The 57671-nt window shown below is 41.0% G+C and carries 33 protein-coding genes and 2 tRNA genes (2 of these 35 running past the window's edge); 24 read left to right on the top strand and 11 right to left on the bottom strand.

What is annotated here, in order from left to right; genetic code table 11:
* The 12 genes from aroF to gspS2 form a co-directional block, all read left to right on the top strand.
* Window positions 1–794, top strand: the 3' portion of a protein-coding gene (gene aroF, locus C9J38_RS02190) for a 3-deoxy-7-phosphoheptulonate synthase (protein WP_107205672.1). The gene continues 220 nt to the left of window position 1, outside the view; the window shows 794 of its 1014 coding nt (coding positions 221–1014); the start codon falls outside the window, past its left edge; the stop codon is at window positions 792–794.
* An 11-nt stretch (window positions 795–805) separates the two neighbouring features.
* Window positions 806–2386, top strand: a complete 1581-nt coding sequence (locus C9J38_RS02185) for an anthranilate synthase component 1 (protein ID WP_369917455.1) — start codon at window positions 806–808, stop codon at window positions 2384–2386.
* 11 nt (window positions 2387–2397) lie between these two features.
* On the top strand, window positions 2398–3018 hold the full coding sequence (locus C9J38_RS02180; protein ID WP_107205670.1) for an aminodeoxychorismate/anthranilate synthase component II: 621 nt from the start codon (window positions 2398–2400) through the stop codon (window positions 3016–3018).
* 11 nt (window positions 3019–3029) lie between these two features.
* Window positions 3030–4040: an anthranilate phosphoribosyltransferase gene (gene trpD / locus C9J38_RS02175; protein WP_107205669.1), complete on the top strand. Its 1011-nt coding sequence runs from the start codon at window positions 3030–3032 to the stop codon at window positions 4038–4040.
* A gap of 2 nt (window positions 4041–4042) precedes the next feature.
* Window positions 4043–5443 (top strand): bifunctional indole-3-glycerol-phosphate synthase TrpC/phosphoribosylanthranilate isomerase TrpF, encoded by a 1401-nt coding sequence (gene trpCF / locus C9J38_RS02170; protein WP_107205668.1) that lies wholly within the window; start codon window positions 4043–4045, stop codon window positions 5441–5443.
* Window positions 5444–5445: 2 nt separating this feature from the next.
* Window positions 5446–6636 (top strand): tryptophan synthase subunit beta, encoded by a 1191-nt coding sequence (trpB, locus tag C9J38_RS02165; protein ID WP_107205667.1) that lies wholly within the window; start codon window positions 5446–5448, stop codon window positions 6634–6636.
* A complete protein-coding gene (gene trpA / locus C9J38_RS02160; RefSeq protein ID WP_107205666.1) occupies window positions 6636–7439 on the top strand; it encodes a tryptophan synthase subunit alpha in 804 nt (267 codons plus the stop codon). Before trpB ends, trpA begins: the two co-directional genes overlap by 1 nt.
* A gap of 821 nt (window positions 7440–8260) precedes the next feature.
* Window positions 8261–9469, top strand: a complete 1209-nt coding sequence (locus tag C9J38_RS02155; protein WP_199190622.1) for a dicarboxylate/amino acid:cation symporter — start codon at window positions 8261–8263, stop codon at window positions 9467–9469.
* Window positions 9470–9598: 129 nt separating this feature from the next.
* Window positions 9599–10138 (top strand): septation protein A, encoded by a 540-nt coding sequence (locus C9J38_RS02150; RefSeq protein ID WP_107205664.1) that lies wholly within the window; start codon window positions 9599–9601, stop codon window positions 10136–10138.
* 11 nt (window positions 10139–10149) lie between these two features.
* Window positions 10150–10548 (top strand): acyl-CoA thioester hydrolase YciA, encoded by a 399-nt coding sequence (gene yciA, locus C9J38_RS02145; RefSeq protein WP_107205663.1) that lies wholly within the window; start codon window positions 10150–10152, stop codon window positions 10546–10548.
* Window positions 10549–10712: 164 nt separating this feature from the next.
* Window positions 10713–11012, top strand: coding sequence for a YciI family protein (locus C9J38_RS02140; protein WP_107205662.1), 300 nt, complete (start codon window positions 10713–10715; stop codon window positions 11010–11012).
* 19 nt (window positions 11013–11031) lie between these two features.
* Window positions 11032–11433, top strand: coding sequence for a type II secretion system pilot lipoprotein GspS-beta (gene gspS2 / locus C9J38_RS02135; protein ID WP_107205661.1), 402 nt, complete (start codon window positions 11032–11034; stop codon window positions 11431–11433).
* Window positions 11434–11508: 75 nt separating this feature from the next.
* Here gspS2 and sbmA read toward each other — a convergent pair whose 3' ends face one another.
* From sbmA to C9J38_RS02115, 4 genes are all read right to left on the bottom strand, one after another.
* Window positions 11509–12519, bottom strand: a complete 1011-nt coding sequence (gene sbmA / locus C9J38_RS02130) for a peptide antibiotic transporter SbmA (RefSeq protein WP_107205660.1) — start codon at window positions 12517–12519, stop codon at window positions 11509–11511.
* Window positions 12520–12797: 278 nt separating this feature from the next.
* Window positions 12798–13736 carry a class I SAM-dependent methyltransferase gene (locus C9J38_RS02125; protein WP_107205659.1) on the bottom strand — a complete coding sequence of 313 codons (939 nt, stop codon included), beginning with the start codon at window positions 13734–13736 and terminating at the stop codon, window positions 12798–12800.
* 80 nt (window positions 13737–13816) lie between these two features.
* Window positions 13817–14086, bottom strand: a complete 270-nt coding sequence (locus C9J38_RS02120) for a hypothetical protein (protein ID WP_107205658.1) — start codon at window positions 14084–14086, stop codon at window positions 13817–13819.
* 149 nt (window positions 14087–14235) lie between these two features.
* Complete coding sequence (locus tag C9J38_RS02115) at window positions 14236–14931, bottom strand: TIGR01621 family pseudouridine synthase (RefSeq protein ID WP_107205657.1); 696 nt, start codon at window positions 14929–14931, stop codon at window positions 14236–14238.
* A gap of 288 nt (window positions 14932–15219) precedes the next feature.
* On the opposite strand from C9J38_RS02115, the gene cls reads away from it, so the two are divergent.
* Window positions 15220–16671: a cardiolipin synthase gene (gene cls / locus C9J38_RS02110; RefSeq protein WP_107205656.1), complete on the top strand. Its 1452-nt coding sequence runs from the start codon at window positions 15220–15222 to the stop codon at window positions 16669–16671.
* Between the two features lie 81 nt (window positions 16672–16752).
* On the opposite strand, the gene yiaY is transcribed toward cls, so the two are convergent.
* The gene (gene yiaY, locus C9J38_RS02105) at window positions 16753–17901 is read right to left on the bottom strand and encodes an L-threonine dehydrogenase (protein WP_107205655.1); all 1149 of its coding nucleotides are present in this window, start codon (window positions 17899–17901) and stop codon (window positions 16753–16755) included.
* Window positions 17902–18416: 515 nt separating this feature from the next.
* On the opposite strand from yiaY, the gene C9J38_RS02100 reads away from it, so the two are divergent.
* Complete coding sequence (locus C9J38_RS02100) at window positions 18417–19211, top strand: M48 family metallopeptidase (RefSeq protein ID WP_107205654.1); 795 nt, start codon at window positions 18417–18419, stop codon at window positions 19209–19211.
* A 54-nt stretch (window positions 19212–19265) separates the two neighbouring features.
* Here C9J38_RS02100 and C9J38_RS02095 read toward each other — a convergent pair whose 3' ends face one another.
* On the bottom strand, window positions 19266–20132 hold the full coding sequence (locus C9J38_RS02095; RefSeq protein ID WP_107205926.1) for a LysR family transcriptional regulator: 867 nt from the start codon (window positions 20130–20132) through the stop codon (window positions 19266–19268).
* 98 nt (window positions 20133–20230) lie between these two features.
* Here C9J38_RS02095 and C9J38_RS02090 point away from each other — a divergent pair, with 98 nt between their 5' ends.
* From C9J38_RS02090 to C9J38_RS02080, 3 genes are all read left to right on the top strand, one after another.
* Window positions 20231–20842 carry a LysE family translocator gene (locus C9J38_RS02090; RefSeq protein WP_107205653.1) on the top strand — a complete coding sequence of 204 codons (612 nt, stop codon included), beginning with the start codon at window positions 20231–20233 and terminating at the stop codon, window positions 20840–20842.
* A gap of 330 nt (window positions 20843–21172) precedes the next feature.
* Window positions 21173–22399: an NRAMP family divalent metal transporter gene (locus tag C9J38_RS02085; protein ID WP_199195404.1), complete on the top strand. Its 1227-nt coding sequence runs from the start codon at window positions 21173–21175 to the stop codon at window positions 22397–22399.
* A 216-nt stretch (window positions 22400–22615) separates the two neighbouring features.
* Window positions 22616–23425: a S9 family peptidase gene (locus C9J38_RS02080; protein ID WP_158259491.1), complete on the top strand. Its 810-nt coding sequence runs from the start codon at window positions 22616–22618 to the stop codon at window positions 23423–23425.
* 361 nt (window positions 23426–23786) lie between these two features.
* On the opposite strand, the gene C9J38_RS02075 is transcribed toward C9J38_RS02080, so the two are convergent.
* From C9J38_RS02075 to C9J38_RS02065, 3 genes are read right to left on the bottom strand one after another with little or no spacing between them, the layout of a single operon-like run.
* Window positions 23787–24770, bottom strand: a complete 984-nt coding sequence (locus tag C9J38_RS02075; protein ID WP_233218459.1) for a PfkB family carbohydrate kinase — start codon at window positions 24768–24770, stop codon at window positions 23787–23789.
* Window positions 24745–26142: a cytosine permease gene (locus tag C9J38_RS02070; protein WP_107205650.1), complete on the bottom strand. Its 1398-nt coding sequence runs from the start codon at window positions 26140–26142 to the stop codon at window positions 24745–24747. The genes C9J38_RS02075 and C9J38_RS02070 overlap by 26 nt, the downstream gene beginning before the upstream one ends.
* Window positions 26132–27223 (bottom strand): ADP-ribosylglycohydrolase family protein, encoded by a 1092-nt coding sequence (locus C9J38_RS02065; RefSeq protein WP_107205649.1) that lies wholly within the window; start codon window positions 27221–27223, stop codon window positions 26132–26134. The genes C9J38_RS02070 and C9J38_RS02065 overlap by 11 nt, the downstream gene beginning before the upstream one ends.
* Before the next feature lie 143 nt (window positions 27224–27366).
* Here C9J38_RS02065 and C9J38_RS02060 point away from each other — a divergent pair, with 143 nt between their 5' ends.
* Entirely contained in the window at window positions 27367–28113 is a 747-nt protein-coding gene (locus C9J38_RS02060; protein ID WP_107205648.1) for a GntR family transcriptional regulator, read from the top strand.
* A 477-nt stretch (window positions 28114–28590) separates the two neighbouring features.
* On the opposite strand, the gene C9J38_RS02055 is transcribed toward C9J38_RS02060, so the two are convergent.
* Window positions 28591–28681, bottom strand: a tRNA-Ser gene (locus tag C9J38_RS02055).
* 29 nt (window positions 28682–28710) lie between these two features.
* Window positions 28711–28798, bottom strand: a tRNA-Ser gene (locus C9J38_RS02050).
* Between the two features lie 223 nt (window positions 28799–29021).
* Between C9J38_RS02050 and mscM the strand changes: the two genes are divergently transcribed.
* The 6 genes from mscM to C9J38_RS02020 all read left to right on the top strand — a co-directional run.
* Window positions 29022–32312 (top strand): miniconductance mechanosensitive channel MscM, encoded by a 3291-nt coding sequence (mscM, locus tag C9J38_RS02045; RefSeq protein ID WP_107205647.1) that lies wholly within the window; start codon window positions 29022–29024, stop codon window positions 32310–32312.
* A gap of 328 nt (window positions 32313–32640) precedes the next feature.
* Entirely contained in the window at window positions 32641–43998 is an 11358-nt protein-coding gene (locus C9J38_RS02040) for an Ig-like domain-containing protein (RefSeq protein WP_107205646.1), read from the top strand.
* 362 nt (window positions 43999–44360) lie between these two features.
* Entirely contained in the window at window positions 44361–53552 is a 9192-nt protein-coding gene (locus C9J38_RS02035) for a type I secretion C-terminal target domain-containing protein (RefSeq protein ID WP_233218457.1), read from the top strand.
* Between the two features lie 7 nt (window positions 53553–53559).
* Entirely contained in the window at window positions 53560–55740 is a 2181-nt protein-coding gene (locus tag C9J38_RS02030; RefSeq protein ID WP_107205644.1) for a type I secretion system permease/ATPase, read from the top strand.
* A complete protein-coding gene (locus C9J38_RS02025) occupies window positions 55730–57049 on the top strand; it encodes an HlyD family type I secretion periplasmic adaptor subunit (RefSeq protein ID WP_107205643.1) in 1320 nt (439 codons plus the stop codon). The genes C9J38_RS02030 and C9J38_RS02025 overlap by 11 nt, the downstream gene beginning before the upstream one ends.
* Before the next feature lie 67 nt (window positions 57050–57116).
* Window positions 57117–57671: the beginning of a TolC family outer membrane protein gene (locus tag C9J38_RS02020; protein ID WP_107205642.1), read on the top strand. 756 nt of this gene lie beyond the right edge of the window; the window shows 555 of its 1311 coding nt (coding positions 1–555); it begins with the start codon at window positions 57117–57119; its stop codon lies beyond the right edge, outside the window.

Below are 57671 nucleotides of genomic sequence, written 5' to 3'. Positions count from 1 at the left end.
GAGAAGTCCAAGCCCACAACACAGTGGTACGTTTTGGCTCTGCTGCGGTCGGTGGCGATCGTTTTGCTGTTATTGCAGGCCCTTGCTCTGTCGAATCAGAGCAACAATTATTGTCTGTGGCTGAAATGGTGAAGTCTCATGGTGCTATGGCACTACGAGGTGGAGCATATAAACCTCGCACCAGCCCTTATGATTTCCAAGGATTAGGTATTGAAGGGTTAAAATTGTTAAAAAAAGCCAATGACATGCTCGGTATACCTACCGTATCTGAAGTTATGGATGTGAGCCAAGTTGAAAAAATGACTCAATATATTGATTGTTTTCAAATTGGTGCGAGAAATATGCAAAACTATGGCTTGTTAAAAATTATCGGTGAAAGTAAAAAACCGATCTTGCTCAAACGCGGACTTTCAGCCACTATCGAGGAATTGCTGCTCGCTGCTGAATATATATATGATGCAGGTAACCCAAATATCATTTTGTGTGAACGTGGTATTAGAACGTTTGAGACAGCAACCAGAAATACATTGGATCTCAATGCTGTCGCTTATTTAAAGCAACATACCCATTTGCCCGTGCTGGTCGACCCAAGCCATGGAACAGGTATCCGTGAGTTAGTGATCCCACTCTCACGCGCAGCAGCTGCTGTTGGCGCCGATGGCATCATTGTCGAATCACATTTAAATCCATGTGAAGCCTTATCTGATGGTCATCAAGCATTAACCGCACCAATGTTTGAACAATTAATGCAGGAATTAAAACCGTTTGTGGAAGCGGCAGGGAGAACGCTGTGAATACTCACTCAATAGGAAATCATCCACTAGGGCAAAATACATTAGCGGCTAATGAGATCAATCTTCTCAGCCTTGATGTACCTTATGTTGCCGATCCCACTGAACTGTACTTTTCAGTTTGTGGCGATCGCCCGCACAACCTTTTATTAGAATCAGCAGAAGTTGATTCTAAGCAAGATTTAAAGAGCTTAATGCTTGTTGATGCAGCAGTACGTATTGTTTGCCGCGGTAAAGAAGTCACATTGGAAGCACTAACCAGTAATGGTGTGAATGTCATTACACATTTACAAAGCCAACTGCCTAACGATATTCATGCCGCACTAGATGGAAAAACATTAACCTTGGTATTTCCATCCCACGCTCATGATATTGATGAGGATAGCCGCTTACGCCAAACTTCATCATTCGATGCTCTACGTTTGATCCAACATGCCTTTGATACCAAGCACCACCCAAAAGAAGCCTTATTCTTAGGTGGTCTATTTGCGTATGACTTAGTCGCTGATTTTGAGCCGCTACCAGAAGTGAAGCAAGACAATAACTGTCCTGACTATATTTTCTATATTGCCGAAACCTTGTTGATTATCGATCACCAACGTCGTAAAGGCACGCTGCAAGCAACTTTATTTGGTGGCGAGCACTACACCAATAGCTATCATGATTTGAGTCGTCGCCTGCAAACGATTAAAGAGATCTGTTTAAACCCTCAGCCTGTGCCACCCGCACAAGTATTAGACAAATGTGAGCCAGAGGCGTCTATTAGCGATGAAGATTTCTGCCAAACCGTTAACGATCTTAAACAATACGTTATCAATGGCGATGTGTTCCAAGTAGTGCCGTCACGCCAATTTACTTTGCCATGCCCTTCAACGCTCGCAGCATATAAAGCATTGAAAATTGGTAATCCAAGCCCTTACATGTTCTTTTTACAAGACTCAGAATTTACCCTGTTTGGCGCCTCTCCTGAAAGTGCACTGAAATATTGTTCAGATTCAAACCAAGTAGAGATATACCCGATTGCTGGTACTCGACCACGAGGCAAAAACAGCGACGGATCAATTAACCTTGATTTAGATGGTCGTATTGAATTAGAGCTACGTTGCGATAAAAAAGAGAATGCTGAACACATGATGTTAGTGGATTTAGCACGTAATGATGTCGCAAGGATCAGTGAAGCAGGAAGCCGCTATGTAGCAGATTTACTCAAAGTTGATCGTTACAGCCATGTCATGCACTTAGTTTCTCGAGTGGTTGGTCAATTGCGTGGCGATCTTGATGCCCTTCATGCGTACCAAGCCTGTATGAACATGGGCACATTGACAGGGGCACCGAAAATCCGAGCTATGCAGCTTATCCGTGATGTTGAACAACGCCGTCGTGGTAGTTATGGCGGTGCTGTCGGTTATCTTACTGGTCACGGTGATATGGATACTTGTATCGTGATCCGCTCAGCCTATGTTGAGAATGGTATTGCGAGTGTTCAAGCGGGTGCTGGCGTGGTTTACGACTCCATTCCACAAGCAGAAGCCGATGAAACGCGTGGCAAAGCGCAAGCAGTCATTAACGCTATTCGCACAGCACATCAAGGTTAAGGAGAACCACAATGACAAACGCAACCCCAGCCCATATTGTGCTACTCGACAACTTTGATTCGTTTACTTACAACCTTGTTGATCAGTTTCGCTCTCTCGGTCATCCAGTCACCATTTACCGTAATAACTTAACGGCAGAGCAAGTAGAAAAGTCACTTAGTGCTAAAAGCAATCCTGTTTTAGTGTTATCCCCCGGTCCTGGTGTACCAGCTGATGCGGGATGTATGCCCGAACTGATCCAACGCGTGAAAGGTAAAGTACCAATGATTGGTATTTGCCTAGGACAACAAGCGATTGTTGAAGCTTACGGCGGTAAAGTTTCAGGCGCAGGTGAAATTGTCCATGGGAAAGCTGCAATGATGAGCCACAACCAACATGCAGTGTTTGGCAATTTACCGAATCCTCTCTCTATTGCACGTTACCATTCTTTAGTCGCAACAGAAGTGCCTGATAGCCTAGAGACTATCGCCGATGTTAATGGCTTAGTCATGGCTGTACTGAACGAAGAAGATAAGGTATGTGGCTTTCAATTCCACCCGGAGTCAATCCTAACGACACAAGGGGCGGAGCTTTTAACACAGACCTTAAATTGGGTAACAACATCTAACGGAAAGAATAATTCAAAGCATTAAGGACGATGATTATGGATAACAAAATTTACGATATTGCCAATAAACTCTACGATCAAAAATCTCTGAGCCAACAAGAGAGTCACACCCTATTTGATGCCATTATCAAGGGTGAGGTCGATCCCATCATTCTTTCGGCCGTTTTAACCTCGTTGAAAATTAAAGGTGAAACACCCCAAGAAATTGCTGGAGCCGCAAGTGCTTTAGTCGCTAATGCCAACGCCTTCCCAAGCCCAGATTATGACTTTGCCGATATCGTAGGCACCGGTGGTGATGGTGCCAATACCATCAACATTTCAACCACAGCAGCGTTTGTAGCTGCAGCGTGTGGAATTAAAGTGGCGAAACACGGTAACCGTGGCGTTTCAAGCAAATCTGGCTCTTCAGATCTGCTTGATAAATTTGGCATCAACCTTGCGATGACACCAGAAAACGCGCGTGGAGCACTAGATGAACTTGGTGTGTGTTTCTTATTCGCGCCTGAATATCACGGTGGTGTACGCCACGCTATGCCTGTACGCCAAACATTGAAAACCCGCACCATCTTCAATGTACTGGGGCCTTTAATTAACCCAGCAAAACCTAACATCGAACTTATGGGGGTTTACGACAATAGCCTCGTTCGTCCGATTGCAGAAACCATGGCTACCATGGGCATGAAGCGTGCGGCTGTGGTTCACGGTAGTGGTTTAGATGAAGTGGCTATTCATGGCGAAACCCATGTTGCGGAAATCATTAATGGCGAAATTACAGAATACACCCTAACTCCCGCTGATTTCGGTTTGGACACCTACCCGTTAGAAGCGATTAAAGGCGGCGAACCTGAAGAGAACCGCGCCATCATCACTAACATTTTAACCGGTAAAGGTACGCCAGCCCAAGTTGGTGCGGTGGCCGTCAATGTAGCCCTACTATTGCGTTTATTCGGTCAAGAAGATCTTAAACAAAATACACAACAAGCCATTGAAGTCATGCAATCAGGCAAAGCTTTTGAATTAGTGGAAAAATTGGCAGCACGAGGATAATCATGGAAACAGTATTAGCAAAAATTGTTGCTGACAAAAGAATTTGGGTAGAAACACGTAAAGCATCACAACCACTCGATTCATTTATTCATGATCTCGTCCCAAGTGATCGCGACTTCTACCAAGCGTTATCATCCAATACTGATAATGGTGTAGAGCGCCCTGCATTCATTCTTGAATGTAAAAAAGCCTCACCATCAAAAGGCTTGATCCGAGACGATTTTAATCTTGATTACATTGCTGGCGTTTACAATAACTACGCCAGTGCGATTTCAGTCTTAACCGATGAAAAATACTTCCAAGGTAACTTTGAGTTTCTCCCTCAAGTCCGTGATCAAGTACGCCAACCCGTACTATGTAAAGATTTCATGGTTGATACCTATCAAGTCTATTTAGCTCGTCACTATCAAGCTGATGCTATTTTACTTATGCTGTCGGTCCTTAATGACGAGGAATACCAAACCCTTGCTGATGTTGCCAATCAATTAAACCTTGGCATTTTGACCGAAGTGAGTAACGAAGAAGAGCTTGAACGTGCGATTAACTTAAAAGCGAAAGTTGTCGGTATTAACAACCGTAATTTACGCGATTTAAGTATTAATTTAGACCGCACCAAGCAGCTTGCTCCGAAATTATCACCAGACACGATTGTGATTTCAGAATCTGGTATTTATAGCAATCAAGAAATTCGCCAGTTATCTCAATATGCCAATGGCTTTTTAATTGGTAGCTCGTTAATGGCTGAAGATAACCTCGATCTTGCGGTACGCCGTGTGTTACTTGGTGATAACAAGGTCTGCGGATTAACCGAAGCCAAAGACGCCACCATCGCTTACCAAAATGGTGCCGTTTACGGTGGTTTAATTTTTGTTTCTAACTCTCCTCGCTGTGTTGATATCGAGCAAGCACGCCATGTGATGACAGGCGCCCCACTCGATTATGTTGGTGTTTTCCAAAATGCAGAGCTTGAAACAATTGTCGATACAGCAAAACAACTTGCACTCAGTGTTGTACAGCTACATGGCACAGAAACGCAGCAATATATTAATGAGTTAAAAGCACAACTTCCAGCTCAATGTAAAATTTGGAAAGCGCACGGGGTGTCAGATGCTTTACCTGATTTATCAGCATACCAAGTTGATAAACACCTTGTAGATAGTAAAGTAGGTAATCAAACAGGTGGTACAGGGACAAGCTTCGACTGGTCGTTGATCCAAAGCGGCGATCGCAAAGGTATATTACTGGCTGGTGGCTTAAATGCAGACAACGCACAACAAGCGGCAGCATTAGGATTTGATGGCCTTGATTTAAATTCTGGTGTGGAAAGTGCGCCAGGTAAAAAAGACCCGAATAAATTGAGTGCGGCATTCGCGGCAATCAAAAATATTAAGGACGATAAATAATTATGAGTAAATTAGATGCCTTTTTTGGCGAATTTGGTGGTCAGTATGTACCACAAATTTTAGTGCCTGCATTAGACCAATTGGAAGATGCGTTTATTGAAGCGCAGCAAGATCCAAGTTTTCAACAAGAATTTATTACACTACTTAAAGAATACGCTGGTCGTCCAACTGCCCTAACGCTATGTCAGAACTTGACGAAAGGGACAAAAACAAAGCTATACCTGAAACGTGAAGATTTATTACACGGTGGCGCGCACAAAACAAACCAAGTTTTAGGTCAAGCATTACTCGCTAAGCGCATGGGTAAAAATGAGATCATCGCTGAAACTGGTGCCGGTCAACACGGTGTTGCAACTGCGCTTGCTTGTGCACTACTCGGCCTTAAATGCCGCGTTTATATGGGTGCTAAAGATGTTGAACGTCAAAGCCCTAACGTATTCCGTATGAAGTTGATGGGCGCAGAAGTCATTCCTGTCCACTCAGGCTCTGCAACCTTAAAAGATGCTTGTAATGAAGCAATGCGCGATTGGTCTGCAAGTTATGACAAAGCACACTACTTGCTAGGTACAGCGGCGGGCCCTCACCCATTCCCAACGATTGTACGAGAATTCCAGCATATTATTGGTGAAGAAACGAAAGCCCAGATCGTAGAGAAAGAAGGTCGCCTACCTGATGCGGTTATTGCTTGTGTCGGTGGTGGTTCAAATGCCATCGGTATGTTCTCGGATTTCATTGAAGAAACAGATGTGAAACTGATTGGTGTAGAGCCTGCCGGTAAAGGTTTAGATACCGATATGCATGGTGCGCCTCTTAAACACGGTACCTTAGGTATTTTCTTTGGTATGAAAGCACCACTGATGCAAGATCAACACGGTCAAGTTGAAGAGTCTTACTCTGTATCAGCAGGTCTTGATTTTCCATCTGTCGGTCCACAACATGCTCACTTAAATGCAACAGGTCGTGCTGAATACGGCTCTGTGACTGATGATGAAGCACTAGATGCATTCCAATTGCTCGCCCGTAATGAAGGGATCATTCCCGCGCTCGAGTCTGCTCATGCATTAGCTTACGCCATGAAGCTTATTCATGCAGAACCAGAAAAAGAACAATTGCTAGTGGTTAACTTATCAGGTCGTGGTGACAAGGATATCTTTACTGTTCACGATATTTTGCAGGAAAAAGGAGCAATATAATGGATCGTTATCAACAATTATTCAGCACATTAGCTGAGCGCAATGAAGGCGCTTTTGTGCCTTTTGTTACCATTGGCGATCCAACACCAGAACAATCAATGAAGATCATTGATACCTTGGTTGAATCTGGCGCTGATGCTTTAGAGTTAGGTATTCCATTTTCAGATCCTCTCGCTGATGGCCCTACCATTCAAGGTGCGACCATCCGCGCATTAGAATCAGGCACCACACCAACCTTGTGTTTTGAGTTACTAACACAAATTCGTCAAAAATACCCTGACGTGCCAGTCGGGTTATTGATGTACGCCAACCTTGTGTTTGCCGCTGGTATCGATAACTTTTATCAGCAATGTGCAAAAGCTGGAGTGGATTCAGTATTAATTGCAGATGTTCCCGTTAATGCATCACAAGAGTTTCGTGATGCGGCAAATAAATACGGTGTTCACCCTATTTTTATTGCGCCACCTAATGCTGATGATGCAACACTACAAGCGGTCTCTGAACTCGGTGGTGGTTACACTTACTTGTTATCACGCGCAGGTGTAACGGGTGCTGAAACTAAAGCTGGAATGCCAATCGATCACTTGTTATCTAGCCTTAAAGCACATAACGCGCCGCCAGCTATTTTAGGATTTGGTATTTCTTCGCCAGAGCAAGTTAAAGAGGCGATCACTGCAGGTGCTGCAGGCGCAATCTCAGGCTCAGCAGTCGTGAAAATTATCGAGCAAAATCTTGAAAACAACACTGTAATGTTAGAAAAATTATCTGCATTCATTTCATCGATGAAAGCAGCAAGTAAATAACGCATTCTAACGAATGTAATAAGCCCATACATTTCAGCTTACTGATGCTGTTTATGTATGGGCTTTTTTATATAGCTATCGTTAACGAAAAAGAGTGCTTTAAATCTATCACCAATAATAAAGACAGTAACGTTGAAGACATACTTGATGACAATATAAGAGAATTCTCAATACCGTTAATAGCGCGTTATTGACGACTTATACACAACTCACACTAAGCTTAAAAACAAAAGCAAGGAAAAGAAAAAAGTTAACGACAAGGCAAATGTTGAACAACAAACGAATGCGATTAAAGAAACTTGTAATCGTGTAGTACAAGAAAACAAGGCATATCAATGTGTAAGAAATTGATGTCACATGAGACACTTTATTTAAATAACACACGCTTGGTAAATGATTAATAATTGTTATCGTATTGAAAACGATAATAACCAATAACAGAAATGCTTGTCCCAAACAGAGTATCAGACCCATTTTTCCATAGTGTTGAATAAACGCCTTGATTGATAAGTATTTCATTGATGCCTCCAGATTAAGAAATAAGAAACACTATAAAGAAAGGGTTCATTTTAACTTAACCATGCAATAAAAAGCCATCAAACGATAAGCAATTACTCTAATATATGCATATTGCTACCACTCTTTTTCAACGATCAACAGAAAACCTCAATCCTCGTGATTGCGAACAATGATCATTGCATGTAAAGACATACCCAATACACATTCGCGTAACGATTAAAACCAAATAAACACAACTATGCTTACTACACTTTTGCATCAATACTTTAGAGGTCGATACTGTGCAAAATAATGGAAGTTTAATGAAAAATATTGGCGTACAAGTTGTTATTGCCATGTTCGTTGGCGCATTTGTTGGCGCGATGATGGGGCATTCGGCTTCAATGTTTGCGCCGTTGGGCAGTATTTTTATCCACCTAATCAAAATGTTAGTTATTCCATTGGTCGCTGTTGCTATCATTTCAGGTGCCGCAGGATTAGGTAACAGTCAATCTGCTGGTAAAGTAGGCATAACCACTCTGCTCTTTTTTATATTTACCTCCGCTATCGCAGTCATACTTGCTTTGGGAATGGGGCATATTTTCAAACCCGGTATCGGGATTGATCTTAATGCGGTGTCAGGTCTCTTTGCTAAAACCTATGCCGACAAAGGCGAGCTGCCAACGTTTTGGAATACCGTATTAGGGATGATCCCGACTAACGTATTCCAGTCTTTAACCGAAGCTAATATTTTACAGATCTTAGTGTTTTGTCTATTTTTTGGTATCGCTGTTTCTAAACTAGAAAAAGAGCGACGAGAACCTTTAATCAACGGTATTAATGCCATCGTTGATGCTATGGTATGGATGATTAACGTTGTGATGAAAATAGCACCGCTGGGCGTATTTGGTTTAATGGCAGATGCGGTCGGCACCTTTGGTTTTGATGCATTGATGGTGGTCTTTAAACTGTTTATTGTTTATGTTGCCGCCATTGCTATCTTCGGTTTTGTGTTCTATCCCCTGCTAGTAAAAATATTGAGTAAAACCTCTGCACTCAGATTTTTATCCGCCATGAAAAAGCCACAGATTGTAGCCCTTTCAACCGCTTCTTCTATGGCAACATTACCGGTTAACATGGAAACGTGTGAACAAGAATTAAAGGTCAGTAACGCTACCGCATCATTCGTTCTGCCATTAGGGGCGACAATTAATATGAGTGGTAATGCCATTTACTATGGTTTAGTTGCAACTTTCTTTGCTCAAATATTCCAAGTTGATTTAACCATAGGCGCCTATGTCGCCATCATTTTGACATCCACTTTAGGCGCAGTTGGACAAGCAGGTGTCCCTGGCCCATCTTTCCTTGTGGTTGCCGTTTTGCTTTCAGCTGGCATCCCCATTGAAGGTCTACCACTGTTATTTGCACTTGATCGGATCTTTGACATGATAAGAACAGCACTTAATATCACTGGTGATGCTGCTTGTGCGGTGATTGTTGATAGGCTTATCGATCAAGAACCTACTAAGTAATAAAGCACTACTATCCTTTTCTTAGCAACGCCCATCTAACAAAAATAGGCGTCGCTTTTTCTTCGCTCTTTTTCATTCACCATACTAAAAGGGTATACTCTTATTAATTATTAGAAATGAGTTGTTGTAATGAAACAATTATTAGATTTTATCCCCCTTATCATTTTCTTTATTTTATTCAAAACGAGTGGCATTTTTATCGCCACAGGCGCTTTAATTGCAGCAACAGCGGTTCAGGTAGCGTTGACTTGGTTTATCTATAAAAAAGTCGAAAAAATGCAACTTGTTACTTTCGTATTAGTGGCTGTTTTTGGTGGTTTAACCATTTTCCTCCATGACGAAAATTTCATAAAGTGGAAAGTCACCATCATCTACGCCATCTTTGCTTTAGCATTACTTATCAGCCAATTTATGGGTAAACCACTGATCAAAAGTATGCTTGGGAAAGAAATTACCTTACCTGAATCAATTTGGTTACGTATTAACCTTGCTTGGAGTGTGTTTTTTGTTGTCTGCGCTATAGTAAACATCTATATTGCATTCAATTTCCCGCTAGATATATGGGTAGACTTTAAGGTATTTGGGCTATTAGCATTAACGCTGCTCTTTACCTTCCTCACCGGTGGCTACATTTATCGCCACTTACCGAAAAGTGACAATAACCAGTAAAGTTGTAAATCATGAACACTAAAAATAATATCCCTCGCGGACAGCTTCTGCTTCGCACGCTTGCCATGCCAGCCGACACCAACGCCAATGGTGATATATTTGGTGGTTGGATCATGTCCCAATTGGACTTAGCAGGCGCGATCCTTGCCAAAGAAATTTCTGGCGGGCGTGTTGTGACTGTCTCTGTTGATAAAATAGAGTTTAAAGCCCCTGTTAGTGTTGGTGACGTGGTTTGTTGTTACGGTGAGTGTAAACGCATTGGCAATACATCCATGAGCATAGGTCTTGAAGTTTGGGTAAAACCTGTCGATGTTGAGACTGTCGGTGATCGATACCGTGTATGCGAAGCAACATTTAATTATGTTGCAATTAATAGCGAAGGTCGTCCGCGCCCAATTGTAAAAGCGTAATAAGACAAGGCGCTATTTCGCTAACAAGTACAACATTAACCGACAAAAAAGCACTAACGCCTAGTTAGTGCTTTTTTTATTGGTTACTATGGGGAAATAGAACAACAAGATAGCCAGCGATACCTTAGTGCTATCACTTCTGATATTTATTAGGGAGAACAATAATGTGGTACGTCATTTTTTCTCAAGATGTTGAAAATAGCTTAGAGCGACGTATGAGCGTTCGTGAAAAACACCTTGCACGTTTACAAGATTTACAAGAACAAGGTCGATTGTTAGTTGCAGGGCCTATGCCTGCTATTGATAGTGAGAACCCAGGTGATGCCGGATTTACAGGCTCTACTGTTATTGCGGAATTTGCTTCTTTAGAACAAGCACAACAATGGGCTGACGCTGACCCTTATATTGATGCAGGCGTATACGCTAATGTGATTGTGAAGCCATTCAAAAAAGTGCTTCCATAATTTATTTAAGGGCGAGATTGTGAAATTAACTATAAGCAAAGCGCTAATCACCGCATCATTAGGTTTATTACTGCTTAGTGGCTGTGCTTCTCATGAAAAGCAACAAATTGCAGAAACATTAGCAAAAAGCCGCGCGGCAGCAATTGATAGTAAAGCACCTTATCCAAAAATTGATGCCTATCAAATAACCCAAGCCTACGCGTCAGGAAATACCGTTAAAATTAATGTTCTTTATGGTGGAAAAAGTCGTGTTTCGCCATCCAATGCTGCCAAAACGGCTGCAAGAAACTACTGTAATAACAAAGAAATACAACCTTTATTTGATAGCGGCGTAAATTACCTAATTACGATCAAAGATATCAGTGGTCGTACAATGGCGCAGCAAGCAGTATCTAAAGACTCTTGTGAAGAACTGAATTAATATTCATTTCCATAGCGATAAAAAGCCCGTACCAATAATCATTTGGCACGGGCTTTTCAATATTGATAGGTATATTTAAATTTGCTCGTCTATCGTTACTTCTGAAGCCGCAATGGCCTCGTTTATTTGTATTTCAAATGCTTTCAAACGCTTATAAATCGACATCAATTCAACAATAGTCTTCCAAGAATGCACCAAATATTGGAATGATTCTTCTACTTTACTGAAAGCATTAGAAATTTGTGTAAAGAGCCCTAAAGTCAGTGCACCGGAAACAATAGCAGGTCCCATCGCAATGAGAGGTATAATCATTGTATATTGAAGATAAGAAAACTTAGCAATATCAAAATACAGATAATGCTTGAACAATGTGAAGTAATTTTTCCTAACGTTTGAATACAGTTCTTTAAGTGTTTCAGGCTGCGCTCGCTCCAGATGATCCTCACCATGTACAAGCTCTTTACGATACGCGGCTTCAACTTTTTGATTATTAAACTCAAGCCCCGGAAGTTTAACTCCTACAATAGCGAGAAGCCCTGTTCCAAAAACAGAAATAATGATGGCTAAATAAACCAGGGAATGCTCAACGGGCCCTATCCAAGGTAGTTCTTTGATATTCTCACTTAACGTCCACAATAGAGGTAAAAAAGCAACAAGCAACATGACTGAACGTAAAAAACTAACCCCTAATGTTTCAAGGATCGCTGCCAACCTCATTGTGTCTTCTTGTACACGCTGTGATGCCCCTTCTATATGACGGATCTTATCCCAATGAGAGGTGTAATAATCATTCATTGCTGTTCGCCATCTGAACACGAAGTGCTTAGTAAAAAACTCTAAGAAAGCGGCAATAATGATATACAAAGACACTATGTTGAAAAATTCTAAGGTTCCCGCAAGTATTTCTTCAAACTTCACTGAGTTTGGCGTTGTCATTGCCTTTTGAAGTAAATTGTAAAAAGATCCATACCATTCATTGACTTCAACTGTAATTTGTACACTATACCAAGTACCATAAAGTATTAATGCGCTTCCAAAAATCGACCATAAAAACCAGCGTCGTTCGAGAAAAAAAGACTTAAACATAATGACTCATCCTTAATCGATGTTTTGTTATGTGGCTACCCTAAACGAACTAACAATCCTACGTTTTTATTTTTATATGCTGTCTTTTCAGTATTTGTCAGCAGCTGTAAAATTGCAACATTACCTTAATTATGAACAAGTTAGTAAGGTTGAATATATGGCAATGTGGCACTTTATCCATTTTTATCACTAGAAGCGTAGCAATTAGATATAAAAAATCCCTTATATTTAAAACATAAGGGATAAGATAATGGTTATCGCTATTTTCTATTTTTCAATTAGTTGCGTTGGAATACCAATGCCTTTAAACCACCTTCTGGCTCAATATCTTTAAACTCGGGTGGATTATCAAGACGTTTTTCAAACACGAGCTCTGGTGCTTCTGCTGCCATACCTTCAATTAAGAAAGTTGAAGTAATGCTAGGATCATTCACACACGCTAACACTGTACCGTTTTCGGTTAACAATTCAGGTAAGCGACGTAAGATCTTTTGATAATCTTTCGTGAGCGCAAAGCTCCCTTTCTGAAATGATGGTGGATCAATAATAATGAGATCGTATGGGCCATATTTGCGCACCTTACCCCATGATTTAAATAATTCATGGCCTAAGAAACTAACTTTCTTTAAATCATGTTTATTTAAATGGTGATTATCACGACCACGGCTTAATGCCGCTTTTGCCATATCAAGGTTTACAACATGCTCTGCGCGACCAGCAATTGCAGCAACCGAGAAACCACAGGTGTAAGCGAATAAATTTAACACGCGTTTACCCGCTGCTTGCTCACGAACCCAATCACGACCAAAGCGCATATCAAGAAATAAGCCGTTATTTTGCTTACGTCCAAGATCCAGCTTGTACACTAAGCCACTTTCAATCACATCTTGATATTCAGACGTATCACCCCACATCACGTCCATCGGAGATCCTTCGCGATCACGATGTTGAAGCAATAGCGATGTCGCACCACTGTTTTGCCATTCTGCTGTTTTAGTCAGTTTATTCAGCAAAGTGGTAAGTTCAGCTAAGAACTCAGGAGATGGCTCTTTAAACAAGGAAACAAGTACTTGACCTTGTAGCCAATCAACCGTTATTTGCTCTAACCCTTGCCAGCAACGTCCACGGCCATGAAAGAGTCGGCGAACTTCATTTGGCGGTGAAGACAAGGCTGTGAGTAGATGAGCTTCTAAAGTGGGTAATGCACTTATTTCCATAATTTCAAACTATATAGTGAATTAAGGGCGCTATTTTAACCACTGGCCACAAGAATACCAGTTTCCATGTCTTATATTACTCAAGCCGCTAATAATAGAGCCGTTGGCAACACTGAAGTAGTGATTTTTTTAGGTAAACAATGCGGTATAAATGCAGGATAATTACGGTAAATTAAATGCGATGATAATTGAAAAATACCATCGTTAGTCTGTTTTAATTCAGGGAGGTAAGGGAAATAAAACGTAGCATACTTTAATTGAAAAAACTGCTGAGCCCGATACCGACAATGTCGAAGTTGGCGTTGATTACGACGTTGTTTTCTATGAGCTCGTGAGCGGACAATACGCATGTTTTTTCTCTTGCTAGGTGATCCTAGACAGCCATTATACGTTAAGCTTATTGATAGTTATAGCACCAAGAATATGTGCTGATGCTAGTTGCTGAGGATTTCTACAGTTCTAAATAAACTGCAGAAAAACACAGCATCCATACAAAGATTTATACACTCGCCTTTTTATAAGCTAATGTTGGCCACTCTAATTGCCATGGCTGATTCCAATCGCTTAACGCCTGTTGTGTCTCAGCGACTTGCCACAATTTACCGTCTGTTGGTGGACAAATAAAACGCTGTGTTTCGCCCTTATAAGGAAAAGACAGTGCATAAGCATGTAAGTAACCACGATCTGACGTTTCAGTGCCATAAATATCATCGCCAGTAATACCAGAACCCACACTACGTAATGCAACACGGATCTGATGCGTTTTTCCTGTATGCGGCTTACAGAGAAATAAACGTCGTCCTTCACCTGCAGCTGTTGAGAAAAACTGAGTAATGGCTGGATTTTCCTTCGTACTTTCTAATTTCCAGCTACTGCGACGTGAGCGAGTCATATCACCAATCACCACACCTTGTTTTTTCTTTGGCTTTTTGGTGCCTATTGCTACATAAAACTTTTCGACCACCCGCTCAGCAAAATTTGAAGATAGGATCGATGCCGCTTCTTTATTACGTCCAAGCAGCAGTAAACCTGATGTCATTTTGTCTAGACGATGGATCAAATACAGCTTTTCATCGCCGGTGTGTTCAGCAACAGCTGCGAGTAACGGCTGATCATTGTCATCTTTATGAACACTGATACCTGGATGCTTATTAATAACTAAAAAATCAGGGTGTTGGTAAATAAGAGTAAACATAGGGCAGCCTTACAACAAAAGAGCGAGCGAGTATACCAGCACAATATCAAAGGAAAAGTCAGGGGGTGAAATTAACACCGGAGAAAAATGGTATATCTCTATCTAATAAATGCTTCTCTTTATAATTTTCAATAATTAATATTTGGTCCAATTTATATATTTAATTAAACAGTTAAAAACTGATATCTCACCCAATTTTTGTTAATAAACACCCTAAATACTAGGTTTTTTTCACTTTTCAATGCACTATATATCTATAACGTATTATTAAAGCAATGAAGTCATTTGATGGAACAATTTTATCAAGTCTTAACGTGGATTGGCGTTTTCGCCTATTGGTTACTCATCGCATCGGTTACTGTTCGCGTCGTATTTAAACGTCGTGTAGTTGGAGTATCACTAGCGTGGATGATGATCATTTACATCGTACCTATCGGTGGGGTAATTGCATATTTATTATTTGGTGAATTAAATCTTGGTAAAAAGCGAGCTGAGCGTGCACGTGAAATGTTTTTGCCTTTTGCTAATTGGTTTAAACAACTCAATGATTGTCCAGGACATCAACCTCAGGAAATGAGCCTTGTTGCTAAGCCGATCAGTAATTTATGTGAAAATCGATTAGGTATACCTGGGCTTATTGGTAATGATCTTTCCTTGCAATCATCGCCACAAGAAATTTTACGTTCATTGGTTAAGGACATAAATAATGCACAACACTCAATCCACCTTGAATTTTATATCTGGAACCCTGGTGGGCTTGCTGATGAAGTGGGCGTTGCTTTAATTCAAGCGGCTAAACGTGGTGTTAGAATTCGCTTGTTACTTGATTCTGCGGGCAGTATGCGCTTCTTTCGTTCACATTGGCCTAAGTTAATGCGTGGTGCTGGCATCGAATTAGTTGAGGCCCTAGCAGTATCACCGTTTAGGATGTTCTTCCGTCGTCTTGATTTACGTCTACACCGTAAAATTGTCGTGGTAGATGATCATATTGCTTATACTGGCTCTATGAACTTAGTCGATCCTGCATTCTTTAAAGTCGATGCGGGCGTGGGTCAATGGGTCGATGTCATGGTGCGAATTTCAGGCCCTACCGTCTCGGTTTTAAATTGTATTCAAGCATGGGACTGGGAGGTAGAAACAGGGAAACGCTTTTTACCCCCACTGCCTTCCTGTACCTTTGATACTGCGCACAAAGACACAGTACAAGTCATACCATCAGGGCCAGGTATGCCCGATGATATTATTCACCAAGCGTTGCTACTAAGTATTTACCAAGCACAAAAATCTGTCGTTATCACAACCCCTTACTTCGTGCCGAGTGAACATTTACTGCATGCCATGAAAGGAGCAGCTGATCGTGGTATTGCAGTACATATTGTTATTCCGCGTAAAAATGATTCGATAATGGTGGAATGGGCAAGCCGATCATTCTTTAGTGATTTACTTGAATCTGGAGTACATATCCATCGTTTCCACGGCGGGTTGTTACACACAAAATCAGTAGTTATTGATGATAGCCATTGCTTAATTGGCACTGTAAATCTTGATATGCGAAGCTTATGGCTTAATTTTGAAGTGACAATGGCGGTCGATAATATCGTTTTCACCCAAGAGCTCAGCCAATTACAACAACGTTATATTGCTGATTCCGACGAAATCGATCGTGAACAATGGAGTAAACGTTCCATGAAGAATAAATTTATCGAGCGCTTTTTCTATATGTTTAGCCCACTGCTTTAACGCAATTAAGCTTGTATAAAAGTTAACCATTAAAAAAGGCAATCATCTGATTGCCTTTTTACTATCTCAGTACTTTAGCAATTACATTGCAGCCATAAAGATCTGTGAAATCTCTTCATGGGTTGCCTGTTTAGGGTTAGTGAAACCACAAGCATCTTTCAATGCATTATCAGCCAATAATGCGATATCTTCTTCTTTCACACCCAGTTCTTTTAAACCTAGTGGAATGCCAACATCTTTAGATAGCGCCACAATCGCTTCAAGTGCCGCATTAGCCCCCTGCTCTGCAGTCATACCTTCGACATCAACACCCATAGCCTTAGCAACATCACGTAAACGCTCAGCTGATACTTGTGCGTTATAACGCTGAACATGCGGTAGTAATATCGCATTACATACACCATGAGGAAGATTGTAGTAACCGCCTAACTGGTGCGCCATCGCATGTACATAACCAAGTGACGCGTTGTTAAATGCCATACCTGCCATGAACTGCGCATACGCCATTTGCTCACGAGCATTAAGGTTTTGACCTTCTTTCACTGCGGTACGTAGGTTTTGTTGAATTAACTCAATCGCTTTAATCGCCACTGCATCAGTAATGGGGGTTGCGGCTATGGAAACATACGCTTCAATAGCGTGAGTTAATGCATCCATCCCTGTAGCAGCGGTTAATGATGCAGGTTTTGCCAACATTAACTGAGGATCATTGACAGATATTAATGGGGTCGTATTTTTATCGACAATCGCCATCTTAATATGACGTTCTTCATCAGTGATGATACAGAAACGGGTCATCTCCGATGCAGTACCCGCTGTAGTGTTAATTGCAACCACAGGTAGCTGCGCTTTTGCAGAACGGTCAACCCCTTCATAGTCACCAATGTGACCACCGTTAGCAGCCAATAACGCAATACCTTTCGCACAATCGTGTGGAGAACCACCACCCAATGAAATCACAAAATCACATTGGTTTTCTTTTAGTAACGCTAAACCTTCATCAACGTTTTTAATGGTTGGGTTTGGTTGAGTGCCATCGTATACCACAGAGTCAATATCACGCTCAGTGAGCAATACAGCCACTTGAGTAACCACACCAATTTGGTTCAATACTTTATCGGTAACAATGAGTGCTTTTTTAAAGCCGTGAGATTTAATCGCATCAGCCGCTTGAGTTAAACAGCCTGCGCCCATAAAGTTAACAGTAGGAATATAGAATGCACTGCTCATAATATTTACCTTAATTTAAATAATATTAATTACCAAAACACTCTGTTAAAAAATGCTTTCGTAAATAACACAAGAATAATCAAATATCTTTTTACTATTGTTTTACCTACTTAATGATTTATTTATTTGATCTAAAACAAACAAGATCACGTCATAATAAAGATAAATTTTTAAATTGATAAAGGTCTCATTATTTGATTTTTATTATCTATTAGATGAAATTTATATTTTCAATAAAGAAACAAAATAAAAAATAAATGGCAAGACTTTATAATTAATGTGACATATCCCGATGAAAAGTCGAATCAATCATGATATAGCCTTAAAAAGATTAACTTAGTAACAAAAAGAACAATTAAGCCACCTAGTTACAACAAGAAATACCAAAAAGAAATACCATTATTTTTTCATTATGTGCATCGCACTTTTATACTCTTACATTTGCCTGTCATTACTCTTAATTGCACTATTTTTCCTATTGATCATTTTAATTAACTGACAAAAGGAATTATTTAATGAACGTTTCTTCGTTACGTCATCCTAAAGAACATCTTTATAAAATGTTATGCATTATTATTGGTGGATTAATTTGGGTTGGATTATTACTAGGCACATTTTTTAGTATTCTTATTTTTCTTATTCCAGTCGCATTCTTTATTTGGCTATCAAGTAAATTCTTTCAAGCTAGTATTTTTGGTAATGCCGTTCACGTTAATAAAAACCAATATGCAAACTTAAATAATATGGCTGACGAAATAGCCACTGCGCTAGATATGAAAGAAAAGCCTGAAATGTTTATTGTAAATTCTCATGGTTTAACCAATGCATTAGCGGTGAAATTTCTATCTCGTAAATACACGCTACTGTTTAGCGATTTAGTTGATTTATTATGGGAAGAGAAAAAACAAGATCAACTGCGTTTTGTCATTGCTCATGAACTTGCTCACCATGCTGCAGGTCACGTAAATTTCTGGATTAACTTATTAATGAAACCAGCAATGTTTATCCCTTTCTTAGGTTCAGCTTATAGTCGTGCGTGTGAATTGACCTGTGATCGCATTGCTGCTGAAATAATTAATAATAAATCCGCCAGCATTAATGCCCTCATCACGCTGGCATCTGGAAGCCGCGAACTGGTGACTGCGACCAATAACGACAGTTTTGTACAACAAGAGCTGGGTGTGCCTGCCGTGTTTGGCTTTTTACAAGAAATTACATCAAGCCATCCACGTATGACAAAACGCGTTATCGCGATTAATAACTATCAGCTTGGTGATCAGAAATCGACTCTAATCGCTCGTGAAGCCTAACAAAATCGTTGCCATAGCTAAAAGCCGTTTTAAATTGCGGCTTTATTCATTTTATCACTTCGGTATAGCCTGCGATAAATTATCCACTAACCAATCAGCAAACTGTTTTTCTTCACCGACTAAATGTGCTTTATCACTCATCAGAATATAATCACACCCCGACGGCACAAAACCAAATGGCGCGACCAACACACCTCGTTTGATGTCATCCATAACAAAAGGATATGACCCCATTGCAGCCCCTAGTCCATCAATAGCCGCTTGAATACAAAAATAAAAATGACCAAATGTCTGCTGCGAGTGGCGAGTAAAATCAGTTGCTGTACCGCTCATTTGCTGCCAGTTTTTCCATGCGCTAGCTCGAGTTGCACTATGAATCGTCGTGATACTGCCAAGATCGTGCTTCACTTTTTCCCAATAATCTGGCGAGAAAACGGGGCCCACCCACTCTTCAACTAATGCCGTTTTATAGTAATCACGATGACACTCAAAATCATCACGACGTATCGCAAGCGATAAGCCATTTGTCCCTAATTGAACAGCCCCACCTGCTGTCGATAAACGCACATCAATACCTGACGATTCATAAAAGCCACTTAATCGAGGCATTAACCAACGCATGGTTAATGTTGGCTCACATGACACTTCTAACGTGTGAAGCGCAGGCTTTCGCAACTCATTGACAGTGTTTTCCAATACGGTGAATACTTGACGGGTCGACACTTTTAACTTTTCACCTTCCTGCGTTAAAAAGACGTTACGCCCTTTTTTATAAAAAAGCACAACGCCTAAATACGCTTCTAACGTTTTGATCTGTTTGCTCACGGCACCATGCGTAATATTCAATTGCAGTGCCGCTTCACTAAAACTTGAACATGACGCTGCCACATCGAATACATGAAAAGCTTTAAGATGTCTCATCTGTGAATTTTTCTCACACTTCATTGCACTTATTTTCGATTAAAACATAGCCACCGCACGCATACAATAACGCCATAAAAAACTTGTTGGAGAGATAAATGGAACTGATCAGCTTAGCATTCTTGGGATTATTGATTGTTGTAAGTCCCGGTGCTGATTTCGTATTAGTATTAAAAAACAGCCTCAATCATGGACGTTCCGCGGGGATCTGGACTGCAATCGGTATTAGCCTTGCGATCACCATACACATTTCTTACTCATTATTGGGGATCAGTTACCTTATCTCACAAAATGAAATGCTATTTAATGCCATTCGCTATGCAGGTGCCGCCTATTTAATTTATTTAGGGATAAAAGGGATCTTTTTTTCTGACAACAAAACCGATCTACAAGGTGCAACTAAGCCGAGTAAACGTAGCCAACACTTTCTAGCACAAGGCTTTCTTTGTAACGCGTTAAATCCTAAAACCATGTTGTTTTTCTTAAGTGTGTTTAGCCAAGTCGTTTCTACTGATACAAGTAATAACCATATCGCTCTGATATATGGTGGTTACATGATTGCGATGCATTTTTTATGGTTTAGCCTTGTTGCAATGCTATTCACCTCAAAAGCACTGCAAACACGTTTATTGAATATGAAGAAGCGACTAAACCAACTCTGTGGCGTAGGACTGGTTACCTTCGGTACTGTACTGGCATTAAAATCTTAACGCTTCAAACTCAACGTCGCTGATCATCATTCAGCGACTTTCTCTTTATCGCTTCCAATATTTCGACAAAATCTAACTGACTTAGTGAAAAGTTCTCACTAAACATTCCTTACGAAAATAAATATCGCACAAATAAGTAAAATCTAATTTTTATTCTAATTTTTCGTTGACAGCTTTACCTCATGTCACTAATATCCGCGTCGAAGCAAACGATTACATTTCGTAACTATCTGTTTTTACGTTTTTTTTCTTTTCTTTGAGTCAGCTGATCTCGGTCAGTTGTCTTTCTTTTTTCTATATAAAGAGAGAGACAACATTTTAGAGATCAACATGACAACGATGACTTCTGCAGCACCTACGAGTACTCAAGACACTTCTTGGCAAAACAAAGCAATTTTAAGTGTAGCTTTCCTAATGGCTACGACCTCTGTTGGTCCGGGCTTTTTAACCCAAACTGCTGTTTTTACAAACATCTATAAAATCGACATGGCATTTCCTGTCTTTGCATCCATGTTTATCACCTTCGGTATTGTGATGAACTTGTGGCGCATTGTGGGTGTATCTGGCTTACGTATCCAGGACATTGCTAATCGTGTTGCACCGGGGATGGGTTATGTTGTCGGTATCCTACTTGCGCTTGGTGCTGTGGCGTTTAACTTCGGTAACGTCAGTGGTGCAGCGCTAGGTCTTAATGTTCTGACAGGTGTCGATACCACATGGGGCGCATTGTTCACAGGCGTTGTCGGTTGTTTACTGTTTGTCGTTCATAATGCCTCGAAGCGCATGGATCAAATGGCGCGCTACCTTGGCTTGTTTATGATTGTGCTGATTGCTTATGTAGCTATGACCAGCCTTCCACCTATGGGTGAAACACTAAAAGCGGCTGTGATACCAACAGATATGAGTAACCTATTACTGCCAACGTTAACCATTGTTGGTGGTGCTGTCGGTGGTTACTACACAGGGGCGCAGCGCTTAGTTGATGTTGGCTTGCAAGGTAAAGAAAACGTAAGCGTAATTGAAAAAGCAGCATGGGCTGGCATTTCCATCGCTGTTGTTATTCGTATTCTGCTGTTCTTAGCAGTATTTGGCGTGATTGCAACAGGTGCGGTATTAGAGACCTCAAACCCAGCCGCCGATGCGTTCCGTCAAGGTGCAGGTGACATAGGTTATTTTATCTTTGGTTTGGTGTTATTTGTTGCTTCAATTACCTCGGTGGTTGGTAACTCTTACATGGCAATCTCGCTAATTAAAACCCTATTCCCAGTGGTTGCGCGCAATGAAAAAGCATGGTGTGTGGGTTTTATTATCATCACCAGCCTTGGCACCGTGACCATGAACATGCCTATTCTACTGCTGATGTTAGCCGGTCTTATTAACAGTATTATTCTGCCAGTGGTATTAGCCATGGTACTTGCAGCGACTCGCCGCAAAGACATTGTCGGTGATTACAAGCACCCAATGTATCTAACCGTTACAGGTGTGTTGATTGTGGTGGTAATGGCTGCGGCTAGCCTTTCAAATATCAGCAACTTTATGACGAAGTTTATGGGATAAGCCCAATACTGGGTTCAACCCAATAAAGGTCTAGTGATGGCGCTAGACCTTTCTGCTTTTTATGACTCATGATTTGTAATAGACATCTGATTTTTAACTTTATTGTCAGATAGATAAACTAAATCAATTTAGAATAACCAATATATCATTCATTTTTAATCTTTAATCATGTTTAAAAAATATATCATCCCTTCGTTACTATTAAGTTTTTCTAATATGGCCCTTGCCGACGCTCAGCAAATCTCTCTACATAATGGCAGCTATGATATTCCAGCTATCTTCTCGGTACCTGATAAGAAAATAGATGAACAGATACCTGCAGTGATCATGCTCCATGGAACAGGGACACAAAAAGATGAAGTGGGTAATTTATATAAATCTCTCAGTGAAAAATTAGAAGCATTAGGTATTGCATCTATTCGTCTCGATTTTGCAGGCAGTGGTGACAGTAAAACATCTGACTTAGCATACTCTTTATCTTCTGCTGTTCTCGATGGACAGACTGCTTTTAACTACCTTCAAGCTAACCCCAAAATAGATAAGCATCGTATTGGGGTTATCGGCTTTAGCCAAGGCGCATTAATCTCACAATTATTGGTCATCGAAGAGCCCAACATTAAATCACTTGCTGTCTGGTCTCCTGCTGTTGGTAATGGCATTGCACCAATGAAAGCCTTTTTTGAACAATACTATGACGAGGCAAAACAGAACGGCTACGCATTAATTAAATATGATTGGCGTTCACCATTTAAAGTAAACCTAACATGGTTTGAACAATTAAAAGCCCAGCAATCACTCACATTGATAAAGCAATTTACAGGTTCCCTATTAGCGATTTCAGGTACTAACGATACCGTTTTACCGTGGGAAAATGCGAATACACTGATCACCGCATCAGGCAGTAAAGACGCTACAGCTGTCGTCATAAAAGATGGTGATCATATCTTTAATGTCTTTGATCCACAGGCACATCAAAGTAAAGAGCTACTAGAAATAACAGCTAATTGGTTAAATTCGCGCTTATAAATCATCATTTACGCTAAACGCAAAAAAGCCGCTGAGGATTAACTCAGCGGCTTTGTTTTAAAAGGTAGAGCGGCTCTGAGTATTAGAGGATTTGAACCCAGATATATGATAAACGTATGCTGGTTTTCAAGACCGGTGCTTTCAACCACTCAGCCATCTCTCCTAAATTGTGATCTCTTAAAAAATAAGAAAGAGTGACAGCAGGCTTAAACTCACAAATTATTAATGAATAATGAAAATGGGTGGGCGATGAGGTAAAACAGCGAAAAGATTACGCCGTCATATCGTCAAAAATAGAAATAAAAAATGCCCCTGCAGAGCGCTTGGGGCATGAAGAACGTTAAAGCTCAAAAGTAAACGACTAAGACTTATTAAGTAAAAAGCTTTCTAGCTCCAATATCGTCGGAGCACCATTAGCGCCCTCTGTCGAAACAACTATTGCCGCTACCGCATTACCAAGTCGTGCCGCATCTGCAAGTGACCAGCCTGAAGATAGCCCGGCTAGTACACCACCACAGTGGCTATCACCTGCTGCGATCGTATCAACGACCTCAACGTTGTGTGCTGGTATATTGATAGCCTCACTCATTGGTTCGATCACCCATGCGCCATGTTTATCTAAGCGATAAATTAAGCTTACTCCAGAGGCATCCGAAAACTTTTTCGCATCGTCGATCGAAGCCTCGTTATTGCGAACCAGCATCTTAAACTCATCTCTGTTGATAGTAAGAATCGGTTTTTTTGCCAATAATTGAGTAATAAATACAGAATCGATCTCAGCAAATCTTGGTCCAAAATCGACAAAGATGCGCACGGAAGGGTCTAAGCTCAGCAACCATTTTTTCAAAGGTTCACTCTCTTTATCAACCAACTCGTAACCAGATACATACACCAGAGATCCATTACTGATATCCAATTGGTTAAGCTGATCTTCACACCAATACTGTTCGCATCCTTCAACCGTAATAAAGGTACGCTCTTTATCCGGTTCTACCATCGCTAAACACCAACCATTATCGACCCGGTGATTATGCAGAAGGGGCACAAGACCTTCCTGTTGCATGGCCCTTTTTGTCATCTCACCCCAGGGTCCATTTCCCACAGGAATGCCATTGATAATGTCAATGCCCAAGCGAGCAAGGCTGCGTGCTACATTAAAAGCACAACCACCGATCTGTTTAGATTGCTCACGAGCCACTTCATCGCCACCACTGGTTGGCAGTTTTTTGATCGTTAAAATGATATCGCCAAATGCAGCGCCAATAATCGCTACAGGTAAAACTTGGTTCAACGTTTTTAGGTTAACCATGGCATTCTCGTTATTTAGACAAGATTCGATGCGCAATAAAGCTAACAAAGAAAGAAACAAAAAGACCTAAGCTAGAATCAGCAAAGATACCCACCGCAAATGGGCCATCGACAAAGCCAGTATTTGTCACAAGTAAACCGGATATTGCACCAGCTAACCAACAACCTAGCGTCACTTTATTCACACCCGTTTCACCATAAAGCTCGTCGACACGATAGCCACAATGCGAACGATGCATATAATAGTCATTAATAAAGATCGCAGCCCACGCAGCTAAAAATACACCACAGAAAACCAAGAACGAGATAAATGGCCCTAAAAAATCACCTGATACGAATAACACATAGATAGCAACACCAAGCACCAATACGGCATCAATCGCAATTGCAGTACGTTGTTTCAGTTTTACGCCAATCGTCAATAGATTTAAGCTTGCAGAATACAGACTGATGACAGCAATAGTCACAATGCCTGCAACCGCTGCTAATAAGTAAGGTACCGCCATCCAAGATGGTAGTAAGGTTCCGATGGCAGCGATAGGATTCTCATGAGAAGCAAGATCGGGGATCTGCGCTGTCAATAATATACCAGCAGTAATCAGTAATAATAAAGGCAGTGCTGCACCACCAACTACAGCAGTAAAAATACTACGATTGCTCGATTTTCTTGATTGATCTCGGCTATAATCCGCGCCCGCTATAGCCCAACTAATCCCTGTTCCTGCGGCAATAATTGAAACCGCTGGTAGAAATCCTGTTAACCAATCTCCTTGCGGTAATGCCAAGATAGCGACCCAATCAGCAGTGCTTAATAAGTACCCCACTACAATCAAAGTCATTACACCAAAAGAACGTGTAATCCATTCTTGCATCTTAAGTACGGTGTTTTGGCCTAACATGCTCACAAAGACTGTTAATCCACCAAACAGCACTAATGAAAACGCAGTAACATAAACCGATTCTTCAAAACCTATTGCGACAAACAATGCAGATAACGTCAATGTACCCGTAATGATATTGACAGCTTCCCATCCCATTAGGTTCATCCAACAAAATGATGTTGGTGCAATATTACCTTTTTTACCAAAGCCAGCACGTGAAAGTGTCAGTGTTGTGGTACTACCAATTTTACCCGCAATACTAGTGATACCTACCAAAGAGAAAGACGCAACACCGACAATCGCAGCGAGGACAGATTGAAAAAAAGACAGACCAAAAGACACAATAATGGCGCCATAAACAACACCTAAAATACCGATATTGGCTGCACACCATACAAAAAACAGCTCACTTGGCGCTTTAATTTTTTGGTCTTCCGGAACAATATCAATACCCAGTTCATTAACTGAAGAAGACTCAACATGCGCTTTTAAATGTTTATTTGACGCACTCACGTTATCAGAATTCATTTTGCTCACCTTGTCCATTAGGTCTGTATTCATTCAACTTTTCAGCGTATAGATTGAACGAGGTATTGTTCGCTTGTTCAATCAGTTCAATACGTTGCGTAGGGAATGCGTCAATGCCATGTATTGCGCCACAAATTGCCGTTGCCATTGCTCCGATCGTATCAGTATCGCCACCCAAGTTAGCAGCAAGCTCTGCACATACCAGTGGGTCAGTATTTGCAGCATCGACAAGAGCGATCGCAGCAGGGATAGACTCAATAATGTCCATTCCCGAGCCTACCTGCTCGTAAACCACTTTCACGACGTCTTGCTTATAAGCGTGTGTTTCAATCCCAACTTGAGGCGTGATCGCATGTTGTTTTTTAATTGTTGAAATTAATTCCATCGCATAAATAATTCGATAGCCTAAAAGTGGACTGAAAGTAGACTGGTGTTTCTTTTGAGCTACATTGACTATTTCACAAAGCTCATCTTTTATTACGCTCCAAGAGACACCATCAATGGCTCGGCTAATACACCAAGCCACCGCCGTAGCCCCAGCAATCGCTATATCAGACTTATGGGTCGCTATACACGACAGGCGAACATTCGCAATGAAGTGATCTAAGTCATCACAGCGCAGCAAACAACCGACTGGAGAAACACGCATCGCAGAACCATTGGTCACACCGTTCGATTCAATCAGCTCAACATCAATACCTTGCGCGATATCATTCAACGTTTTCTTCGATGTAGGACCCAAAATATTTTTGTTAAATGCGTCCACCTCGTGAGCCCACTTCATAATGTGTTTTGCCACAATATTCGGGTCAATTTCACCATCAGATTCGATGATAGCTTCAATCAAAGCAATTGCTTGACTGGTATCATCCGTGTACTGGCCTTTTTCAAACTCATTGGCAGCAATGTTTTCTTCAGGGCCGGCAAGAAACTCATCAATCCAGCCAAAATAGCTCTCTACTCGACTTTTTGGCCATAGTTCAGATGGCATTCCTAGAGCATCACCATAGGCTTGACCAAATAGACAGCCCTGAATTCGCTTAAGTGTTGCATTATTATTATTTGTAGGGGTAAAAGACATTTTGTATCACCATCGGTATATATTCTTCGCAACCAGAATAAGTCCAGTTAAAGTCCAAAGAAAGTCCTTTAGTAGTCCGGTGTGACAGTTTCCACATTTTTTGTTATTCTGATCAGCAGTCCTAATTATTTGAATTTTGAAACATGACGAGCCAAAACATCATCACTGCGATTAACGAAAATCTCAGCAATAACTCGCTAGCACCAAAATATATTCAATTAAAAGAGAGCCTTGAGTTAATCATTAGAAAACGGATTATTCCGAATGGCACCGTACTACCTTCAGAAAGAAAACTGGCTGAAGAACTAAATGTCTCTAGAGTGACGATTGTCAAAGTCCTTGAAGAATTGAGGCAGTCAGGCCTAATCATTAAGAAGCAAGGTAAAGGGACAACGGTAAACTTCCCACTGGACTACAACTTGTCTGGCGGTGGTTTTTCTTCGCAATTACATAGTCAAGGTCAATTATCGAACCGTTGGATCAGTCGTGAGCTGATTGAAGGTGAAGAGTCCATTCGAAAAGAGCTCAGCATAATTCAGCCAAGTAAAATAGCGAAAGTAAAGCGAGTACGGTTAGCAGACGATACTCCTGTATCTATTGAGACGATGTTCGTTCCCCAAGTTTATTTACCAAGACCAGAATTACTAGAATGGTCGCTCTACCAGTATTGGAGTGAACAAGGCATCAAACCTTCAACTCAAGAATATCAAATTAATGCCCACCAGCTAACTCAAGAAGAAGCTGATATGCTAGAAACAAAAATGAGTGAACCCGCATTAATGATCATTCTCAAAAGCTTTGATCACCAAGGAAATATTCTTGAATACGGCTCTGCAATTTGTCGCAGTGCCAGCTATAACTTTAAATTTAAAGTGCAATTATCAGATTAGAACCTTGCTCAGATTATGAGGTGCCAGTGATTCATCGGCATTGAAAATGCTTAACGAAAAAGTCCCGACAGATCCTTTAATTCCATACTTTGCCATAAATCTATTTACTTATCGTCTCAGCAAACAAATACGTTTTAAAGGGTTTGAACTCTGCTTTTAAAATCTTAAATGCCCCAAAGTAAAAAGGCTGCTGAGTCAAACTCAGCAGCCTTCTCTGATATAACGGAGCAGTTCTGGATATTAGAAGATTTGAACGCTTCTGATATCAGTATCAGATTATAAAAATTTATTCATTCTTATCAGATGCAAAAAAGCCGCTAAGGGTTAACTTAGCGGCTTTTTTTATATATGGCGGAGCAGTGCTGGGTATTAGAGGATTTGAACGCTTCAAATACCAATATCTGTATCACAATAGATAACAGTCATTATTCAAACGCAAAAAAGCCGCTAACTTTCGCTAGCGGCTTTTTCTAAATATGGCGGAGAGATAGGGATTTGAACCCTAGATACGCTATAAACGTATGCCGGTTTTCAAGACCGGTGCTTTCAACCACTCAGCCATCTCTCCTAAATTGTCATCTCTTATTAAATAAGAAATGGCGGTGAGGGAGGGATTCGAACCCTCGATACGTTGCCGTATACACACTTTCCAGGCGTGCTCCTTCAGCCACTCGGACACCTCACCACATTGTTGCTGAATCGCTATGCGTTTCAACGGCGGCTAATGTAATCACTTATGCGATATCGGTCAAGGTATTTTCCTGTTCTCTTATTCATTCGCCGACTTATAGATCAATTAGGTCTATTCTCATACCAATCTATTGTTTTTCATCAATTTCAATTACTGTAACATAACGCTGATATACCTTGCTGTTTATGCATCCGTAGTACTCAATTACAGGTTTTTTATGCGATTTTTCTCATTTTTTTATCTCTTCTTATTCTTTCTCATTTCCACCCCACTATCTGCTGAAGAGAATGCATCACACGAAAACATTATTGCCAACAAGATCAGTCAGCTTGAAGCTCAACAAAAAACGCCTGAAATAATCAAACAGCTTTCTGCCTATCAAACAGCGGAAAACCAGCTTGAGAAAACTAAAAACTTTAATCAAGCAACACGTAGTTATGAAAAGTTAATGAACTCCTATCCAGAAGATAAGGCAAGAGTTCAAGATCAAATAGCGAATTTTAGCGCGACAGAATTTCCAGCATCTAACGACTGGGATCACGACCAGCTAACATTAGAAATTGCAGAGCAAGATACCAAGCTGATCCAACTAGAAATAGCACGCCAGTCATACCGCAATATTTTAATTGAAATTGAGCATGGTATTGACGATTTCTCATATCAAACCAATAAGTTAAGAACACAAAAACAAAGTATCACTAAAGAGCTATCTCAAGCGCAACGGGGCAATAACACAGAAGCTATCATGCTGCTCCAAATCGCCGAGCAATATACGACTAGTCATTTATTTATGCTGGAAGCTGAACAGCTAAGTGCAGGTAATCGTCGTGCGTTAGCAAAATTAAATCTGCAATATGAAAACTTACAAATTGAAGCACATCAGGCATATCGTAATAACTTACAAAATACACTTAATCGTGTTTTACGCTCTAACGTTTCTGAAAATGATGAGCAAAATGAAGAGCTACAAGCTGATATTCAAAACCAGCCAGAAGTGATTAAACAGCAGTTAACATTAAACAAGCATTTGTCTTCTGAGCTAGCAGCGCTGACGTCTAATATTGAACAAACACAGCAGTCTATTAGTACAACCAATGAGCAAATTACTGAAACCACACAAACAGCAGATGCATTAAGAGTCATGGCTGATTGGCTTAAAATAAGCCCAATTATTAGTGAGAACCTTCGTAACCGATTACAAAGTTTACCGTCAAATCCACCGATTGATAAACTTAATCGTGATGTCGCCCGTAATCAAATTCGACTTTATGATTATCAACAACAGTCTGATTTACTTAAAAATAACAAAGAAAAGATCAGTACCAGTAATCTATCACCGCAACAAATTGATCGTTTACACGCGCTGATACAAGATAATCTCAAACTATATAGTGATATTAATAAAGCGTCTGAAACGTTAATTTACCAACAAGCCAAGCTTAAAGTTATTTTCGATCGCCTAAATAGCATGCTGATCAAGATTAAAAATGAATCAGCAAAATTACTTTTTTGGGCACCCAATACTAACCCACTCAGCTTTGATGTCATCAAGCAAATGGGTGAAAAAATCAAATGGTTCTTTTCTCCAACACAATGGATAGGTCTTGTTAAAGTCCCGCACTTTATTAGCCCTTACTCATTGTTTGCTAGTATATTTGTCATTGCTTCACTGCTTGCATTTCTATATTTTGCCAAAAAGCATTGGGTACTTTATTTAGAAAAAACCAGCAAACGAATTAACCGTGTCACTGAAGATAAATTCCGTTATAGCTACACCAATGTTGCGATAGCCTTCCTTCTGGCATGGCCAATCCCTCTGATCATATTTGTTGTTGGTTATACTTTAAGCCTTGCTTGGCAGTTACCCTTTATTTTCCATTTAGGCCAAGCCCTATCGCTACCTTATGCACTGGTTGTGTTCTTTTTCATTCGAGAGTTATGCCGCAAAGATGGACTTTTCATCAGTCACTTTGGTTGGTCTGAAGAAATTACGAATAAAGCATTAGATAATTATCGACGCTTAATGATGGTGTTTATTCCAGCACTTATCTTGCAGCAATTCACTATGCTAACAAGTGAACTCGATACAACGGCTACCCTTGGACGATTAGCTTTTATTATTTCTAATATCGCTATCAGTTTTTTCCATTGGCGATTGTGGAAACTCAAGATGCCAATGACCTATGGTGATTTGCCTGAAGGAAAAGCCCATATTGGACACCATATCTTTTGGTGGGTACTCATCATTACCCCACAGGTACTCAACTATGCGGCACTCAATGGATACTTAGCCACATCACAAACCATCATGCTACGTATTCAGCAAGGTGCCGTGATTGGTGTTGTCGTCTTACTGGTGTACTTCTTAATAAAAAGATTGATGTTAATACAAAAACGTCGATTAGCATTTGAACGCGCAAAAGCAAAACGCCAAGAAATCATTGCTCAGCGTCAAGCAGAAATGTTGGAAGATAAAGACGAACACCACGTTAGTAACGATCTCAGCATTGACATTGAAGAGCCGAAAGTAGACTTAGATAAAATCAGTGCTCAATCATTACGTTTATTACGCTCGCTATTATCACTGATTTATCTGTTTATTTTAAGTTGGTTGTTTTCCGATTTTTATCAAGCAACGTCACTATTAGAAGGTGTTACGTTATGGGATGTAACCAATACCATCAACGGTATTGAAGAGCTACATACCATTACATTACAAAGTGTTTTACTGGCGGTATTTGCTTTTGGTTTAACGGTTATTTTGGCACGCGATTTACCCGGTGCTATGGAACTGCTTATTCTGCAGCATCTTGATTTAAGCCCAGGTACGGGTTATGCGATAACTTCTGTTACTCGCTATTTAGCTATTTTCATCGGGATTATTGTTGGCTCGGCATTAATTGGTTTTGACTGGAGCAAGATGCAATGGCTAGTCGCAGCCCTTGGTGTTGGTATTGGTTTTGGTATGCAGGAAATATTTGCCAACTTTATTTCTGGCTTAATTATCTTGTTTGAAAAACCAATTCGTATTGGTGATACGGTAACGATCCGTGAGCTCACGGGTGTAGTCGCGAAAATAAAAACCCGCGCAACGACGATTGTAGACTGGGATAGAAAAGAAGTAATCGTGCCTAATAAAGCTTTTGTTACTGAGCAATTTATTAACTGGTCATTATCCGATGCGATAACTCGAGTAAATCTTTCAATCAATGTGAAATTTAAAGCCGATCCTGAGCTAGTAACACAATTATTATTTGAGGCGGCAGAGGAATGTGAACTGGTACTCGATAATCCAGCACCTGAAGTATTCTTCTTAGGTTTAACCGCTAATTGCCAACAATTTGAATTGCGTGCTTATGCCGCAGAAACGGGGCATCGCTTAAGCTTAACCCATGATCTCCACTGCCGAATTAAGAACAAATTCATTAAAAATCATATTGATATAGCATCGCCGCAGTTAGAAGTAACAATGAAAGGCCAGCAATTTCATCCCGCCAGTGGCAAATAACATTTAATCATATCTTCACGTACTGCTATTAAACCGATAGCAGTACGTATATTAAGAACCACTCTCGTTTCACTTCCCTTTTAGAACCCTCTTAATATATCTGTTAAAACAGAACAACATAATAACAATCACATTACCTTTTAGCGAAAAATCATGAACTAAGATCACAAAAAACAGTTACTGATAAAACTATTATGTTAATTTAATGTTTTTAAAAAGTTTTTAACTCTAATATGGATATTTGTATCAATAGCTTTATGATACAAAATTTCATCGAAATACCGATTTTACAAGAAGAATAAAAAGACAGGGGTCAAGGATGAAGCCAATGATGTATGTTGTTATTGAAGGTATTATCTGGAAAATTACAGAGTCAGGCGAATGGGTTCAAATTCCAGCTTCAGAAATTATCGATCAGTCGATTCCTTTCATCAAAGAAAGAGCCTACATCAATGACATTTTAAAAACACAAACCCACCAAGATGATGCCCCTGTTATCGAGAGCTCTTCGCATCGTACCCAGTTTTTTCTTGATACCAATATTGGCCAAGAGCCATTATCAAGCAACAGCGCTTCTTTTATTTCTCAGATAAAAGCCACATTAGCTGAAACCTTACCCAAAGCGGGATTTAGTACTCGTTCAATAGCATCCATTCAAAAAACAGAAAATGAATCTGTTGCAGATGCTATCCCATCTCTTAAAGCTTCTGCGACGTTATCAGCCTCCATTATTGATGGTAACGATGGTTATAAAAGCCGATTTGAAACACCTTCTGCGGTACTACTGGGCGACGCTATTGATATTGAAGATGGCAGAATAGTTATCGTTACTGTGACAGATATTAACGGCAAAGTATTCACTGCCAGTGCAGTCGTACAAAATCAAAAATGGATAGTTAATCATCAAGACTTGAGCTCTCTTGCTGAAGGTGAGCTTTCTATTTATGCCTCTGTTACTGACTTCTACGGCAATGTTGTTGATGCCAAAGACACAACAATCAAAGATACCTTTGCTGAAATAAACGCAAAAATTGACGGTAAAGGTGATAATTACTTAAACCTATCTGAAATTACAAATAGTGATTTATTCGGTGAGATAAATTTTGTTGAAAATGATCAACCAATATTTATCACCATAACCGATAGCCAAGGTAAAACACTACGCTTTGAAACCGCCAATGATGATGCGGCTGCTTGGCAAATAAATAATGCTGATCTTTCTTCTCTTGCTGAAGGTGAACTCACTGTTCTAGCAGAAACCGTCGATATTGCGGGAAATCCTGCTTCCGCCACCAGCACCATCATCAAAGATACCTTAGCCACTATTACGACTGATTTTGACGGCAACGGTGATCGCTTCCTCAATCAAGCCGAAGTCTCAACGACTGAGCTATTTGGCAGTATCGCGAATATTGAAGATGGACAAACCGTTACTATTACTGTTACTGACAGCCAAGGCTTAGAGAAAACCTTTGAAAGTACTGTTAGCGCTGGGAAATGGACAGTTAGTAATGCCGACTTAACCGATTTAGCAGACGGTGAACTAACCATTCTCGCTGAAACTACCGATATTGCTGGCAACCCAGCCTCTGCTACCAACACTATTATCAAAGATACTGCGGCAAATATTACGACCAGCGTTGATGGTAAAGGCGATGCGTACATCAACGCCGTTGAAACACCCATAACCGATTTATTTGGCGCTGTTGAAAATATAGAAGACGGACAAACAGTGACTATTGCTATCGCAGATAGCAGCGGTGCCGAGAAAATTTACACCGCCACTGTTAATAATGGTAAATGGACAGTAAATGACGCCGATCTCACAACGCTTGCTGAAGGTCAACTCACCGTTACGACCACAGCCACCGATATTGCAGGTAATACAACCTCGGCCACTGACACCATTATCAAAGATACCCTTGCTGAAATTACAGCGAGCTTTGATGCTAATGGCGATAGCTTTTTAAATAAAGCCGAAATCGACGCTAAAACCACTCTGTTTGGTGACATTGATTTTGTTGAAGACAATCAACCAGTCACAGTAAAAGTAACAGATAGCAATGGTAAAACTCTCACCCTGACCACTACAGTCATAAGCGGTGCATGGCAAATTGATGATGTTGATTTATCTGCACTTGCAGAGGGCGAGTTAACCGTTACTGCTGAAGTTATTGATGTTGCAGGCAACCCAGCGTCTACCACCAACACCATTATCAAAGATACCCTTTCTACCATTACGGCTAACTTTGATGGTAAGGGGGATGAGTATCTTAATCGTGATGAAATCTCTGTGACCGATCTTTTTGGCTCGGTATCCAATGTTGAAGATGGTCAAACCGTTGCAATTAAAGTCACCGATAGTAACGGCCTAGAAAAGTCGTTCGAAACCACTGTGATTGATGGCAAATGGACAATAGAAGATGCCGACTTAACCGATTTCGCTGAAGGTGAACTGACAGTCAATGCTGAAACAGTTGATCTTGCTGGTAACACATCGTCTGCTTCCAACACTATTACCAAAGACACATTCACTGGTATTAGCGCCGATTTTGATGGTAAAGGCGATGAGTATCTCAACCGCGTTGAAATTCCAGTTACCAATTTATTGGGTAAGATCGAAAATGTCGAAGATGGACAGTTCATTACCATTACCATCACCGATAGTAACGGATTAAAAAAAATCTATACCACCACCGTCATTAATGGTAATTGGACAGTTGATAATGCTGACTTAACAGGACTTAGCGAAGGTGAGCTCACTGTCATCGCTGCTACTGTTGATCTTGCAGGTAACCAAGTATCAGCCACAGACACCATCATCAAAGATACCTTAGCGACTATTACGGCGGATTTTGAAGGCAACGGTGATCGCTTCCTTAATCAAGCCGAAATCTCAACGACTGAGCTGTTTGGCACTATCGCCAATATTGAAGATGGACAAACCGTGACTATTACCGTCACTGACAGCCAAGGCTTAGAGAAAACCTTTGCAAGCACTATCAGCGCAGGTAAATGGACAGTTAACAATGCCGACTTAACCAATTTAACAGACGGTGAAATAACCGTTCTCGCTGAAACTACTGATATTGCGGGCAACCCAGCCTCTGCTACCAACACTATCATCAAAGATACTGCGGCAAATATTACGACCAGCGTTGATGGTAAAGGCGATGCGTATCTCAACGCCGTTGAAACCCCCATAACCAATTTATTTGGCGCTGTTGAAAATATAGAAGACGGACAAACCGTTTCTATTACCATCACAGATAGCAATGGTACTGAAAAAATTTATACCACGACGGTAAATAACGGAAAGTGGACAGTAAATGACGCCGATCTCACGACACTCGCTGAAGGTCAACTCACCGTTACGACCACAGCGACCGATATTGCAGGTAATACAACCTCGGCCACTGATACCATTACCAAAGATACCCTTGCTGAAATCACGGCGAACTTTGAAGCTAATGGCGATAGCTTTTTAAATAAAGCTGAAATCGATGCTAAAACCACTCTGTTTGGTGACGTTGATTTTGTTGAAGATAATCAACCAGTCATAGTAAAAGTAACTGATAACAATGGTAAAACTCTTACCCTGTCCACTTCGGTTATCAATGGTGCATGGCAAATTGATGATGTTGATTTATCAGCTTTTTCTGAAGGCGAGTTAACCGTTACCACAGAAGTGATTGATATCGCAGGTAATACTAAAGAAACAAGCAATACCATCATCAAAGATACGTCAGTACTTACTATTGATATTGATACAAGCAGTTACCAGCAAGGAGGCTTAAATGTCTCGGCATTAAAAAATGGTCAAGTACCCTACCTGCAAGGTTCAACAACAGGTACCCAAGCTGGCGATAAGATAACCGTTACCTTTAGTGACGGAGTAGATACTGTATCTCTGACAACATCAGTAGATAACTCAGGCAATTGGCGTATAGATAACATTGAATTATCTCAATTAGATCCACAGCAAACTTGGCAGATGATCGCCACAGTTACAGACGCTGCAGGTAATACTGCCAGTGACGATATGCCCACATTCGCGAGCTCAAGCGATATGACTTTCTCTGAAAAAGCGCTTGAAACGGAATCTTCAATTGAATCAAGCTCAACGATTAATATTGAATTCGCCGAATTTACTTTCGGCGCAGCGCAGAGTGCTTTAGAACAGTTAACTTCTAATGGTAAAGACGTTACCGTTACTATTTCTGCTGACGGCTTAACGCTAACCGTACAAACAGCCACCACAACCGTACTCACTGCGATTATTGACCCTAGCACTCAAACAGTAACAACAACATTAAGTGCTGCCATTGATCACTCCCCCGGCAACCCTAATACTGAAACAGTGATCTTCATTGACGGTATTCAAACGGATAATGATGGTACGAGTGAAACTGTCATCGTGCCAATCGAGATCAATATTCAAGATGCCGCACCTGAGATTGTCGATGATACAAGTGACGTTATTGAAGGCAACGTTGTTACAGGTAATGTGCTAACCAATGATGTGGATGTCGATGCATCTCTTTTCGTTAAAAGTATCACTATTAATGGAGAGACAAAGGCACTGAATAACACATCGGTTTCCTTTGATCTTCCTGAAGGAAAGTTCACCATCAATAGTGATGGCGAATGGACATTTACCGCCAATCGCAATCTTAATCATAGCCAAGGTGATATCAACCTTGTTATTGATTACGTCGCTTCAGATAAAGATCAATACGAGAACAATGCAAGCCTTACAATTTCAGTTAAAGATGGTCTTGCCAATGTCATACTCGATGATAATGCAAAGACGGTTGAAAGTGTGATTTCAGCTGGAAGCGCTACCTACAAGGGTGAGTTTACTGTACAAGCTGGAGCAGATAATCCTGATCCAAGTAGCCTAACATTTAATTCCCAGACAATAACGGCACTTGAAGCACTAAATTTGTATTCTGGTATCTCAACAGCATCGCTTAGTTATACCGTCAGCGCCGATGGTAAAACAATCACCGCCAAAGCGGGTGGCGACACTATTTTTACCTTGAGTTTATCGGCAACCGCCTCAGGCGATAACGCGACGGGTACTGTCACCTTGGTACAACACTTCCCTCTCAATCAACAAAGTTTAGCTGATGCTATCACCCTACCTCTGTTTATTGATGCCGTTGACAGTGATGGTACTGCTACTCCAACAGGGAAATTTGATTGGGTTATCGAAGATGGCGCGAATCCAGTATTAGCCGCATCTGGGCAATTAGAGTTTAAAGAAACGGATCTATCTAATCCGTCAAATCAACCTAATCAACCCAATCAACCATTGCAACAAACAGGCACGATCACCGTCACCATTGGTAGTGATGGTTTAAATGGCACCACAGAGCAAAGTCCACTGTATTTTGATTTAAGCCAACTACCAACCGGTTTAACCAGTGGTGGAAAAGCGATTTCTTATGTGACCTCTAATGATAATCAAACTATTGAAGCAAGAACAAGCTCAGGTAAAGTCTTTGAAATAAGCTTATCTTCTCGCCCAGATGCAGAAGCAAACTCAACCGTTGACTATGTTTTTACCCTGCATCAGGCACTGGATCAAACCAGCGTAAACGATGAATTAACTATTTCTATTCCGGTCTTTATTAAAGACAACGATGGAGATATTAACCAAACTGCTATCGATGTTGTCATTGTTGATGGTAGTGCCCCTGTTATTAATACAACGTCAATAGAAATATCAGAAACGCCGATGAGTGCTTCTTCACCAGCAGGTAGTTCAAACCAAGCAGACGCCACAATCACAGTAACCGCAGGACAAGATCCTATCGTCGATTTAAATCTTGTTTTATCGGGTACGGTGAAAAGTAGTGATGGCAATAACATCACCTACCAAGGACAAGCATTAACTTGGCAATTTGATGGCAGTAACACCTATAACGCATCATTACCTGATGGCACAGTGATCTTTTCTGTTCATTTATCAGATATTGGTGCAGTTCCATCGGGTAGTGCAGCAAATGCAACAATCACAGTGACGCTTAATGAGTCTATCGACCATACCAATGGCAACGATACCGAACTTAATTTATTACTGCCCGTTGAAGTGAAAGACAGTGATGGCAGCTCGAGCACATCAAACGTAACGGTGAGTATTTTAGATGGCTTAGTGCCGAGCATTACCGTCAACAGTAACCTTAACGTTCACGAAAATGACTTACTGGATGATAATTTAGCCGTTGATGCATCAACCACGTCAGCACCAACACTCAGCTTTAACCAAAGTAGTGATGCGCTTGCTTCCGTGCAGCTAGATACTGCGCAGTTTAATAGTCAAAACTATACCAGTGGTGGTGAAAACATCACACTTAGCGCAGCAGATGCGAACGGTTGGTATAACGCAACAGCAAACGGTAATGATATTTTCCGTATTAAAGTCAATCTAGATGGTACCGTGCAATTTGAGCTTTTCGAAGCGATTGACCGTCCGTCATCATCAAGTCAAGGTGTGCTTAATTTAGAGTTTGGCGCCATTGCCACAGACGTAGATGGTGATAAATCAGCCACCACTCCTTTTGAAGTGACAGTTACTGACGATATCCCTGTTGCAGGTCCTGATGAACAACTTGCTGTTTTTGAAGGTGTTGATAAGACACTACGCCTATTATCTAGAGGCGTTACTGGTGCTGATGGTGGTGAGGTCGTCAGTATCAAGTATCGTGGCAAAGAGTATCCAGCAGACGGTAATCCAATTGATTTAATAAATACTAAAACAATACCACACACTAAATATGGCACTATCGCTGTTAATTCAGATGGCACTGTCATCATTAAGACGATTGCCAGTAAGGAAAGTAGTGGCGAGATCAGTGATGAGTTCAGCTACACCGTTAAAGACAGCGATGGTGACACTGCGGTAAGAACCAAGAAACTATCATTTGCAGATGATCCTGGTCGTATTGAGGTGAATGCAGAGCAGACACTTGAAGACAGTATGAGTAACCCACTCACGATTCAAGTATTCCTTGGTGATATTGACCAGAATGAATCACTTAGCACTATCACAATCAGTGAAAGCTCATTAGCGGGTGGACAGCTGTATTTAGATGGCAATTTGCTAACGGCAACAAATGGCGTAATTACCCTTAGCGACTTTATTAGTGAAGGTGATTTCTACAAGCCAAACGGTGATCTTACTTATAAACCTGCACCTGATACTGCGCTTAATCAACAAGATACAGTTGTGCTTAAAATAACAGCGACGATATCAACCAATAACCAAGATAAAACACTGACCAAAGATCTCACTATCAAGGTGCTACCTGATGCTGATGCCGCAATTTGGGACGAGGCTAAAGATTACGAGTACACCGCAGTCGAAGATGATAGTAATGGCATTCAACTCAATGTTGCGGCGGATCTACAAGACACCGATGGTTCAGAAACCCTTAAATACCGAATTTCAGGGATCCCAGACGGCATTACACTCAAACTGGGTAACACCATCATTAGCGACGGCAAAATCATTAACGCTGATCAAATTAATGATGTGAAGATATTTTCTGATAAACACTCAGCAGGCACATTTACCTTCACCATTACTGCGCTCAGCACAGAAAAAGGCAATCAGTTCCTTGATAAAAGTACCGATCGAACAGAAGAATCGCAACGTCTTGTCACAGTAAATATTATTCCTGAAGCGGATGCGCCAAAACTCTCGGTTAAAAACCTTAAAGGCCATGAAGATCAGCCTATTGATCTCAGTAAGGCCATTATTGGTAAATTAGCTGATAACGATGGTTCTGAAAGCCTAAGTTACCGAATTAAAGTGCAAGATGGTTGGTCAATTCAAGGTGGCGATGCGGTAGAAGAGCCTGCCGGATCTGGCATCTATATTGTGAGTGCAGAATATATTGAAAATGGTCAAGCACAGCTTCATCCAAAAGCTGATATCAGTTCACACACTGAAAAACTCACTATTGAAGTAACGGCTATATCTACTGAAGCCGCTATTAACGGACTCACCTCTGCTACCAGTACAGAGGGTGCGACAAAGACTATTTCCATTAACTTAAAAGGCACCATTGACCGCCCAGACATTACAGACGGCGGTAATGGGCATTGGCAATACATTGCTAGTAGCACAGATAACACCACTGGCTTTAAGGGCACGCTCAAAGGCATTAATGGTTTTGATGAAGATAAGCCATTACCGCTCGATTTTTTAATTACCACCAGTGATAACGATAAATCAGAAGAGATAACCATCTTAATCACCAACTTGCCTGACGGTGTGAAGTTTATCGATTTTCATGGCAAGCCTTTAAACCTTGAAATTGTCGGTAAGGATGCTTCAACTGGGCTGATCTATCGGATCACATCCGATCAATTAACATCGACGTATTTATCCACCCCTGAAGACATGAGTGGCAACTTAACATTTGATGTTATTGTAATTTCTACCGAGCCCGACGGTGCGAGTGGTGAATTTAACTACAAGGTGGATATTGAAGTCTTGCCTGCTGTTGATGAGAAAAATGAGATAGATAAGGAAGGTCGCCCTATATTGCAAATATTGCAAAACACTGGTTTTGAAGATCAACCTATCTCATTTTTAGTTGAACCGACCATCAGAAAAGATAGCGACAACAGTGAAACGCTGACAGGTTATAAAATTACCAATGTACCTGATGGGTTAACCCTATTTATTGACGGTATAGAAGTTATTATTCCTGCTAATGGGCTCGATCTTGCTAACTATAAAGGCAACCAATCATGGGCTGAATTTATTAACAGTGGTCGCGTGACCATTCATGCTGATGAAGATCTCAGTGGCATTTTTGATATCAAGATTAATTATGAAGTAACGGATACGTCAACTTCCGGACAAACAGCGAGTAAAAACATCAATGCCATTATCCAAGTTGATGTTGCAGGGGTCGTTGAAACCGATACGCGCTTAGAATCTACAGAAGATCTGTTAAGTAGTACCGGTGATATCCCTATTGATTTAACCAATGCGGTTCACTTTATCGATGAAGATCTTGATGGCTCAGAATATCTAGATTACATCGTGATCGAAGTACCTGATGGCATTAATCTCATCATCGATCACCCTAACGGTGCCCATATTGACGGTAGTGGTAACTGGATTATTCCCGCAACGGGCTTAACAAGCGCTAGCATTAAAGAAGCAATGCAAGATCTGTTAGCTGGAGCAACCGTAAGCGCTAGCTTTAATACACAGGTGATTGATCTTGTGGTTAAAGCTCGTGTGGTTGACGGCAACGATTCTCGCTTTTTAGAAGCACCCGTTCAGATCCAGATCACAGGTAAAACAGGAGGTGGAGGTTCATGTCCTCCGACCGAAGCGCCAGATAAAATTCAAGGTGATATGATTATTGCTAAAGAAGGCGAAGATATTAATTCATCAGGTCTACTAAATGGCGATATTGATAATAACCCAGAAATCGCCCTCTCCTTTTTTATTGACGTTAATGACTTACCTGACAATGTTGAAATTATAAGTAACAAAAATACTCCCGACTTTAGCGGTATCATTACCGAATATAACGATGCGGGTGAAATTATTGGTTACACCATCACAGAAAATGGTCTTTCCAATATGACATTCATTGGATTAGATGAAGCTTGGGCTGGATCTTTAGATATTCCGATCACGATCACTCAAACCTCTACCTGTAATGGTACAAAATCCACCACCACACAACATATCAAAATTGACGTTGTTCCGGTTGTTGATAACATCATTACAACAACAGATACCACCAGTATTATAGAAGATACCGCAACCGCAATTAACTTAACGGTGCTGTTAGGCGATAGTGTAAGTAACGGACAAACCATCACGGGTGAAGGTACTTCTGCGACTGGTAAAGAAACCATCAACTGGATGACAATCACCTTAGCACCTGGTGGTGAATTGATTGGCGATCCTGCGATAGTAGCCCAGAACCCCGATGGTAGTTGGCAAGTACTGGATCCAAGTCGTTTAGACGAATTGCTTTTAAAGCCGCCTCATAACTACAGCGGCGATTTAACCATTACTGTTGATACCAACATCACCGATAAATCCGATTCATCATCGCAAACGGATACTCAGACCAAAACCTCTTCTGTGATTATTAACGTTGAGCCTGTGACTGATATCGCCACCATGCCGAATACCATCACCGAGCAAGGTGATGAAGATGGCTACATTCATATCGTTGGATTAGGCGCAATCTTATACGATGATGACGGCTCTGAAACCATTTCACTGAATCTATCCGGCGTTCCTAATGGTGCCGTGATGTTCTATTCACCAGACGGTGGCACGACCTTTATCCAATTGCCTAATACTGGAAAATCATGGAGCTTTGATATTGCGCAAGCCGATAGTATCTATATTCGTCCACCCACAGATTTCAGTGGTGATATCACATTGAAGTTGGATGCGATCACGAATGAAATTGGTACAACGGAAATAATAACATCGACCTCTGAAGTTATTATTGGCGTCAATCCTATTGGTGATGATATTCAATTTATTGGTGTACCAGAGAGCCTATCGGGCGATGAAGGTGAAAGCTTCACGATTCCAGTCGATATTGAAAGTACCGAAACTAATAGTAATGAAACATTATTTTTAGAAGTGATCTTTAGTGCAGCTGAGCAAACTCAGTTAGCAGGCCTAGATAAAATTCAAATCGGTGATCAAGAGATAAGTATCATTAAAAGTGGTGATATATGGCTTGCGACTGCAATAGTAAATAGCACTACCTTAGACCAATTAACCCTATTTAGCGGTGATGCTTTTGGCGACATTACTATCACACTCAAAGCCAGCAGTATTGATACCGATACTATTTTAGGCTCAGAAATTACGCATTATGGTCAAACTGTTGAGAAGAATATCAGTTTAACTCTTGCACCTATGCCTGATGCGCCAGAGCTTAATCTTCAGTACAACAGCGTTATAGCTAAAACCGAAACGACGATTGCGCTAAATCTTGAGCTATCAATGTTTAATCCTGCGCCTAATGAGCAAGGGAGTATTATTATCACAGGTTACCCTAGTGATTTCGCATTCTCAGCAGGCCAAGCGAAAGGAAATGGTTGGGAAGTCGCATTTGACGAAATTGCCGATCTGACGATGACTGCTAATAGTGAGCAAGATTTCTCTCTTTCTATTGAGCCAATTTCAACTCTGGATGGACAAACGGCTGCAGGTGTCACGCAAACCATCGACGTTAGTATCACGGATAAAAATGATAATTCGCTTATCGGCACTGCAAATGATGATGTGATCATTGGTACTGCCAATAACGATAACATGACGGGCGGTAGCGGTAATGATCGCTTTGTATTCAAAGCCGAAGATCAAGGAACTAGCTCTAGTCCGGCACAAGATACCATTGTAGATTTCGATGTCACAGCCAATAGTGACAACATTGATTTACGCGCTATTTTAAATAACGTTACAGATGGAATATCTGCTGATAACTTTATTGATATCACGGAGAATAACGGTTCAGTAACATTACATATTAAAGAAAATGGCGAAGATATTAGCCAAGAGATCACGTTAGAAAACGTAGACAAAGATGCACTTTATAGTAACGATGCAAGTACAACAACAGATGCTGAACTATTACAAAAAATGATAGATGATAATAATTTACTCGCTGGATAATTACTCTATTTAGGCGTCTAACTCTATCAATTTAAGACTTTGATACTAGCTCATCTTGCGTACTACTATTCACCCAATAGTAGTACGCAACTTTTGCAATATATCTTTTAGCTCCTATAGATATAAATATCTAAACCCCACTGATTATTAATAAATTTTATTGGTCACAACGCACCCATCTCTATTAACAAATATGTAACCAGCATCACAAAAAATAATGTCTGCACCGTAGGTTTTGTAAAAATAATGTTTTTCAATCCTTTTGCTCTCTAATATTGATTAACGTGGCGAGATTGTGCATTGGATGAAACAAACACTCGACACACTTTTCCACAATAAATAATAAAACGCAGGGGCCAAGGATGAAGCCAGTAATGTATGTAGTTGTTGAAAACGTTATCTGGAAAATAACAACGGAAGGTGAATGGGTACAAGTTCCGCCATCGGAGATCATTGATAATTCAGTACCTTTCATTGCAGAGCAAGCACAAGTTAACGACATCATAAAAACTCAAAATAATGAAGACGATGTTGTTAACTTGACGCAATCTGATACGGCACCTCGTCACACACAAAACGCCTCAGAATCTAATATCAGTTCAAGTGATGGTATTTCTTTTATTACCCGTATTAAACCTACGCTTGCTGAAACCTTGCCTGAAGCGGGATTTACTACCCGTCCAACAACTTCCCAAGAGAGAAACGAACGAGATGAAATTGGCGATACCATTTTGTCACTTCGTAACTCTGCCGCTTTAACAGTCACAATTGTTGACGGTGGTGATGGTTATGAGAACCGCTTTGAAGTGCCGACGGTCGATCTCTTTGGTGACGCTATTGATGTTGAAAATGGCCGTATTGTGGTTGTGACTATCACGGATATTAATGGCAAAGTGTTCACAACAAATGCGGTCGTTAAAGATCAAAAATGGTTTATTAACGATCAAGACTTAAGTGAACTCGCTGAAGGTCCACTTGATGTTTATGCTTCTGTCACTGATTACTATGGCAATTTTGTTGACGCCACAGATAACACCATCAAAGACACCTTAGCTGAAGTTACCGCTGAATTTGATGGCAAGGGTGATAATTATCTCAACCAATTTGAAATCGTTGTTAGTGATTTATTAGGCGATATCACCTTTGTAGAAAATAACCAACCCGTTACGATTACCGTCACCGATAGCCAAGGTAAAACCATCACCTTTGAAACAACTAACACTGATGGTACTTGGAACATTAACGATACAGATCTATCTTCCCTCGCCGAAGGTGAACTCACAGTAGTTGCAGACACGGTCGATATTGCAGGTAATCCAGCCTCTGCCACCAGCACTATTATCAAAGATACCCTTGCAGATATCACCGCAGCCTTTGATAGCGATAACGATGGCGTTGCTAATGATTATCTCAATAACGTAACAGTAAAAAATACCCACCTTTTTGGTAGTGTTAATCACGTAGAAAATGGTCAAACCGTTACCATTACCGTTTCAGGACAAGGCAGTAATAATTTAACGTTTACCACCACTGTAACCAATAGCAGCTGGAATATTGCTAATGTCGATCTAAGTAATTTTAATGATGGCGAAATCACTATCACCGCAGAAACCATGGATATCGCAGGTAACCCAGCGGTATCGAGCAATACAATCATTAAAGATACCACGCCACCAACTATCGATATTGATACCAGCAATTACGATTTGGGCGGATTGAATATCACCGCACTCAAGCTTGGTTATGTCGAGTTTTTAGAAGGTACAACAACGGGCACTGAGGCGGGTGATAAGATCGAAGTCACTTTCAGTGATGGCACTGAAACCGTTATCTTAACCACCACTGTAGATAGTGCGGGAAATTGGCGTATTGAAGATTTCGATCTTAGCCAACTCAATGTACAAAAAACATGGGAAATGTCAGCAACCGTTACCGATATAGCAGGTAATACTGCGACTGATGATATGCCGACATTAAGACATCCTGATTCTTCAGTTTTTTATGAGACGACATTAGATTATCAAGGTTCAGAAACTGCAACGGCTTCTATCAATATCGAGTTTGCTGAGTTTACTTTTAATGCCAATCAAGCATTACTAGAAAAGTTAACCTCTAACGGTAACCCGATTACGGTTACCATCTCACCGGATGGGCTCACACTCACTGCGGTAAGCAACGGCGTCACCGTTTTAACGGCAACGATTCAAACCGTCTCTCAAGACATTAAAATTACGTTATTTGAACCTATTGATACTAAATTTGGTTTCAATAGCACTCAATCAGCGATCTTGATTGATGGTGTCCAAACCGATAGCGATGGCACAACAGAAACGGTTGTTGCGCCCGCGTTAATTTATATCCGAGATTCAGAACCTACGATTATTGATGACTATAGCAATGTGATTGAAGGCAATATTACCTCTGGCAATGTGCTCAACAATGATAGTGATCTTGATTCCCCCCTCTCTGTTGTTCGTGTCACGATTAACGGTGAAACCAAAGATCTAACAGGTTCTTCTGTAACGTTTGATCTTCCTGAAGGTCAACTGACCATGAAAGAAAATGGTCATTGGATTTTTAACGCCAATCGTAATCTCGACCATAGTGCGGGTGATATTGACCTCGTAGTTAACTATATCGCTGGCGATAAAGATAATGACAACGGAAGTGCGGATCTCACCATCACAATTAAAGATGGCGAAGCAAATACCATCATCAATAACAATGATAGTAACGTTGAAGGACTGATTTCTAATCCTACAGATACCTTTACAGGTGACTTTACCATTAAAGCAGGATCAGATAACCCCGATCCTAATAGCATCACTTTTAACGCCCAAACTATTGCTACTTTAAGTGCTTTAAATCTAACGTCAGGTACTTCCGTTAAATACCTTGAATACACATTAAGTAATGATGGAAAAACCATTACTGCGACATCTGGTGGAGAAACCATCTTTACTTTAACCCTAACTGGTGCTGCCAATAGTGATGATGTAACAGGTACAGTAACCTTGGCTCAACATCGTCCGTTAAATCACACCAATGCCAGTGATGTGATCAAATTACCACTACTGATTGATGCCACCGATTTGGATGGTACAAAAACCCCAACAGGACAATTTGATTGGTATATAGAAGATGGTGCAGATCCTGAATTAATCGTCAACCAAGCACTCGACTTTGATGAAGCTAGCCTTTCTTCAAGCCAACCGATATCCAAAACAGGCACTATCGATGTTGTTGTTGGCAGTGATGGCTTAAATGGCCTTTCACCTCTCAGCCCATTATTTTTTGATCAAACACAGCTACCATCAGGATTAACCAGCGGCGGCGATATCATTACTTACACCGTTACTGGTACAGGTCAAATGATTGAAGCATCGGTCAATGGTGAAAAAGTTTTTGATATTGCCATTACACAAAAACCTGATGCTGAAGGTAACTCGACGGTTGAGTACACTTTCAACCTGTATAAATCTATCGACCAAACAGATCCAAATGGCATTGAAACCATTACCATTCCAGTCTTTATTCGCGATAACGATGGCGACGTTAACCAAGCCAATATCACTGTAACGATTGCCGATGGTGACACGCCAGTCATTACTAATACCACATTAGAAATTACCGAAAACCCAATTGCTGTAGCACCCGATGCGCCACCAGCAGGCACGACAGAAACAGCAAGCTCAACAATTTCTGTTACCGCAGGGCAAGATCCGATTGTTGATTTACAACTGGCTCTAACAGGCGCAGTTCAAACCAGTGATGGTGATGCGATCACTCATAACGGTGAAGCACTGACGTGGCAGTTTGATGGTAACAATACCTATGATGCGGTTTTAGCTAACGGTACGGTGATCTTTTCCATCAACCTTTCCGACATTGGCACTATTGCTGCAGGTGGCAGTGCAGATGCAACCATTACCATTGTGCTGAATGACTTTATCGATCACCTCAATGGTAAAGATACCAAGCTTGATATCACCCTTCCCGTTCAAGCTACTGATAGTGATGGCAGTGTTGGAACATCCAACGTAACGGTCACAATTTGGGATGGTTTGAAGCCAGAAATCATCGTTAATGGCAGCTTAAATGTCCAAGAAAATGATTTATTAGATGATGGTGTAGACAGTGATGCCTCTGATGTAGCAACACCAACACTGAGCTTTAATACAGGCAGTGATAGTGTGGTATCCGTGACCTTAGACACCGCCTTATTTAATGGTAAAAACTACACCAGCGCAGGCGATAACATCACGCTTGGCGCACCTAATGCTGATGGTTGGTATATCGCAACAGCCGCGGGTAAAGAAATATTCCAAATTAAAGTTAACCTTGATGGTACGGTGGAGTTTGATCTCTTTGCCTCTATTGATCATCCAGATGCCACATCACAAGATACGCTTAACCTTGAGTTTGGTGCCATTCTGACTGACAGCGATGGCGACACCTCGCCTGCCACTATCTTTGATGTGAATGTCTTAGATGATGTTCCAAAAGCCGGTACTGCCAGTACATTGTCTTTAGTTGAAGGACAAAGCCAAACCTTACAACTATTAACCGATGAGATCACTGGGGCTGACGGCGGTGAAATTGTTAGCTTCATTTACAACGGAACAACTTACTCTATTGATGGTAATCCGATTGATTTAATCAATACTACGATCTCGCCGTCGAAAAAGTACGGTACCATGGTCGTTAATGCTGACGGTACGGTTGAAATAACAACTGTCTCAACGTCTGAATTTAGTGGACGGATCCTCGATACACTAAAATATACAGTTAAAGATGGCGATGGTGATACCGCGAATCGAACCGCAACAATGGCATTGGGTGATAACCCAGGTCATATCAACGTTGAACTGATGGAAGTATTGGAAGACACGTTGACAGCCCCGTTAACAATCAAAGTCTTCCCAGGCGATAATGACCAAAATGAAACCCTTACCAGTATCACTATTAGTGAAAGCTCATTGGCAGGTGGACAACTTTATTTGAATGGCACGTTACTCACGGCAGTCGGCGGCGTCATCACGATTACCGATTTTATTAAAAACGGTAATTTCTACTCTCCTAACGGTGAACTCACCTATCAACCAGCCCCTGATGTTGCAATTAATCAGCAACGTATGGTGAACCTTGAAGTCACAGCAACCATTTCAAAAGATTCTGGCATTACATCCTTAGATAAGAAGTTACCTATAAAAGTATATCCAAATGCTGATGCGCCTGTATGGGACGCCCCTGAAACTGAATACACAGGCGTTGAAGATGATAACGGCAGCATTAAACTAGACCTTGCTGCCAATCTTACCGATACCGATGATTCCGAAAAATTAACATATCGAATTTCAGGTATTCCAGATGGCATTACATTAAAACTCAATGGCAATGTCGTTAAAGACGGTGATGTATTAAATCAAAATCAACTGAATAAAATCACTATCGTTTCAGATAAAAACCTTGCAGGTAAATTTGAATTTACCGTAACCGCTATAGCGACCGAAAAAGGTAATCAGTTCATTGATAAAAATGAGCATCAAAACGAAGAAACACCACACCAAGTTATTATTAACATCAAGCCAGACGCTGATACACCGACCCTATCGGTGAAAAACATTAAAGGTATTGAAGATCAACCGATTAACTTAAGCCAAGTATTAGTCGGTAAGCTTACCGATACCGATGGTTCTGAAAGTTTAAGCTATCAAATCAAAGTGCAAGATGGTTGGTCTATTCAAGGCGGTGGTGCTATTGAGCAACCAGTAGGATCAGGTATTTATATTGTCAGCGCTGAAGGTATTGAAAACGGTACAGCCCTACTTTATCCAAAAGAAGATATCAGCTCATGGACAGAAACGCTGACCATTGAAGTCACGGCGGTATCGACCGAAACCTCCGTTGATGGACTTGATCCCATTAATATCACTGCGGTTAGTGATACCAAAACCATTACTATTGATTTAAAAGGTGTGATTGATCGCCCTGATGTTGTAGATGGCGGTAATGGTCATTGGGAGTACGTTACAGAAAGCCCAAGCACTGGAAATTCCACGGGCTTTAAAGGCACAATCAAAGGTACATCCGGCTTTAACGAAGATAGTCCATTGCCTTTAGATTTCATGATCACCACCAGTGATGATGATAAATCGGAACAGATCACTATTATGATCACCAACCTTCCTGACGGGGTAATGTTTGTTGATAGTAACGGTGATCCGATCACACTAGAAATCGTAGGTGAAAATGCATCGAATGGCGTGATCTACCAGATCAGCAACGATCAGCTTAAAACCACCTTCTTAAAAACACCGAAAGACTTCAGTGGGCAACTTAATTTTGATGTTAACGTGATTTCAACTGAGCCTGATGGTGACAGCGGCGAATTCAATTACCAAGTAGAAATTGATGTGCTTCCTGTCGTTGATGAAAAAGATGGCGCTATCCTTGAAACAACAACGCTTGAGGATAAATCAGCAAGCTTCTTAAGTGAGCCCATGATTAATCAAGATATCGATCACAGTGAAAGTTTAACCGGTTATAAGATCACTGGATTACCTTCAGGCTTAACACTCTTTATTGATGGTATTGCCGTATCTGTACCTACTGGTGGATTAGATCTTGCTGGCTACAAAACCAGTGGCGAATCGTGGACTGACTTCATTAACAGCGGTCGTGTTACTGTGCTTGCTGATGAAGATTTAAGTGGTTTATTCAATATTTCAATTAGCTATGAAGTCACTGACACCTCACCTACAGGACAAACGGCGACAAAAGACATTAATGCAACCATTCAACTTGATGTGAATGGTATTGTTGAAGGCGATACCCGTTTAGAATCAACATCAGAAGTGCTCACCAGTACCGATGGAAGCCCTATCGATTTAACCAACGCGGTTCACTTTTTTGATGAAGATCTCGATGGCTCAGAGTACCTTGATTACATCATCATCGTCGTACCAAATAGTATTAACTTAATCGTTGAACACCCAAATGGTGCGTCCATTGACGGCAGTGGTAACTGGATTATTCCCGCAACGGGATTAACCAGTGACACAGTAAAAGAATCGATGAAAGATATCTTGGCAGGTGCAACCATTAGCTCTAGCTTTGATACTGACATTATCGATCTACGTGTTGTAGCCCACGTTATTGATGACGAACATTCACGCTATATTGAAGCTCCTCTTCAAGTCCAAATTACAGGTCACAGCGGCGGTGGTTCTTGTCTTCCAATTGACGATCCAGATAGCATTCAAGGTGACGATGCCATTATTGCCAAAGAAGGTGAAGATATTGATTTATCAGGGTTGCTGGATGGCAACATTGACGACAACCCTGAAATAGAAATATCGTTTTTCATTGATATCAAAGATCTACCTCTAGGTGTTGAAATTGAAGGCGATGGTGTTATTCCTGAATACAACGCTGTTGGTGAAATTCTTGGCTATACCATTACACCAAGCGGCTTAGAAAATATGGTCTTTGTTGGACTCGATGAAGATTGGGCTGGCTGTATTAATATTCCTATTGAGATCACTCAAACGTCCACCTGTAACGGTCAATCGTCCCAAACAACGCAGAATATTAAGATTGAAGTTATCCCTGTTGTCGATGATATCATTGTCAATGCAGGACAAACCACGATTCAGGAAGATACCGAATCTGCTATCAACTTAGAATTAATCTTAGGTGATAATATTTTCGCGGGGCAAACCATCAGCGGTGAAGGTGAATCAGCCACAGGTAAAGAAACCATTAACTGGTTGAAAATTACTTTACCTGCCGGGGCAGAACTCAACGGCGATCCCGCCATTTTACAAGACAACGGCGATAACACATGGACAATTAAAGACCCAACCCGTTTAGGTGAATTAACCTTAACACCACCACTTAACTTCAGCGGTGAGTTAACCATTAATGTTGCAGCCAACATTACTGATGAAGCTGATTGCCCAACCCAAACCGATACCCAAACCAAAACGGCATCAGTGGTCATCAATGTTGCACCAGTAACTGATTTTGCAAAAATGCCCGATAAAATCGAAGTTCTAGGTGACGAAGATAGCTACATTAATATCACAGGCCTAGACGCAATTTTATTTGATGATGATGGTTCAGAAACACTATCACTGAGTATTTCAGGGCTACCTGAAGGGGCTGTGCTGTTCTATTCACCTGATGGCGGAAATACATTCGTCCAGTTACCTAACAGCGGTCAATCATGGAGTATCAGTGCTAGCCAAATGGACGGAGTTTATATACGTCCACCGCTAGATTTTAGTGGTGATATGAAGCTCAAACTAGAAGCCATCACCAACGAAATTGGCACCAATGATATTAAAATCTCGACCACTGATTTAGTCGTAGGCGTTAAACCTATTGGCGATGATGTTCAGTTCTTTGATGTCCCAGAAAGTCTTGCTGGAACTGAAGGTGATAGTTTCACTATTCCAGTGAATCTAGAAAGCTATGAAACAAACAGTGATGAAGCATTACGACTCACAGTAACGATCAGTGCGAATGATCCTGCTCAGTTACAAGGGTTAGATAAAATCGTTATTGGCGGACAAGAAGTTACCTTTGGGCAAAAAGGAAATAATTGGTTTGCTACCGTCGTCGTTAATGCCAATACATTGGATGAATTCACACTTTATCCCGGTGATGCTTATGGCGACATGACGATCACATTAGCTGCCAATACTGTTGATACCAATATCGTATTAGGCACTGAGTACACTCATGAAGGTGTTATCGCTACCGAAGAGATCAAATTAACCATTGATGCGCTACCTGATGAGCCTGAATTAACGGCGCAATACAACAGTATTATTGCTGAAACAGATTCAGCGATCGCCTTAAATCTTGATCTCATGATGCAAAATCCAGCACCTAATGAAAAAGGCAGCATTATGATCACAGGCTTCCCAAGTGATTACACTTTCTCTGCTGGAAAAGAAAATAATGGTGGTTGGGAAGTCGAACTTGCTGATATTGCCAGCCTCACCATGACAGGCAACAGCGCACAAGATTTCACTTTATCTATTGAGCCAAGTGCCAGCATCGGCAACCAAACTGCAACGGGCACAGCGCAAACCATCGATTTCAAAGTCGCAGTATCGGGTGATAATACCCTAGTAGGTACAGCCAATGATGATGTGATCATCGGCGGTAAAGGCAACGACATAATGTCAGGTGATAACGGTAATGACAGTTTCGTCTTTAAATCTGATGATCTTGGTTCAATCTCTGCACCAGCACAAGATACTATTTTAGATTTCGATACCACAATTAATAGCGACAACATCGACTTAAGCGCTATTTTATCAAATTTAACTGATGGTATTTCAGCCGATAACTATATTGATATTACTGAAAATAACGGTTCCGTCACATTACATGTTAAAGATAATGGTACAGATGTTACACAAGAGATAACGTTAGAGAATGTAAGTAAAGATGCGCTTTATGGCGCAGATACGAGTTCTGCAACGGATGCAGAGCTTCTTCAAAAAATGATAGATGATAATAATCTAATTACTGGCTAGGGATGGTATGAGTAGTAAAAGTCCGCCGTTAGATAATGACCTCTGGCTAGCTGCTATATTGTGGCTATGCCAGCATTACAGCATTCGCTGTCATCGTCTAAAAGTCACCTCAGGTTTACCCTTAATAGAGGGTAAACTTGACGATTCTCTGTTTGAACGTGCAGCCAACCAAGCTCAGTTGGACGTTGGCTTACACCCGAAAAAAAAGCTAATCACAGCGAGCTTACCAGCCGTAGGGATTACTGATGCTGGCGAGCCAATCATTATTAGCGAATACGTTAATGGTGAATTTAAAACCGTCCAGTTTAAAACTAATGATGATCATACCCCAACTCCCATTGTCTCTCAGCAATCAAGCGATGAGCTAACACATCTGCTCAACGGGGATGTTTGGCAAGTTTCGCTGATCCAAGTTGCTGACCCCCGCGTGGATGATATTAAACCTAAGCCTAAAAAACATTGGTTACGTGCAGCGATTTCAGAGGTAAAACCTTGGTATCGTGATCTGCTTATTGCCTCTATTTTTATCAACCTACTCGCTCTTGTCGTGCCGTTATTTACCATGAACGTCTACGATCGCGTGGTACCCAACCAAGCCTTTAATACCTTATGGGTGTTGGCAGCAGGGGTATCAATTGCGTTGATATTTGATTGGTTATTACGCGAAGCACGAAGCGCTATCACCGATATGGCTGGGCATCATATTGATACCAAACTATCGGCAATTTTAATGCAAAAAGTCTTGGGGATGAAACTTGAACATCGCCCCCAATCAGCCGCTGCATTTGCGCGTCAAATTCAAGATTTCGACAGTGTGAGAGAGTTTTTCACGTCAGTCACTTTAGTTACCTTGGTTGATTTGCCTTTCACCTTGTTCTTCCTTGCATTAATTGGTTGGCTTGGCGGACCTATGATGTTTGTTCCTATCGCTGTAATGGCGGTGCTATTGCTCCTAAGCACCATTATGAAAGGAAAAATTGGTCAAACATTGGATGAGTCAGCTCGCTTATCGACCCAGAAACAAACCCAATTATTAGATAGTTTATATAATCTGTCTGATATCAAACAAAACAATGCTGAAGGCATCATCCAACGCCGTTGGGAGCAAACCGTCTCTGCACTCTCTGATTGGCATATCAAATCACGAAAATACACCAATGTGGTGTCTCATTCGGTAATGAGTAGTCAGCAAATCGTAACCATTGGATTAATTATCATTGGTGTTTATCGTATTTCAGAAGGTTTGCTCAGCATGGGTGGCTTGATTGCTATTGTTATGCTGAGCGGTCGTGCCGCGAGTTCAATCAACCAGTTATCGATGTTAATGCTGCGCTATCAGCAAAGCCGCTCTGCTATTACAGGACTTGATCAAGTGATGGCATTACCGCAGGAAAGTAATGAGCATCAGGTCATGGATCGCGGTGAGTTTAACGGTAATGTTCAGTTAGATGATGCGAACTTTGCCTATCCTGAGCAGCAATTCAATGCCCTCAGTAATATAAAATTAGCGATCCGCCAAGGTGAGCGTGTTGGTATTATTGGCGCCGCAGGCTCTGGTAAATCGACCCTATTAGCCCTACTTTCTTATCAATACCGCCCGAGTTCAGGACAGTTATATTTTGAAGGAATTGATGCCCAGTTATGGCCGCCCGCCGCCCTTCGTAACAACATCGGTTGGGTTGGACAGCAGCCAGCTCTTATTTACGGCACTATTTATGAAAATATTCTATTTGGCAGTGATGACGTCGATGAAAAGCGCCTAAGTCATGCCATAACCACGTCGGGCTTAAATAGCTTTATGGATCGCCTTGCCAACGGATTAGAAACCCAAGTCGGTGAAAATGGCCGTAATTTATCAGGCGGTCAACGCCAAGCAGTCGCACTGGCTCGCGCACTATATCGCTCACCTAGCCTATTGCTGATGGATGAACCAACGAGCGCTTTAGATCAACAAGCAGAAGAACGTTTTCGTCAAGCCCTGCATCAATTACCGCGTGATATCACCATGGTAATTAGCTCTCACCGCCAGTCTATTTTGGCGCAATGTGATCGCATTATTATGCTAGAGCGTGGGCAAATAGTGGCTGATGGTGATGCAAAAACCATTCTTGCTAAACAAAAACCACAACGTCCAGTTAGCCGTGTTCGATCCGTCAGTATTGTTCAAGGAGGCGGTAATGAGCAGTAATTTAAAATGGGCAAATCAAAAACACGCCTATCGTTCTCGTAAAATCGTTTGGCTTTGTTCACTACTAGTTATCTCTATTATCACTTGGGCTGCTTATTCCAAATTGGAAGAAGTGGTCGTGGGTGATGGCAAAGTTGTACCGACCCTCGCCATTCAAAAAATTCAGAGTTTAGAAGGCGGTATTATTGAACAAGTCTTAGTTAAAGCAGGCGAACAGGTAAAGAAAGGTCAGCCTTTAATTATTTTAGATGACACCCGTTTCCGTACCGCTTTCCAAGAATCTGATGAGCATTACCGTACTTTACAAGCGCAAATCAAACGCCTGAAAGCCGAATTAGACACAGTAAAAGTCAATACCAAGGAAAAAGATTGGAAAAAACAAATCACTATTTCCCATCAAGCTATCGCTTTTGATGATTTAAGTAAGCGTGCCCAGCTTAATGCTAAAGCCAATTACAACGAACGTATTGGACAAATTGAGTCACAACTTGAAGAAGCACAGCTTACGATTGAACAGCAAACTGAAGCGTTACGTGATGCGAAAAGTAATACATCCACACTTTATAGCAGTCTTCGTTTAGTCAATAAAGAAGCCAAAATGCTCGAAGGGGCGGTAAAACGAGGCGCTGTTGCGGAAGTAGAATTGATCCAAACACGTCGCGATCAGGTCAAATTACGCGGCGAAATTGCCAGTTCAAAAGTTGCACAACAAAAAACGTCAGCAGCATTACGTGAAGCTATTGTGATGCGCCGCAATCTTGCGTTGGAATTTAGAACCTCAGTCCAAGCACAACTCAATGAATTGACCAATCAATTTGCCCAATTAGAAGATAGTCAAGAAGGGTTAGCCGATCAGTTAAAACGAACTGAAATCACCGCCCCAATGGATGGCACTATTAAAGATATTTTAGTGCGCTCATTAGGCGGTGTTGTAAAACCCGGTGAACCCATCATGGAGTTAGTGCCTAATGACAGTAAGTTAATCGTTGAAGCACGAATTTCGCCGCAAGATATTGCTTTTGTACAAACAGGATTAGAAGCCACCATTAAATTTACAGCCTATGATTTTGTGGTTTACGGTGGACGTAAAGGCACGGTGACATATGTCAGTGCTGATGCCCTACAAACAGAAGACGGTACCGCTTATTACCGCGCCCATATTCAGCTCCATGATGATCCCGAAACACGTTTGCAAGCCATTCCTGGCATGCAAGCTATGGTGGATATCTTAACGGGAGAAAAAACCGTTTTGAGCTACTGGTTAAAGCCGTTATTACGCGCCAAAGCAAGTGCATTAAGAGAGCCATAACATTTAGCTAATTAGTCATGCCGTTTTACACAAAACGGCATACAGAATAAGAGATAAAGGAAAAGGAATGCGTTTATCATCATTAATAGCAGCTGCGCTATTTTCATCAAGTGCTGCGCACGCGCTCTCTTTAGAAGAGTCTGTTGCCTCAGCCATTGATTACAGCCCACAAATTGCGGGGCAATATGCCCGTTTTCAATCAGTACTTCGTGAAGTCGATGGCGCACAGGCTGATTACTTGCCACAAGTAAATCTATACGCTGCTGCGGGTTATGAAGAAACCCGTTACAACAGTGGCAATAAAATCCCAAAAGACGATCGCGGCATGAACCGAACTGAAATTGGTTTCAAAGCCTCGCAGTTAATCTTTGATGGCTTTAAAACCTCAGCCAATACTGATCGTCTGAGCTATGAAGCAGAATCTGAGCGGTTAACCTTGTTATCTGATGCAGAAGATATCTCATTAGATACCACACGTTTATACATGGAAGTACTGAAAGCCAAAACCATTCATGAATTAACCCAACGTAACGTTCGTGAACATGAAGCGATTTACCAAGATATTCTGGATAAAAACTCAAAAGGTTTAAGCAGTAATTCTGACTTGGCCCAAATCGCAGCA

This window comes from Photobacterium sp. GB-210 (genome assembly GCF_003026075.1).
Classification (GTDB): domain Bacteria; phylum Pseudomonadota; class Gammaproteobacteria; order Enterobacterales; family Vibrionaceae; genus Photobacterium.
The sequence above is the reverse complement of the archived record's forward strand: the minus strand, read 5'-3'. Positions and strand labels throughout refer to the sequence as shown.

Bases quoted from the DNA above. Each gene is read 5' to 3' on its own strand.
- C9J38_RS02180 (WP_107205670.1), top strand. From the start codon at position 2,398: ATGACAAACGCAACCCCAGCCCATATTGTGCTACTCGACAACTTTGAT.
- trpD (WP_107205669.1), top strand. From the start codon at position 3,030: ATGGATAACAAAATTTACGATATTGCCAATAAACTCTACGATCAAAAA.
- trpCF (WP_107205668.1), top strand. From the start codon at position 4,043: ATGGAAACAGTATTAGCAAAAATTGTTGCTGACAAAAGAATTTGGGTA.
- trpB (WP_107205667.1), top strand. From the start codon at position 5,446: ATGAGTAAATTAGATGCCTTTTTTGGCGAATTTGGTGGTCAGTATGTA.
- trpA (WP_107205666.1), top strand. From the start codon at position 6,636: ATGGATCGTTATCAACAATTATTCAGCACATTAGCTGAGCGCAATGAA.
- C9J38_RS02155 (WP_199190622.1), top strand. From the start codon at position 8,261: ATGAAAAATATTGGCGTACAAGTTGTTATTGCCATGTTCGTTGGCGCA.
- C9J38_RS02150 (WP_107205664.1), top strand. From the start codon at position 9,599: ATGAAACAATTATTAGATTTTATCCCCCTTATCATTTTCTTTATTTTA.
- yciA (WP_107205663.1), top strand. From the start codon at position 10,150: ATGAACACTAAAAATAATATCCCTCGCGGACAGCTTCTGCTTCGCACG.
- C9J38_RS02140 (WP_107205662.1), top strand. From the start codon at position 10,713: ATGTGGTACGTCATTTTTTCTCAAGATGTTGAAAATAGCTTAGAGCGA.
- sbmA (WP_107205660.1), bottom strand. From the start codon at position 12,519: ATGTTTAAGTCTTTTTTTCTCGAACGACGCTGGTTTTTATGGTCGATT.
- C9J38_RS02125 (WP_107205659.1), bottom strand. From the start codon at position 13,736: ATGGAAATAAGTGCATTACCCACTTTAGAAGCTCATCTACTCACAGCC.
- C9J38_RS02120 (WP_107205658.1), bottom strand. From the start codon at position 14,086: ATGCGTATTGTCCGCTCACGAGCTCATAGAAAACAACGTCGTAATCAA.
- C9J38_RS02115 (WP_107205657.1), bottom strand. From the start codon at position 14,931: ATGTTTACTCTTATTTACCAACACCCTGATTTTTTAGTTATTAATAAG.
- cls (WP_107205656.1), top strand. From the start codon at position 15,220: ATGGAACAATTTTATCAAGTCTTAACGTGGATTGGCGTTTTCGCCTAT.
- yiaY (WP_107205655.1), bottom strand. From the start codon at position 17,901: ATGAGCAGTGCATTCTATATTCCTACTGTTAACTTTATGGGCGCAGGC.
- C9J38_RS02100 (WP_107205654.1), top strand. From the start codon at position 18,417: ATGAACGTTTCTTCGTTACGTCATCCTAAAGAACATCTTTATAAAATG.
- C9J38_RS02095 (WP_107205926.1), bottom strand. From the start codon at position 20,132: ATGAGACATCTTAAAGCTTTTCATGTATTCGATGTGGCAGCGTCATGT.
- C9J38_RS02090 (WP_107205653.1), top strand. From the start codon at position 20,231: ATGGAACTGATCAGCTTAGCATTCTTGGGATTATTGATTGTTGTAAGT.
- C9J38_RS02085 (WP_199195404.1), top strand. From the start codon at position 21,173: ATGACAACGATGACTTCTGCAGCACCTACGAGTACTCAAGACACTTCT.
- C9J38_RS02080 (WP_158259491.1), top strand. From the start codon at position 22,616: ATGGCCCTTGCCGACGCTCAGCAAATCTCTCTACATAATGGCAGCTAT.
- C9J38_RS02070 (WP_107205650.1), bottom strand. From the start codon at position 26,142: ATGAATTCTGATAACGTGAGTGCGTCAAATAAACATTTAAAAGCGCAT.
- C9J38_RS02065 (WP_107205649.1), bottom strand. From the start codon at position 27,223: ATGTCTTTTACCCCTACAAATAATAATAATGCAACACTTAAGCGAATT.
- C9J38_RS02060 (WP_107205648.1), top strand. From the start codon at position 27,367: ATGACGAGCCAAAACATCATCACTGCGATTAACGAAAATCTCAGCAAT.
- mscM (WP_107205647.1), top strand. From the start codon at position 29,022: ATGCGATTTTTCTCATTTTTTTATCTCTTCTTATTCTTTCTCATTTCC.
- C9J38_RS02040 (WP_107205646.1), top strand. From the start codon at position 32,641: ATGATGTATGTTGTTATTGAAGGTATTATCTGGAAAATTACAGAGTCA.
- C9J38_RS02035 (WP_233218457.1), top strand. From the start codon at position 44,361: ATGAAGCCAGTAATGTATGTAGTTGTTGAAAACGTTATCTGGAAAATA.
- C9J38_RS02030 (WP_107205644.1), top strand. From the start codon at position 53,560: ATGAGTAGTAAAAGTCCGCCGTTAGATAATGACCTCTGGCTAGCTGCT.
- C9J38_RS02025 (WP_107205643.1), top strand. From the start codon at position 55,730: ATGAGCAGTAATTTAAAATGGGCAAATCAAAAACACGCCTATCGTTCT.